Source organism: Enterococcus thailandicus (assembly GCF_001886265.1).
GTDB classification, from domain to species: Bacteria; Bacillota; Bacilli; order Lactobacillales; family Enterococcaceae; genus Enterococcus_B; species Enterococcus_B thailandicus.
Genome location: NZ_JXLE01000014.1, coordinates 1 through 57,671, shown reverse-complemented (window position 1 = coordinate 57,671; position 57,671 = coordinate 1). Strand labels below are relative to the sequence as shown.

The window sequence follows — 57,671 nt, the reverse complement described above, 5'->3', positions numbered from 1 at the left end:
CCAATGGTCCAACTGCTTCTGGCATTTCCCGTCCAGTTTTACGTAGGTGCACGTTTTTACCAAGGTGCCTATCATGCACTGAAAACCAAGGCACCAAACATGGATGTTTTGGTCGCTCTTGGAACGACTGCTGCTTTTCTATTAAGCATTTATAACGGATTTTTTTCAAGTACAACCAATGATTTGTATTTTGAAAGTAGCAGTATGATCATCACCTTGATTTTATTAGGAAAATATTTAGAGCATACAGCCAAAAGCAAGACAGGCGATGCTATCAAGCAATTGATGTCGCTACAGATGAAGACAGCTCAGAAATTAGTTGATGGTGTCGAAGAAACGATTGCGATCGAAGACGTTACAGTGGGAGATTGTTTAGTGATTCGCCCTGGTGAGCAAATTCCGACAGATGGGAAAATCATTTACGGAAGTAGTGCGATGGATGAAAGCATGTTGACAGGGGAAAGTTTGCCGGTGGAAAAACATCTTGGTGACGCCGTTTTTGGAGGAACAGTGAATACGACTGGTCTAGTACAAATTCAAGTTTCCCAAGTCGGTAGTCAAACCGTGTTAGCTCAAATCATTCAAATGGTAGAAGATGCCCAAGGAAGTAAGGCACCAATTCAACAAATTGCTGACCGTATTTCTGGTATTTTTGTACCTGTAGTCTTAGTTGTTGCTTTCTTTACGTTGGTTTTAACTGGATGGCTTACAGGTGATTGGCAATTGGCTTTGATTCACAGCGTATCCGTTTTAGTAATTGCTTGTCCTTGTGCCTTAGGATTGGCAACACCAACAGCAATTATGGTTGGAACAGGTGTCGGCGCACGAAATGGTATTTTGATTAAAGGTGGCGAAGCGTTAGAAGAAGCGGCGGGACTTACGAGTATTTTATTAGATAAAACAGGAACGATTACACAAGGAGCACCTCAAGTAACTGATGTGATTGGTTCAACAGAAGTTGTTAAACTCTTTCATAGTTTGGAACAAGCTTCCGAGCATCCTTTAGCAAAAGCAATCAATGATTATAGCAAAAAAAACGGGATTGCTCCTTATGAAGTGAGTGAATTTACTGCACATCCGGGCGCCGGAATCAGTGGGAGAATCAATCAGCAAGAATATTTTGCTGGGACAAAAAAACGCTTAGCTCAATTAAGCCTATCAGTTGCGTCATTGGAAGAACAAGCGCTACACTTAGAACGAGAAGGAAAAACAGTCATGTATTTGGCTGATGAGAAGCAAGTTTTAGGATTGATTGCAGTAGCTGATGCAGTAAAACCAGAAGCAAAACAAGCAATTGCAAAACTTCAAGCACAAAAAATCGAAGTGTACATGGTGACGGGTGACAACAAACTTGCTGCTAATGTGATTGGTAAACAAGTAGGGCTTGATTCAGATCATATTTTTGCGGAAGTACTGCCAGATGAGAAAGCCGCTTATGTTCAACGATTACAACAAACGGGTCAGAAAGTCGGCATGGTTGGTGATGGAATCAATGATGCCCCAGCCCTTGCTTTAGCTGATGTTGGTTTAGCGATGGGAAGTGGAACGGATATTGCCATGGAAACAGCTGATGTTACTTTGATGAATAGCAATTTAATGGCTGTTGAGCAAACGATTGACCTATCTCGTGCTACGTTGAAGAAAATCAAACAAAATCTTTTTTGGGCTTTTGTTTACAATACAATTGGGATTCCGTTTGCTGCATTTGGTTTGTTGAATCCGATTATCGCTGGTGGCGCGATGGCATTTAGTTCAGTCAGTGTGCTACTTAATTCATTGAGTTTGAATCGAAAAATGAAAAAATAATTGAAGTGAAGAAGGGATCGAGATGAAAGAATCAGAAAAACAGAATGAATTGTCGAAACACGATCATGAAAAAATGATGCAGGATCAGATGTCTCACGATGAGCAGCATTCAGCGAGTCAGGAGGCTCATGAAAAGCAAGAAATGGACAAGCAAAAGCATCAGCATGACATGAGTGGAATGGATCACTCGAAGCACGAAGGAATGAATCACGAGCATGACATGAGTGGGATGGATCATTCAATGCATGGACATATGCATGACCATGATATGGGTGGGATAGATCACTCGAAGCATGAAGGAATGAATCACGAACATGATATGAGCGGAATGGATCATTCAATGCATGGACATATGCATGACCACGATATGGGTGGGATGGATCACTCCATGCATATGGGGAATTTTAAGCAGAAATTTTGGTTGTCCCTTGTTTTAGCTATTCCAATCATTCTTTTGTCACCAATGATGGGCTTGGAACTGCCTTTTCAAATCAGCTTTCCTGGTTCTGAATGGGTTGTCCTTGTTTTAGCTACGATTCTCTTTGTTTATGGTGGTCAACCATTTTTAAGTGGTGCCAAAATGGAATTAGAGCAAAAGAGTCCGGCAATGATGACCTTGATTGCAATGGGGATTTCTGTTGCATATATTTATAGTTTGTACTCTTTTATCGCGAATTTAGTTAACCCACATGCACATGTGATGGACTTTTTCTGGGAATTAGCTACTTTAATCGTCATTATGTTACTGGGCCATTGGATTGAGATGAATGCTGTTTCAAATGCAAGTAATGCGTTGCAAAAGCTAGCAGAGTTATTGCCTGAATCAGTTAAGCGAATCAAAGAAGATGGGACGGAAGAAACAATTTCTTTGAAAGAAGTTCATGAAGGTGATCATCTAGTCGTACGCTCAGGAGATAAAATGCCGACAGATGGCATCATCATCAAAGGAAATACGATTGTCGATGAATCAGCTGTTACGGGTGAATCAAAAGGAGTCAAAAAACAAGTTGATGACCGCGTAATTGGCGGATCAGTCAATGGTGAAGGCACGATTGAAATCAAAGTTACGGGTACAGGTGAAAATGGATACCTTGCGAAAGTAATGGAAATGGTTCGTAAAGCACAAAGTGAAAAATCAAAATTAGAATCTTTATCAGACAAGGTTGCTAAGTGGTTGTTTTACGTTGCGTTGATTGCAGGGATCTTAGCATTTATTATTTGGCTAGTTGTAGCCGATTTACCTACCGCGTTAGAAAGAATGGTTACGGTCTTTATTATTGCGTGTCCCCACGCACTAGGTTTGGCAATTCCTTTAGTTGTAGCTCGTTCAACATCAATTGCTGCAAAAAACGGCTTGCTGTTGAAAAATCGCAATGCTTTAGAACAAGCCACTGATTTGGATGTCATCATGTTAGATAAAACCGGAACCTTGACGCAAGGAAAATTTACGGTCACAGGTGTTGAAATGCTAACTGATTCTGTAACGAAACAGGAAGCACTTGAAATGATTGGTGCGCTAGAAGCAAATGCCAACCATCCATTAGCAATCGGGATCATGAGCTATCTGCAAGAGCAAAAAATTACACCAGCTAAAGCTGAAAATTTGAAAAATTTAGCAGGTGTTGGCTTAGCTGGCACGGTGAACAATCAGGAAGTCAAAATCGTGAATGAAAAAGAAATCAAACGACTTGGCTTCGTTGTAAAACCAGAGTTACTCCATAGCTATCAAGAACAAGGAAATACGATTAGCTTTTTACTTTTAGCAGACCAATTGGTGGCAATGATTGCACTAGGTGATGTCGTGAAACCAGAAGCAAAACAATTTATCCAAACATTGAAAGATCGCAAAATCACACCAGTCATGTTGACCGGTGATAATGAAAGTGCTGCTCAAGCAGTAGCACATTATTTAGGAATCGATGATTTTTATGCGGGATTGTTGCCTGATGATAAAGAGAAAATCGTGCAAAATTATTTGCAACAAGGTAAAAAAGTCATTATGGTTGGTGACGGGATCAATGATGCACCAAGTCTAGCTCGTGCAACAATCGGTATGGCAATTGGTGCCGGAACAGATGTGGCAATTGATTCAGCAGATGTCGTTTTAACCAATAGTAATCCCAATGATATTTTGCATTTCTTAGATTTAGCAAAACAAACAAGAAGAAAAATGATTCAAAACCTTTGGTGGGGAGCAGGCTACAATATTATCGCAATTCCTTTGGCTGCCGGGATTTTAGCGCCAATTGGTATTTTATTAAGCCCAGCTGTTGGTGCTGTCTTGATGTCACTCAGCACAGTCGTAGTTGCTTTGAACGCGTTGACTTTGAAAATCAAATAAGTTAGATAAACCAAGGGGTGATGAGCTTAGGCCATCACTCCTTTTTTGATTAATCCAAAGCTTGTTTGAAATAATCGTGCTTTGGCTTCAAGCTCGATTTTTACTTTTTCAATTTCTTTTAATGAAAGTGTTTGGCTTTCGTGGATTTTCTTTTTCGACTTTTGTAAAAGTTCACTCATTTGTAGAACCTCCATTCATACAAAAATAATTAGTTAGGTACCGAATCATTTTCTTGTTTCGATTATAGTTCGGTACCTAACTATATGTCAAGAAGTTTTCTAAAAAAGAATAGATTAGATGTGAACTACATAAAAATTTTGTGGACGCTTTGGGTTCTTTGTTATACTTTAATAGTGACTCTTCAGATGATCATCTTGAAGTGTAAGGAAGTGGGGAGGAAAATCACTTGGTAGAAAACATAACGACCAAAAGCTTGGGACTACGAAAACTTGGACATAAATTGAGCCAATTGATTATGCCAAACCTAAGTATTTTTATTGCTTGGGGATTTCTTTCTTTTCTAACGCCTTATTTTTCTGGAGAATTAGCCCAGAGGCTGAATGAAGTGAGCGAGTGGATGCTTCATTTGTTATTACCGATTTTGATTGGTTATCTAGGTGGGAAAATTACTGGAAATCAACGTGGAGCAATTGTTGGCGCAATTGCTACGCTAGGAATCATTGTTGGTTCAACTGCGCCACAAATTGTGGGAGCCATGATTATGGGAACGTTAGCAGGAAAAGTGTATGATTTTTTTGAAAATAAAGTTAAAGAACAGTTTACGATTGGATACGAGATGTTGATTCATAATTTACTTGTAGGAATCATCGGTGGTGTATGTTGTCTGCTGGGAATGATTGTGATTACGCCTCTCATTTCTTCGGTTAGCCAAATGATTTCACAAGCTATTCTTTGGTTGACGGAAATGAAAATGCTTACGTTAGCTCATGTCTTGTTGGAACCACTCAAAGTATTGTTTTTTAATAATATTATCAATCATGGAATTTTGACACCACTTGGCATTGAATTTGCTCAACAAGAAAACTCATCGATTTTATTCTTGATGGAGGCGAATCCGGGGCCTGGGATTGGTGTGTTGCTTGCGATTCTTTTTCAGGGAAGAAGAGAAACCAAAACCAATGCAGGGAGTGCGCTAATGATCCAAGCTATTGGTGGTATCCATGAAATTTATTTCCCTTTTGTATTAATCAAACCAAAACTTGTATTGGCAGTCATTTTGGGCGGTGCTAGCGGAACCTTTCTGTTTCAGTTATTGCATGTAGGGTTAAGTGCGCCAGTCTCACCGGGCTCATTAATCGTTATTTTGACGAATACGCCGACAAATCAGCTTTTAGCCGTTAGCTTTGGTATTTTAGTGAGTATTCTAGTGACGTTTAGTTGTGCATTGTTTTTACTAAGGAAAGAAGCAGTGAATGTTGAACAAGAAAAGTCAAATGATGAGGAACGTGAAGAAATGCAACTAGCGAAAAATAAAAAAATTATCTTTGCTTGTGATTCGGGAATGGGCTCAAGTGCGATGGGTGCTGCGCTATTAAAGAAACAACTACAAGTCGCAAACTTACCTGCAAGCGTTGATTATGCTTCGATTTATCAAGTCAAAGATCAACCAGATCAACTAATTATTGTTCAAAGTGAACTGACAGTGCTCGCACAACAGCAAGCACCAAATAGCCAAATTCTCTCCTTGGATCACTTTTTGGAAGTAGAGAATTCTTTACCAAAGATTAAAAGCTTTCTTTTAACAACTACTCACATGGAGAAATCCGCAGAAATTGCCATAGAAATGGACAGAAACGAAACTGAAAAGGTCGTGTTTTTATACGCTGAAAATATTCGAGGCTCACAAACGATGGGCATGACGATCCTAGCACAATTAGCGAAGAAACAGGGACGCTCACTTTCCATTAGCAAGCTACCAATTGAACAGTTAGTAGGCGAAAAAGAAACCATTTATGTTGCTACAACTGCTTTCTTCCACAAGTATCCCCAGTTAGCAGAACTCTCCAAGATTGTTTTAGTTGAACATTTCGTTTTAACAACAACCTATGAACAATGGATGAAAGGAGGAGTTGAGCATGTACTTGTCCACAAGGGAAAAACAATTGATTAGTGAGTTGTTACACAGTTCCACACCAGTGTCCGTAGATCGAATGATGACGGTCTTAAAAGTTAGCAAGCGAACAGTTTATCGTGAGCTAGATCAGTTAGCTTTATCGTTGAAAGCAGTTGATGCGCAATTAAAAAAAGTAACACGTGGTTCGTTCTTGATTGATGCGACAACTGAAACCAAGTCGAAACTATTAGCAGAAATCAATGATGAAGGTGGCGAAGAGCTTTCGACATTGGAGCGACAACATGCGATTTTATTAGCGATTTTATTGACAGCACAGCCGTTGAGTTTAGCACATTTTTTGGAAACTTATTTAGTCAGTAATACAACATTTTATGCAGATATCAAGCAACTTGAAGCAAGTATCGAACACTTGCCTTTAAAAATTGTTCGTAACCAAGGATATGAAATCGTTGGCCCAGAAAAATATCGGCGTTTATTGGCGGCGAATGTGTTGGAATTGGAAATTAATGAATATGAATTGTTTCATCTGATGAAAGAACAAAAAAGTTCAAATTATTTTTTTCAATTTATTCAGTTAGAAAATTTCTTTTTAGTGAGAAAGATGATTAGTGAAGAGCTGATTGGCAAAAAAAATGAGCTGAGTGACCGCAAATTAGCGCATCTGATTTTGATATTGACGCTGACGATGGATCGGGTGAAAAAAAATCAGTTTTTGACGAATGAAACATATTTAGGTTTAGCCAATAAAGAGTTTTTACAAATCGCCAAGCGACTTTTTGCTATTATCGGAAAAGAAAGCCAACAACTTTATCCAGTGAATGAAATTGTTTTTTTTGCAAGTTTGTTGAATGATTTTTCTAATTCATTTGATAAAGATTTCTTTGATGAACATTTTGATACACAGCTTGCTTATCTAGTAAAACAGCTGATTACATTAGTTAGCGAAGAAACAGATGTACGTTTTTATGAAGATGAAAGCCTTTATAAAATGTTACTAACACATTTGTCTGGGGTATTTTCTCGAGCGATTTTGCAAGAAGAAACGTTGACGAATCCGATTCTTGAAAAAATCATGGTTCAATACGAGGAACTGACTACCGCCATTCGATCCGCAGTTAATCAAGTCTTTCAAGAAAAACAGTTATCCAATGAAGAAATTGCCTATATGGTTTTACATTTTGCTAGTTCACTTGAACGTAGTCCAAAAGAAAGTTCGATCCGTATTGCCGCTTTTTCTCCAAGTGGTTTGGCCTCAACTAGTATGCTAGAAATGCGCTTGAAACGGTATTTTCCTTCGATTAGTCAACTGGAATTTTATCGGATTGCAGATATCAAAAAAGTAAATCTTAAAAAAACATATGATGTGGTCATTTCGACTTCCGTTTTACCGGGATATACAGGAAATTATTTGTTGGTGTCACCCTTATTGTTAGAAGATGAAATCAAATGTTTGAAACAAGCTTTTCAAAAAGTGAGAAGCGCTCATCCTTTGCCAGCAGAAAAAACGACTACATCTGAGCCAATTTTAGCAGATCAATACGAACAAACTTTAGCTGTGATGGAAAAAATCAATCAGTTACTTTCTCGCTTTTTTATTCAAGAAATCAGTAATGAAGACAAACTAAGTGAGATTATAAAGCAGGTTCTTTCTTTTTTACCAACGAATTTACTTACAGATGAAAAAGACGTCCAAGAAAAATTAATGCGACGGTATCAACAATCACCAATTGGGATTCCTAAAACAACTATGGGCTTGTTTCACACATCTAGTTCAGCAGTGGCAGCTCCAGTTTTTTGTATCTTCGAGTTGAAGCAACCAATCACAATTGAAGGAATGGACAAGCAATCAATCACGCTTGAACGAATGATGCTAATGCTCGCTCCCTCACCAATTGAGGAAACAGATAGCCGCTTACTAGGAAAAATCAGTGCAGCAATGATTATGAATGACTTGAACTTAGAAATTTTTCAGTCAGGTAATCAAGCAATCGTCTATCAATTGTTGGCAAAAATTTTGATTGATGAGATGAAAAAGTAAAGGAATGAAAAAAGAAACGGAGAGGAGACAAAAATGGAATTAGCCACAGAAAGAATTCAATTGAATCAAACTTTCAGTGATTGGCAAGATGCGCTGACAAATATTGGGGCATGGTTAACTAACCAAGGCTGGGTAAAAGCGGGGTACACTGAATCAATGATCGAACGTCAAGAATTGATGAGCGTTTATATTGGTAACTTTGTTGCCCTACCTCATGGCAACGAAGAACTGGTAGTTAAAGAAGGCATCTCACTTATCCAAGTGCCTGACGGGGTTAACTTTGGAACTAAAGAAGAGCCAAAAATTGCCACAATTCTATTTGCGGTTACCTTCAAAAAGGAACAGCAATTACCAATGTTACAAGAACTGGCATTTTTTTGTGCGGAAATTGAACAAGTGATTGCGTTAAGCGATGCGAAAACTGTGTCAGAAGTGCAAGCAATTTTGGAAAAAAACACCACTAAGTTTGAGTGAAAATTTATAGTTAAAATGAATGAATATTAGTGAACTGTAAAAGAAGGTTGTGGTGCCAAGCGTTCAGCTTCGAAAAAATAATGAGCAACTGACAAAAATAGCTTTTCATGTTTTTGGACAGTTATGAATTATTTCGAGAAGTTGCTTGGGGAACACCGAGGCGAAGGTTGTGGCGCAAAACGCTTAGCTCTGACAAGATAGCGAGTAGGCACTCAAAAATAGTTTTTCATCTTTTGAAATGACGCAAGCTATATGGAGGAGTTGTTTTGGGAACACCGAGGAGAAGGCTGTGAAAGAAGTGTTCAACTCCAATAAATAAAAAAATTACCAGAAATTGCTTCTCAAATTTTTAAGTAATTTGAGCTTATTTGGAAGAAGTTACTTCTGGAACACCGTTTATTTTGAAAAAAGAGTACGACAATCGTCGTGCTCTTTTTTTTATACTCTCCATGTTTTGGCACAAACCTTTGTGCCAAAGTACGACTATTTATGTATTTAGTAAGCGGATACAATTAAGCCATAAAGAAGAAAAGGAGCTAAAAAAATGGAGCAGACGATGAATACCAAAGAAAAAGTCTCACTGAAAGCACGTGTTCAAAAATTAGGAAGTACCTTGTCTAGTATGGTGATGCCCAACATTGGAGCACTAATAGCATGGGGTGTCCTAACAGCTTTATTTATTCCAGATGGCTATTTACCGAATGAACAATTTGCGACAATGGTTGGTCCAATGCTGACTTACTTGATCCCGCTATTGATTGGTTACACTGGTGGAAAAGTAATCGCAGGTGATCGAGGCTCAGTTGTCGGAGCCATCGCAACGATGGGCGTCATCGTGGGGACAGATATTCCAATGATGCTTGGCGCGATGATTATGGGGCCTTTGGGCGGTTATGCAATAAAAAAATTCGATCAGGTATTTCAATCACGAATTAAATCAGGCTTTGAAATGTTAGTTAATAATTTTTCAGCAGGATTGATTGGTTTTGGTTTAGCTCTAGTTGGTTTTACCGGGATTGGTCCAGTTGTGGATGGCTTGACACAAGCGATGGCCCAAGGTGTAGAAGTTATTTTAAACGCGCACTTAATTCCACTTACGAATATTTTTATCGAACCAGCGAAAATTTTATTTTTGAATAATGCAATCAATCATGGCATTTTAACACCACTTGGAACAGAGCAAGTCGCAACAGCAGGCAAATCAATTTTGTTCTTATTAGAAGCCAATCCTGGCCCTGGCTTAGGTGTGTTATTAGCTTTTACTTTCTTTGGCAAAGGCGCAGCAAAATCTTCTGCACCCGGTGCAATCATTATCCACTTCTTAGGTGGAATCCATGAAATCTATTTTCCATACGTCATGATGAAACCGCTTTTGTTCTTGTCGGTAATTGCAGGCGGAATTTCAGGAAGTTTCATTTTCCAATTATTAGATGCAGGACTACGCGCGCCAGCTTCACCCGGATCAATTATTGCTATTTTAGCAATGGCACCACTTAGTTCTTATCTACCAGTGTTATTAGGTATTGGAGTTGCAACCATCGTTTCATTTGCAATTTCTGTAGTTATTTTAAAGGCAGATGCTCGAGAAGAATCAGAAAGTTTTGAGCAATCGGTTCAAGAAATGAAACAAGCCAAACAAACTGCTAAAGGCTTGACTATTCGTCCAGAGGCATTTTCATCAACTAAAAAAATTATTTTTGCCTGTGATGCAGGTATGGGTTCAAGTGCAATGGGAGCTTCAATTTTAAGAAAAATGGTTCAGAAAGCTGGTCTTCCACAAACCGTGACAAATCAAGCGATTAGTCAGTTAGTAGATGAAGAAGGGACGCTAATCATTACCCAAGTTGAATTGCAAGAACGAGCAAAACAAAAAGCACCACATGCACAGTTTGTTGCAGTTGAAAACTTCTTGAATTCACCGAGATATGACGAGGTAATCCAACAATTAAGCCAAAAAGAAACAACCGAAACTAGGGAACTAATGGACGAACCATCAATCGAAATCGGACCACAAGACATGAGTAAAATCCAAAAAATCGTGATTGTCCACGACCAACGAGCAGGATCGGCAACGATGGGAATCAATGTCTTAAAGGAAGTACTTCAAAAAAATGATATTCAAATTCCATTAAAAAAAATCAAGATTGATGAATTAGCTGATGATGAACATTCATTGGTACTTGCTCAAGAACATTTGACGAAAGAAATTCAAGAGCTTGCACCAAATGCTCTTCACTTACCAGTTGAAAGCATGGTTCAAATCAAACATTACGAAACCATTGCGCAACAGCTTAAAAAATCTGCTTAAAAAAGGAGAAAACGATGAAAGCACTAGATTTTAGTATGATCGAATTAAACCAAGCATTTGCTTCTAAAGAAGAAGCGATTCGTTATTGCGGAGAAAAGTTAGTTGAGGCGGGCTGCGTGGATGAAGCATACATCGACTCAATGATTCAACGTGATGAGATGTTATCTGTCTATATGGGAAACTTTATTGCTATTCCTCATGGGACAGATTCAGCAAAAAAATATGTTAAGAAATCTGGTATCTGTGTAGTACAAGTACCCGAGGGAGTCAATTTTGGAACAGAAAATGAGGAAAAAATTGCGACTGTGTTATTCGGCATCGCAGGTGTCGGAGAAGAACATTTAGCGTTAGTTCAACAAATAGCCTTATATTGTAGTGATGTTGACAACGTTGTTCAGTTAGCAGATGCATTAAGTAAAGAAGAGGTTTGTGAAAATTTAGCGATTGCATAAGGAGAGAGAAAGATGAAAGCAGTACATTTTGGAGCAGGAAATATCGGACGTGGATTTATCGGTGAAGTGTTAGCAGAAAATGATTTTGACATTACTTTTGTGGATGTCAATCGTGAAATCATTGATGCGTTGAATGAAAGAAACGGATATGTTATCGAACTTGCGGATGAGTCAAAGAAACGAATTGAAGTCCAACATGTTTCTGGAATCAATAATCAAGAAAATCCTCAAGCCGTAATTGCTGCGATTGGCGAAGCAGACTTAGTGACAACTGCGATTGGACCCAACATTTTGCCTTTTATCGCAGAATTGATTGCTAAAGGGATTGAGCAACGAGAAAAAGTACAGAATACAACACCTTTAGATATCATTGCTTGCGAAAATATGATTGGTGGTTCAGCATTTTTAGAAAAAGAAGTCCGTAAACATTTATCACAAGTTGATTTTTTAGAGAAGTATATTGGTTTCCCCAATGCAGCAGTTGACCGAATCGTTCCGTTACAAAAACATGAGGATCCGCTGTTTGTTCAAGTTGAACCTTTTAAAGAATGGGTGATTGCAGATCACGAACGAAAAAACACAGCAATCGAATTGGAAGGTGTCCTTTATGTAGCCGAGTTAGAACCTTATATTGAACGCAAGCTATTCAGCGTGAACACTGGACATGCAACAGCTGCTTACACGGGTGCTTTGCTAGGCTATCAAACGATTGATGAGGCAATGCAAGATGCGTTAGTTGTCGCACAACTAAAATCTGTGTTGCATGAAACAGGAAATCTGTTGATTGCGAAGTGGGGCTTTGATGAAAAGCAGCATGAGCAATACATTGAAAAAATTATTCAACGTTTCCAAAACAAATATATTTCCGATGCAATTAGTCGTGTTGCGCGGACACCTTTAAGAAAATTAGGAAATCAAGAACGCTTTACTCGACCAATCTTGGAATTAAAAGAAAGAGATATTGTTTCACCACATTTGACTGCGACGATGGGTATTATTTTTAACTATTATGATCCAAACGATGAACAAAGTTGCGAACTTTATGAAATGAAGCAAACAAAAAATATCGAGGAACTGATCCAAACCGTGACAGGAATCAACGATGCGAAAATGATTGGCGCAATCAAACAAAATGTGGAACGCTACGATAAACAAGTTGCGTAATGAAAAGTTCGACCATTACATCAGATAAAAAAGAGGCTGGGACTCATCAAGTTCCGGTCTCTTTCTAATTTCTAAAACAAGTGAAAGCCACTTGTCTTTTAGTAGCATGAACAATTTAGTTTCGTTTAGAAAAGAAATGAAGTGATTTACTGATTGTTTTAATAATAGTCAGATAAGTTTCTTTATCAAAATGCATCGCTTGATTTTGTCCATAAATAGTTTCTTCATAGTTTTTGGTTAGCTTGATTAAATGTTGGTGCATTGAAATCGCCTTTTCGACACGATAACTGTAGTCCTGTAAGCTTTCTGCACGTTGTCTTGGAAATAGCTTTTCTACATGTGCTAGCAATTGTTGATAGGTTCTTTGACTATCCGAAGCGAAAAAAGCCACTTGGTAATAAAAAATGTGCCAACGAACTTTTTGACGAAAGGAAGGAATGAGTAATGGGACGAGCAAAAATATGAATAGAAAGAAAACGACGAATTTCCATAAAGACCTATCTGCGATTGTTGTATCAGAAAAAATAGGGTTATCTTCTGTTGAAGTTATTGCCTCTGAACCAGTTGTTGAGGAAACTGCTGTCGTTTCGGCTGCTGACGATTGTGACTGACTTTCTGGAACGGCTGTGGGAGTCGTTTCCTGCTCACTTTGTGCAGTTGCTGGGTTTGCAAATGCTGGTGTGGGTTCAAAAGGTAACCAGCCAAAGCCAGGAAAATAAACTTCTGGCCAAGAGTGAGCATTGCTATTTAAAATACTGTATTCCTTGAGCCCATTACTGTGGCTACCTGTTTGATAACCCATAGTAAAACCTTTTGTCCAGCGTGCAGGGATACCAAGTGTACGCAGTAAAACTACCATAGCCGAAGAAAAATTATCACAATAACCAACTTTAGAATCAAATAAAAAGTGATCGACATAGTCACGATTTGCAGGTGTGTGTGGTGTATCGACTTTTGAATAACGGAATTCGCCACTACTTTTCAAGTAATCTTGGATTGCAAGAACTTGATCGAGTAAGGTTGTTTTGGTAGTTGTTATTTCTTCAGCAAGAGAAGTTATTCGTTTTGGTAAATTTTCTGGTAGCTGAAGCTCTGTTTGATGTTCTGCTTGATCTGCACCAGTTAAAACACTATCGACTAACATCTCATAAGTATAAGAAAGATTGGTAATAGTGAATGTCGCTGTGAATGATGATGATTTATCTAAGACAAAACGTTGAGTATCTGGTAAGAAAAATAACGCACTATCCTGCATTAATGGAAATGCCGTAAGACTAGAATTTCCATAAGAGTAGGGAAGAAAAGTCTGTTCTTCTGTTGTCAACTGAAGGGTAGTTGGTTCAGCAACGATTGTTTCTGGATAATTGAGTAATTGGTGTGGCAACTCGTTTATTTTAAAAGAATCTCGACTATTTTCTGTCCAACCAGTACCAGTATAGACTCCTTTATTCTGGATTTTATAATAATGACCAGATTCTTGAACTGCCGTAAAAACGATGTCCGTTTGATCGTAGATTGGTCCCCCAAGAGTTTCATCATTTTCACTGAATCCAGTTCTTGAACGTCCTGCTTCTTGAAATGTACGAATTCTGGCATACAGTCCTTGTTTGTTGAAGAATTCTCTGACAGGAGCGCTCTTTGCTTCAATTATTTGTGTAACTTCAGGTAATCGTGTAGGAATCCAAGCACTAATGCTCAGCGAGCCAAGCAAAATAACCGTAGCAAAGAAGACGAAGAGCCATCGGTTACTCTTTTTTGGAAGTAATGATAACTGACGAATGAAAAGATAACTGAATAAAATGATAACAATAAAAATACACTCAGTTAACAAATCAAATTCGCGGAAAATACTTAACATCATGAAATAAAGCACCAGTGCTAGAAAGGGAAGCGCCCATAAGTCATAATCAATGGTTAGAGTAGCTAATAAATAAACAAGACATAACATGAGAATGAATGCTGGCAATTCAGGAAAGTAATGGAACTGATTGGTGACTAATTCGTTAAATTCGGATTGGATTTGGCTTGTCAGCTCAAAAAACCAATTACTTCTGACTGTTGCTGGAGGAAAATAAACAAACAAGCTAACCAAGATAGCAAAAAAAGCTAAAATTACTCGAATAATTTTAGAAGAAACCAGTCGGATAATCAGACAGAAGATACCAATAGTAGCAATCAACGGTAAACTTGTGGTGAGATCATTCGCAGTTAAAAAAGTTGGAGCGCCTGCACTTAATAGCAAGAAGGCGTAAAAGCTTCGCCACCATTTTTTCGCCGAAAGATTCAACTTGAGCACCTCCTAACTAAGTTTTTTTAATGGAAACTTTCGTTGACTCTCATCTTGTATAAATAGTTGATTATTTTCAAAATAAATGACGATAACGTTGATGGCTTGCTTTCTCCAACTTGAAAGTTGTTCATGGACTGCTAGAGAGAGTTCTGGAACAAACAGAAGTATCTCCTTGAAATCACGGACACTAAGGTCTGGTTGTTGTAGGTAATCATCTAAAGCACGTAACTGCGCAAAGAAAGCGGGAGAAAGTTGTGTACCTTGGTACTTCTGTTTAGCAAAAATCAGTTGATTTGGATAAGTTTTCTGGTAATAAGAAGCTAAAAAGGAAAAATATAAATCAAGCATTTTTTCAAAATTTGTTGCCGTTCCCCAAAAGAAACAGATTAAGTCAGTTTGTTGAACAGCAGGCTCATACTCACGAGAAAGCCATTGTTGATAGTAAGCGGAACGCTTCCAATCAATTTGTTTTAACGAATCGCCTTGACGATGCTCTCGAATCCCAGCAAGATTTTGAGAAGGTAAGAAGTTGTTTTTTTGTTGTTTACGTGTCAAAAAGCGCGCTAATTTTTGTGCTTCAGGTAATGTGTTATTTGGTAAGACTAGGGGAGTGAATATTATCTGTTTTGTTTTACTTTTTCGAAATAAACCTAAATAATCATAAGCGATGAATTGGACTGAAATTGTTTCAAAAATTCCTCTTTGTTGTGGCGTCCAAATGACTGATTGTTGTTGTTCTTTTTTTGAAATCATCAAAAAAGTCTGTGCTTCTGGTATAAATTCTTCTGGAAAATGTAATGTTAGGCGTGGTAAAAAAAGTGTTGGGACTTGTGACTTAGCAATGCGAACATTGACTGTTATTGAATTGTCTCGATAAACAAGTGTAGGAACGGTGAGAACCAGCTTGATTTTTGATAGTCGTCTGCTTAAGGAAAGCCAACTGAAAGTAATGTATAAGGTAAAGAGAATGACTAAAAACCAGCCAAATTGTTGATTAAATAAAAGCGTGAAGAGTAAAAATAAAAAATATATTAAAAAAATACTGCTATTAATGAGGTAATTCCAGTACTTTTTCATAACTATTTTACCGGAATTGGGATTTGTTTGAGCATTTCTGCTAAGAGTAACTCAATTTCTTCATCGGTCAACGAACGATCATGAAATAATAGACGATGTTTAAAAACAAATGGCAAGAGAACCTGAAAATCTATTGGTGCAACATATGTCCGCCCCTTGATGACTGCGTGGGATTTAGCCGCTTGAATAAAGGCTAAACTACCACGTGGACTGATACCCAATTTAATTGCTGGATGATTACGTGTAGCAGTGACTAATTCTAGCGCGTATCGTGCGACTGAAGGGTCAAGATACGTTGTTGAGACAATTTGCTTGATAGAAGTGAGGGTCTCTTTGGTGAAAATGACTTTTAATGTCGCTAAAGACTGTTCTTGTATTTCCAATAATAAAGACAGTTCTTCTTCAAAAGAAGGATAACCAATGTGTAAACGGAATAAAAATCGATCAAGCTGTGCTTCTGGTAACGGATAAGTTCCTTCATATTCAATTGAGTTTTGCGTTGCTAAAACGAAAAAATGATTATCTAAAGGATAAGTTTGATTATCAATAGTAATATGTTTTTCTGCCATGGCTTCGAGTAATGCTGCTTGAGTTCGTGGAGTTGTTCGATTAATTTCATCTGCTAATAAAATAGTAGTGAAAATCGGTCCAGGACGGAATTCGAACTCCTTTGTTTTTGTATTATAAAAAGAAAAACCCAAAATATCCCCCGGTAAAAGGTCTGGCGTAAATTGAACGCGACTAAACTCACCTTGTATTGTTTTAGCCAAAGCTTTTACAAGTAATGTTTTTCCGACACCAGGAACATCTTCAAATAAAAGATGTCCACCAGAAAACAGAGCAACGAGCATTAATTCGATGATTTGTTGTTTTCCCACGATGACTTTTTGAACCTCGGCTATTAAATGATCGACTTTTTCTTTTACTTCATGTATTGTATTTTCGTTATTTTTATTCATTTTTCACATCACCTTCTCATAAAAAAACTTGTTTCTTTCATTGTAAAGGAAGCCGTACATTCCTACAAGCAAAGCAGTTTTGCTTAAAATAGTATGTTTTATCGATCTAAATTAAAAAATAAATGAGTTTTTAATGAAATAAATAGAAAATAAAAAATTGTTGAAGCTTTTTGCGTAGTTTATTACGACAGGTTTCTCTTCTCAGTGATCTAATGATGTGTGCAAAAAAGGAGGCAACTGTTTTAGCCAAAAAATGATTTTCCACAAAATTTTGTGATATCCCTGCGAAAAAAGCATACAGAGAAGTAGAGGATCGTAGCTTGGCTGGACCAAAACATATGAAATGGCAAAAATTGTTATCAAAAAATTCACAAAATTTATTTTTGCTGATGAATCAAATGAAAGATCTGACTTGGAAAAAAGCAGATCTTGCAGAAAAATTAGGTGTCGATGTCAAGACAATTGATCGACATTTAAGGCGTTTAGAGGTAATTGATTTTCCTGTACAACTGATTTACCAGAAAAAGTCGGTACGGCTGATTTATAGTTTAGGATACAGTGAACCTTATCTGCTATTTGATTTTTTGATTCATTCTGCATCATTTCGATTGTTGAAAGATTTAATTTTGGAAGAAAAGTATCAAGAAAATTATGATCGACCAACACAAGAACGTTTGCGAAAATGGTTGGGAGAGTATCACCTTTCTTTCTCTTATAAAAAAGGACAGATTTTTGGTTCAGAGAGGAAAGTTCGTTACTTACTCTTTAGTTTTTTGAAAGATTTTCCACATTTTTTTGTTGATGATGGAGAAGAATCTTTTTCGGAAATTTTTATTCGTTTGTTAAAGCAACGAAAACGATTGTCTTCAGTGGAAATTTTAGGAGACAACCAAACGATGTTTTTTGAATTGTTTCCAGAACTACTTTTTCGAGAAGAACAAAAGCTATCCGTAAAAGAAAAAAACTATCTGTGTATTGTGAGATTAAGTTGTAATGTGATTACCAAAAAGCGTTGGGAACGACTAGAACAAACGAAAGACTATCGAAAGCTGACAATTGTTACCGAAAAATTAGATTCATTTTTTTGGTTAAATAGTGATTTTGAAACGTTCAACAAGCAAAGAATCACGCAAGTTCTTTATCAAGAGTGGTTGCGTTATTCAATTGGAATCCAGGAACGTTTATCGGACGAAGAAGTTCAGGAGTATCAACAAACATTGAATACTTTTCCTAATGCAAAAGAAAAACTTCATCAATTTCGATTAGCAATTCAACAAGCCTTGACGCATCCATCTGTTAGTTGGGGCCTAAATTTATTAAAAACAATGCAAGAACGCGGATACTTAGAAGTGCATCCACCCTCTGTAAAAATTGTTTTACTCTTTCGTTTTGACCATGAAGAAGCAAGACGGTTAGCTAGAATTTTGGATACCGCGCTTCGTCATCGTAAACGGACGTCTATTCATGTGTGTACGAGAAGTAAACCACCACATTATGCAGATTTGATTATTACCGATCATTTTTCACCGTTAGCTTATTCTAAAGAACAGAAAACTTATTTTTACCATTCTTCTCTTGGCGTGGAACAACTGTTAAAGGATCTTGACGAATGGATTTCGCTAAAATTATAGAATCTTCGATGAATAAAGCCAAAATTTACTGTGCTATGCTATAATAACCTTGATAAAAAAGGAGGGAACTTCGTTGGAATTAAAGAAATTAGAGGTCCCAACATCTTCAATTACAGAAGTCAAACGATCCCCCATGGATGTATTTGCTCAAGCAAGAGAAGCCGGGACTGGTGTATATATTTTTAACCGAGAAAAAGTGGCAGGTGTTATGCTGACTCAAGAACAATATGAAGCATTAGTTCAAGAATTAGATGACCTACGCGAACAAAAAGTAGCAAACAAACAGCAAATGTCAGAGATGATTGCCGAGGTAAAACCATCATTTGAAACAACTGCAGCAACAACCAATGAACCACCTGTGACATCAACGGTAGCCGGAATGGAAGAGTTGGTAGAAACACTTCAAAAAGTACTCTTTACAGGAATGCCAATCGTAGCAAAAAATTTAGATGAACGAATGGTTTCACTTGGCTTTATCACGAAGAAAACAGGATTTGGCGGTGTCGTTGCCATGTTGGATGAACTAAATGAAACTGGAAAAATCAGTTATCAATTACGAAAAAGACAACAGGACCAATCCGTTATTGCAGAAATTATTGGGGAACAAGAAGCAAATTCTCCTGTTTTTGATAAATTGCTAATCAAGAAAATTTATATTCATGAAGGATAAAAACTAAGAGAGTCGCAACTAATTAGTTGCAGCTCTCTTGTTTTTTTGCGGATTAAAAAGGGTGAAGATGAAAGACTATTTTTGTGAATTCTTTCTAATTGTCGAAAGTGAAATTTTCTGGTTACGACTTTGTTTCGAATATGTAAAGAGAGTTGCCCAAAAAGCGCCAAATGCTTGAGGAACTAAATAAAGAAGCCCGAAAATAAGTACAAGCTGTGTCGGTTCAAAAGGTTGATAGAAAAGTTGCCAGTCAGAAAATTTTAAAGAATATATGTAAGAAACAATAGTGGAAATGATATTTCCAACAAGCAGCAGTCGCATTTGTCCTTTGATCCTCATCAGAAATCCACCAAGGATCGCGAGAAAGATCAGAAAAATGAAGCCGGAAACCGAGTGATAATGAAAATCAAGCAATAACACAAGATACAAGTATGGAATCAGGAACAGCAGCAAAAAAATTTTTGACAGGTATTTTGTTAACATAACTAAAAACCTCCTTATACTTGTTTAAAAACCTTTAGTATAGTTATATTTTAAAAAGAAAAAAAACATTAAGCAAACCTTATCACACAATTTGTAGGTTAAATGAATAAACTCTCATTCCCTTATCTCTAAAAAAAAAGTTTTTCCCCCTAATTTTTTTAGAGAGAACATTGTATAGTGATAGGCAAGAAATTTTTATTTTGGGGAGGAAGTAAATGAGACAGAAAATCATGGGCAGACGTAGTTATTTATTTTTTTGGTTTTTTCCACTTCTTTTGCTTCCGTTTACTTGGGTGAATGCAATCGTTCAAGGAGCCGAGGTGTTAGGTTTGATTCAGGGAAGCGGATTTTTAGTAGCACGTAATTTTCCAACATTAACTATTTTTTATTTGCTAGTGAGTGTTAGTTTGTTGATACCAAGGTCTCTGATTAATAATTATAATTGGAAGCTGATTTACTTTTCTTGTATGTTGATTTTTACGTCGATGTTTGCATTATTACCAAGAATGATTATTGGGCCAACAGGACTTAGTCAAAGTGGCTTGAAAGACTTATCCGACTATTCCGCTATGTATTTTTTGACAATCCGTCCATTATTTTATTTGGCGGCTGCGTCATTTATTGTTTCAGTAATCATGTATTTGTTCGTTGAACTGAGAAGACAAGACCGACAGAAATAGTTTCTTCTATTTAAAAAAGTGTTGAAAACTGTTCTAAAAATTGGCTTTCTTTTGATCAAATAACAGTATAAATAAAGTTTAAAAGGCAATTAAAAAAGAGATGTGAGCTGTGTAGTGAACCCAAAAAGTCTAAGTTTTTGGGCGTACATTTGCTCACATCTCTTTTAACGTTGGTGACAACAAAGGATAAGTTTTATTGATTTAGCCAATATGTTTTTCCATCAGTTGTACGTTGCATAAATCCATATTCAATTAAGTAGCGGCGAGTCGAAACGAAATCTTCGACGTGTTGTTTCAAAATATCATTGATTGCATGCTCGGAATAATTTTTTTTCGGATCAAATTTTTGTGTTAAATAATTTAAGAGAATGATTTTTCTTTTTTCTTTACTTGGAAAAGTTTGAATAAAGTCATTATCATCTAAATAAGTTTGTAAGATTTTTTCCTGTTCAGCGGGCGTGATGTTGTATCGTTCATCTAGCATTCGCGCACCTGTGTGAGGTGAAATGAATGTTTGACCACTTGCTGGTAAAAGCTTCATAAGAGCAGTCAGTCGTTTGGCTTGGCGCTCTTTTTCTTTTAATTTGAATCGATGATTTCTTACCGTTGATGGGGAGATTCCTAGGCGCTGAGCGATTACAGTGTCGCTTAAATTTTTTTCAAACAGTTGGATGATTTCGTATTGACTTTCGGATAACCCTAACGATTCTCTAGATAATTGAAGTAGGGCATGCAAGGGGCCACCATGTGCCAATCGAAGATGTTGTGTGATCGCTCCTTTTGCGGTTTGAAGTGCGCTAGGCGTAGTCAAATCTGGATAAATTTTTTCAAATTGAAAAGTTACGTCACAATAAAGGCACTGATAAGTTTCATGTTCAATTGTCCAGCCATTTAGATAATCTTGTTGTTCATAAAGTAATTCAATTTCCATACAAAAACCTCCTTGTTTGCGTTTATATTAACATTTTATCTATTTGTTTGTAAAATAATAAACATAATTATTTTTAGTTTATTTTATACTTTAAACTTTACAGGAAATTTACAGAAGTTCACGAATTGTTTACAACATCCATATCTGAGCTTTACAGTAGCTTGTTACACTTTACTTGTAACTAAGAGAGGAGTATTTGAATGAAAAAATTATGGTATTCTTTAGGCATCATTGGTTTCTTATTAGCAGGTTGTGGTTCGTCAGGTACAAGTACCGACTCAACTGCGCAATCAGATAAAGCAGGTTCAGAACAAGTAAAAATTGTAGCAGTTGGTTCAACTGCATTGCAGCCATTAGTTGATGCTGCACAAGATAGCTTTACCCAAGAAAACTCAAATTATCAAATTTCTGTTCAAGGTGGCGGAAGTGGCACAGGGCTAAGCCAAGTGTCAGACGGCGCCGTGACAATTGGAAACTCAGATGTTTTTGCAGAAGAAAAAGATGGAATCGACGCAACTAAATTGGTTGACCATAAAGTGGCTGTTGTCGGAATGGCACCAATCGTCAATAAAGATACTGGCGTCACAAATGTTTCTCAACAGGAATTGATTGATTTATTTACAGGAAAAATCACAAACTGGAAAGAACTTGGTGGAAAAGATCAAAAAGTCACAGTGATTAACCGTGCAAATGGTAGTGGAACTCGTGCTACTTTTGAAAAATGGGGATTGAATGACGAAACACCTGTGCAATCACAAGAGCAGGATTCGTCAGGAACGGTTCGCCAAATCGTTGCACAAACACCAGGAGCAATCAGTTATCTTGCCTTTTCTTACTTGGATGAAACAACTCAAGCTTTGAGCGTGGATGATGTGAAACCAGAGGAAAAAAATGTGGCAGACAATAGCTGGAAAATCTGGGCATATGAGCACATGTATACAAAAGGAAAACCAGACGCAGCTGTTCAAAAATTCTTGGATTACATGACAAGTGAAGATGTCCAAGAAGGACCAGTTAAAGATCTAGGTTATCTACCAATCACATCAATGAAAGTTGAACGTGATGTTAACGGAGAAATCAAATAAGAATATGAAAAAAAGCAGCGGCGAAAATCGTATCGATTCTCGTCACTGTTTTTTTCATGTTAGTCACTTCATAAAGTAACTTCGAAAGTGGAGCCCACACCGGGATGACTTTCCACAGTAATCGTGCCGTGTAACAATTTGACATAGTCTTTGACGATTGCTAGACCTAAACCTGTTCCTCCAGAGTGTCGGCTGCGTGCTTTATCAACGCGATAAAAACGTTCAAAAATTCGTTCCTGGTCTTCTTGATCAATTCCAATTCCAAAATCTTGGACAGAAAACCATAAGTGATCATCTACACGATAACGAATAATAATTTGGCCACCTTCTTTTGAATATTGGATGGCATTTTCAATCAAGTTTTTGATAATTGGGTATAAAATTTCTGACTGAATGGTAAATGCGCCATTATTCCCCAGCAGTTTAACACTTAATTTTTTCTGTTTGATAAAGGGTTGGTAGCTTTGAATAATTTGTTCAAAGTAAGATTCTAGATAAATCGTTTGTGATTCATATAAATTTTCACCATCTTTAGATAACTGAATGATTTCGCGAATCAACTGATCTAAACGACGAGCATCTTTTTGCATGATTTCTAAAAAAGTAGTTAATGTTTCTGGATCATCTTTGGCACCATCAAGAAGTGTTTCCGTGAAGCCCATCAATGAAGTAACCGGCGTTTTTAATTCATGAGAAACATTTCCAACAAAATCTTTCTGGACTTTTTCGAGCCGACGAACTTTGGTTAAATCATAAGCTACGCCAAGAATTTGTCCAGTTCCATCTGCATTGATAAAGTAACGTAAACTGATGTCCAACGTTTGATTGCCTTCACTTAATTTGATTTCTTGCTGAACTAACGGATTCGTAGCAGAAACCTGATGAATCAAATGGATTAGCTGAGGTTCTTGAATGACCTCAGCATAAGGTTGCGAGGTCAGATAAGTCGTAACCCCAAGATGCATCTGCATTTTAGGATTTAGTAAACGTAAATGCGATTCGGAATCAATTAGAAAGACGCCAATCATTAATTCGTTCAGCAACGTGTACAACTGTTCTTCAGTGGTTGCGTAAGCACGATACATATTACTCATTTGTTCGCTTAGTGCGTTGATTGTTTGATAAAGTTCTTCCCATTGATCTGAAGTTTGCATAATGACTTCTGTTTCTTCGGGGTCGTTGACCATTTTTTTCAACACAGGTAGTACGGTATGCAAAGGTTCATTTCGCTGATAAGCAAAATAGGCGATCATTCCTGAAAGGATGCAAAAGAAGAGAAGAAAGAACAAGAATACCCAACGACGAAAATTTTCTGTGCGTGGTAAAAATCCGCTTGTTGGCTCGGCAATTCGGATCATGGCTTTTAATTGACCATTTTCTTTAATCGGTAAAGCGACATAGAGAAGCTGTTCATTTAAAGTCACACTTTGACGTAAGGAACTTCCCAATCGCCCACCGTCAAGGACAGCTTTGATTTCGGGACGAGTGTTACGGCTACCTGTCAGGTCATCATCACTGGTATCATACAAAACATTGCCATTAGCATCTAGTAGCGTGATTCGTTCAGAAGATTGATGAACAAATTCTGTCAAGGTTTCTTTGTTTTCCATTGAGTCAGGATTTGCCCAAGTAAGTTGTCGCGTTAATAGTTGTGCTTTCTTGGTCAAGTATTCTTCTTGTTGTTCAATAATTTGCTGTTGAAAATAATTTGAAATCAGTTGCCAACTACCAATAAAAACTGTTAGGAAAACGACCAAGAATAGGATACGTCTTGAGAAAATTTTCCAATTTTTCATAGTCGAGGCTCCTGAAATTTGTACCCAAATCCACGGACAGTTACTAAATATTTAGGATGTTTTGGATCACGTTCGATCTTTTCTCTCAGGTGACTGACATGAACATCGACGATTCGACTTTGACCAGCAAAATCAAAATTCCAGATACGTTCGAGCAAGGTGTCTCGATCAATTACGCGATCTTTTCGTTTCATAAAGTAAACTAACAATTCAAATTCTTTGGGAGTCAGTTCAATCAAACGACCGTCAACAGTGACTTGAAAATTAGTTAAGTTAGCGATGATTTGACCAACTGTTAAATATTCTGGCTCTTCTTCCTCAGCAGGCTTGCTTCGAGGTTCCATTCGACGAAAGATGGCTTTCATTCGAGCTAATACTTCGCGTGGGCTAAATGGTTTAATTAGGTAATCATCGGCACCAATTTCTAAGCCTAAAATTCGATCAATCTGATCATCTTTAGCGGTTAGCATCAAAATGGGTGTATCATTTTTTTCTTGGCGAAGCTTCTGTGTAATTTCCATGCCATCCATTGAAGGAAGCATCACATCTAAAATAATAAAATCAAAGGCTTGATCTAAAGCAAGTTCTAATCCCTCGCGTCCATCCGTTGCACTGGTAACTTGATAGCCTTCTTTTTCTAGGTTAAAGGTTAATAAAGTGACGATGGAAGGTTCATCATCAACAACTAAGATTTTTTTCATAAGCGCTCCTTTAAAACATATTCATGCTTTCCTATTTTAGCATAGAATCAAGGGGAGGGGCTATGTAACCAACTCAATAAATGGTATAATAATTAGGCACTTTGTTGGAAGGAAAGGAAGCGATTCAAATGATTGGTATCAGTGCTTGCTTAGGCGGTGTGTTATGTCGTTATGATGGGCAGCCAAAAGCTGTTTCGCAACTTGTCGCATTGGTTGAAAAACACGAAGCCATCATGGTTTGCCCAGAAGTTTTGGGTGGCTTACCGATTCCCCGAGATCCAGCAGAAATTGTCGGCGGAGATGGGTTTGACGTTTGGAATGGGAAAGCAAGAGTCATAACTTCCAAAGGTGTCGATGTGACAAAAGAATATCAGGCAGGTGCAATTCTTGCTTGGCAAAAATTAAAAGAACAACAGATTGATCAACTCATTTTGAAGGCAAAAAGTCCTTCTTGTGGTAGTAGTCAAATATATGACGGTACATTTTCTGGTACATTAACAGAGGGTGTAGGCGTAGCAACTGCCTATTTTTTACAACAGAAGATGAGCGTTCTATCTGATGAAGATTGGTTAGCACAACAGCAAGAAATTACGAAGATAAATGAGGTGAGTTGAATGGAAATTGAAAAAACAAATCGAATGAACGCACTTTTTGAATTTTACTCGACCTTATTGACTGAAAAACAAATGAATTATATGGAACTGTATTATGCTGATGATTTTTCACTTGGAGAAATTGCAGAAGAATATCAAGTCAGTCGACAAGCAGTTTATGATAATATTAAGAGAACTGGAAAAATTTTAGAAGACTACGAGAAAAAACTGCATCTTTTTTCAAATTACATCGTGCGTGAACAAGCCTTGGAACAACTGATGACTTATGTCACCGAGCACTATCCAAAAGATAATGAACTGATTGGTTCTATCCAGCAAATTCAAGATATCGAAGAGTAACAAACTAGAAACTAATTAAAGGAATGAAGAAAAATGGCATTTGAAAGCTTAACAGAACGTCTGCAACAGGCGATGGGAAAATTAAGAAAAAAAGGAAAAGTATCAGAAGCTGACGTCAAGGAAATGATGCGGGAAATCCGCTTGGCTTTATTGGAAGCCGATGTCAATTTACAAGTAGTCAAAGACTTCACGAAACGTGTGCGGGAGCGTGCTGTTGGAGTAGAAGTTCTTGAAAGCTTGTCACCAGCACAACAAATCGTCAAAATTGTTGATGAGGAATTAACGATTACCTTGGGTTCCGAAACAGCAGAACTAATCAAGTCACCAAAAGTCCCAACTGTTATTATGATGGTCGGGTTACAAGGGGCTGGTAAAACGACCTTTGCTGGGAAATTAGCAAACTTTTTGAAGAAAAATGAAAAAGCACGACCATTGATGATTGCAGGAGACGTGTACCGACCTGCAGCGATTGACCAATTAAAAGTCTTGGGACAACAATTAGATGTGCCTGTCTTTGATATGGGAACAGATGTCAGTCCAGTTGAAATCGTTCGTCAAGGAATGGAAGTTGCCAAAGAAAAGAAAAATGACTATGTCTTGATTGATACGGCTGGTCGTTTACACATTGATGAACTCTTAATGGATGAGTTGAAGCAAATCAAAGAAATTGCACAACCAAATGAAATTCTCTTGGTTGTTGATGCAATGACTGGACAAGATGCGGTCAACGTAGCTGACAGTTTTAATCAACAACTAGGTATTACTGGGGTTGTTATTACAAAACTTGATGGAGATACCAGAGGTGGGGCAGCGTTATCTATTCGTTCAGTAACTGGTGCACCAATCAAATTTATTGGGTCAGGTGAAAAATTAACAGATCTTGAAGTCTTCCATCCAGATCGTATGGCCAGCCGAATCTTGGGTATGGGTGACATGCTGACGCTGATCGAAAAAGCGCAACAAGATTATGACGAGAAAAAAGCAGAAGAACTTGCCCAAAAAATGCGGGAAAATTCTTTTGACTTCAATGATTTTATTGAACAACTGGATCAAGTAATGGGAATGGGGCCATTAGAAGATCTAATTAAAATGATTCCAGGAATGAATCAAGTACCAGGGATTGAAAACGTAAAAGTTGATCCAAAAGATGTAGAACGGAAAAAAGCAATGGTCTACTCAATGACACCTGCCGAGCGAGAAAATCCTGATTTGTTGAACCCTAGCCGTCGTCGTCGTATCGCTGCTGGTTCAGGAAATAGTGTAGTAGAAGTAAACCGCATGATTAAACAATTCAAGGAATCCCGTAAAATGATGCAACAAATGTCGAAAGGTGACATGAATATTCCGGGAATGGACCAAATGTTTGGTACAGGAGTCAAAGGAAAACTTGGAAAAATGGCGATGAATCGCATGGTTAAGAAAAACAAGAAGAAAAAGAAAAAACGTAAATAAGCAATTGCTGAATTGAATGAATTTGAGCTATGACAAACGATTGATTGAAATGTTGTCATAGCTTTTTTGTTAATGAAGGAAAGTGGAGGTAAGGAAAATGAAACGATGTTCTTGGGCAGAAAACACGGCATCAATGAAAGAGTATCATGATACGATTTGGGGTGTTCCGGAATATGATGATCAACGACTTTATCGCAAGCTAATGCTGGATATTAACCAAGCAGGATTAAGTTGGCAAACGATTTTAAATAAAACTGAAGCTTTTGATTCTGCGTATGATCATTTTTCTTTAGAAAAAGTGGCGGCATATGACGAAAATAAAATAGAATCTTTGCTTCAAGATAAAGGAATTATTCGTAATCGAAGAAAAGTTGAAGCTGCTATTCATAATGCTAAGGCCGTTCAAAAAATCCAACAAGAATTCGGAAGCTTTGCTACTTTTTTATGGTCGTTTTCTGATGGTGAAGTGGTGAATCATATGTATCAAACACAAGAAGAAATTCCGACAACGAGTGAACTATCTGATAAAATCACTAAAGAACTGAAGAAACAGGGGTTTAAATTTGTCGGTAGTACCACGATTTATGCATTTTTAGAAGCAGTTGGAATCATTAATGATCATGTCATTGATTGCTTTAGACATTCAGAAGTAAAGCAATCAACGATTCAAGAAGACGAATCAATTGATTGATAAAAATCCGAAGTGAAGGAGAGACATATGCGAAAAATCGTTTTTTACGGAGCTATTAGTTTGGACGGTTATCTGGCAACAAAAGAAGATGATTTACAATGGCTATTTGATACGCCGGCAGGTGAGGAAACAACTTATGAAGCATTTTATGAAACAATTGATACAACGATTATGGGGCGGAAAACGTATGAGGAAGCTAAGAAATCTTTAGGTACAGAATTGTTATACCCGGAAAAGAAAAATTATGTATTTTCGAGAAATCGATCATTGATTCTGCCAGACGCGACAGTAATCAATGATGATCCAGCCTCGTTTGTAGAAAACCTTCGACAAGAATCTGGCTCAGACATCTGGATTGTTGGTGGAGGCTCGTTGCTTAAACCTTTGTTAGAAAAACAGTTGATTGATGAATGGTGGATTCAAATCACACCAGTCTTACTCGGTGAGGGAATTCGCTTGTTTGAACCCGGTGACTATGAAGAAAGACTAGAATATGTTGGTGCACAACAATTTGGTCAGTTTCTTGAATTACATTATCGAAAAAAATAAAAAAGTTGTATGCCAAATTTTTATTTGGCATACAACTTTTTTTGCTGAATTGCTTGAAGCTGAACGCTTTGCGCGACAACCTTTATCCACGGTGCTCCCAAAGCAACTCCTCGATATAGCTTGCATCCACTTCAAAATATGAAGAGCTATTTTGAGTGATTGCTCGCTATCTTGTCGGAGCTAAGCGCTTTGAGCCACAACCTTTATCCACGGTGTTCAAGAAGTAACTCCTTCAAAATAAGAATAAATTTCACGAAAATTTGAGAAGCAATTTCTGAAAATTTATTCTTATTTATTGGAGCCGTACACTTCTTTCACAACCTTTGTTTTACTTCGTCAATTTTTCCAAGAAGTCAATATACGCATTCACAATTGTTTCAAAGAATTTCATCGTACCATCAATGATTTTTCCATCTTCACCAACCAAGTTTGCAATATTACCAATGTAAGCTTCTGGTTGTTGAAGTGTTGGCACATTTAAGAAGACTAAAGATTGACGGATAATATGGTTAGCACCAAATCCACCGATTCCACCAGGAGAAGCAGTAACAACTAAACCAGGTTTTGTATCCCAAACGCTTTGACCATAAGGACGAGAACCAACGTCTAGTGCGTTTTTCAAGACTGCCGGAATTGAACGATTGTATTCAGGTGAAACAAAAATAACACCATCTAAATCTTTTACTTCGTTACGGAAACGAGTCCAAGCTTCCGGTGCATTTTCTGGTGTTTCAAGATCTTCATTATAAAAAGGAAGATCATCAATTTTAACAAAGACACTTTCATAGCCTTCAGGTAGTAAGCTTGCGAAAGCTTCAGCAACCTTTTTGTTATAAGAATCTTCTCTTAAACTTCCAATAAAAAAGCCAATTTTTTTTGTCATAAATAGAACCTCCTAATAATTATCTTTCATAACTATCTTACAAAAAATAAGTAAAACGAGCAAATAAAAACACTTGCTATTTAAAGATCCAAAAAAATAATCGAAAAAAGTGTCTACAATCAATAAAAAAAAGGAATTTATGAGACTGTAAAGAAAAAAAGCTTTACAGGGTAAAAAAAAACTGTTACACTACATCTTGTGAATAAATCAATGGAGGTGGAAATAAATAATGGCAGTTAAAATTCGTTTAAAACGTATGGGTTCTAAAAAGAGTCCTTTTTACCGTATTGTAGTAGCTGATTCACGTTCTCCTCGTGACGGACGTTTCATCGAAACTGTAGGTACTTACAATCCTTTGAAAGACCCTGCAGAAGTAGTTTTAAAAGAAGACTTAGTTCTTAACTGGTTATCAAAAGGTGCACAACCTTCAGATACAGTTCGTAACATCCTTTCAAAAGAAGGCGTTATGCAAAAACACCACGAAGCTAAATTTTCAAAGAAATAAGGTGAGCGGATATGAAAGATTTAAGTGAGCTAGTCTTAACAATCGTTCGTCCGTTAGTCACTCATCCTGATCAAGTTCGGTTAGAGGTCGTTGAATCGAAAGATTTTTATGAATACAATCTAACTGTAGCACCAGAAGATATTGGTCGTATCATTGGAAAACAAGGACGAGTTGCCAAAGCAATTCGGACTATCGTTTACGGTGTACGAATTAACGCGCCTAAAAAGGTTCGTTTAAATATCGTTGATGATAAGGAATAATCAAAAACTGTTTCGAATTTTTTCGAAACAGTTTTTTTTTGCTTTCTACGAAAGAATGATGTCCTTAAAAAGTTTCTATCGCAAAGATTACCTTATTCAACCGTAAACGTAAAACGTGGGTAGAACACAAAATGAGTTCAATCTATGTCCCGTATTTTTCTATTTTTTGACATAAAAGTAAAAAAGAATTCATTTTGAAAAACAAAACTAGAATTGACTAAACGCCCATGCTAAAATGAAGCAGAGAAAAAAGAAATGAGGAAAAATTGTGACTGAATATCTAAATGTTGGAAAAATTGTCAATACTCAAGGTTTAAAGGGTGAAGTTCGTGTTATTTCAACGACTGACTTTCCTGAAGAACGTTACCAAAAGGGTGCACAGCTAACTTTGTTCCAAGATGGAAAAGCACCGGTTGAATTGACTATCAAAAGTCATCGTAAACATAAAAATTTTGATTTGTTGAGTTTTGAAGGACACCCATCAATCAATGATGTCGAAAAATATCGTGATGGCATTTTAAAGGTGTCAAAAGAAGAAATTTCAGCGCTAGAAGAAAATGAATTTTATTACCATGAGATCATCGGCTTAGAGGTCTTGGATGAGGCTGGCGAAAAACTTGGAAAAGTAAAAGAAATCCTTTCTCCTGGAGCAAATGATGTTTGGGTAGTTCAACGTGAAAAGAAAAAAGATTTGTTGCTTCCTTATATTGCATCAGTCGTAAAGGAAGTGGATGTAGCCAATGGAGTAGTCCATGTGGAAATTCCAGAAGGGTTGATTGATGATGAAAATTGATGTATTGACCCTATTTCCTAAAATGTTTGAAGGTCCTATGGGTGAATCAATTATTGGGAAAGCTGTTGATAAAGGATTGCTAGACATCAATGTGTCTAATTTTCGTGAGTATTCTGATAACAAACACCAAACAGTCGATGACTACCCTTATGGTGGTGGAGCTGGAATGTTATTGAAAGTTCAACCAATCTATGACAATTTAAAAGCAATTGATGAAGCAAATCCAACTGTCAAGAAGCGAGTGATTTTGTTAGACCCAGCTGGTAAACAATTTAATCAAGCGATGGCAGAAGAATTTTCGCAAGAAGAGCAGTTAGTATTTATTTGTGGTCATTATGAAGGATATGATGAACGAATCCGAACCTTGGTAACAGACGAAGTTTCGTTGGGTGATTACGTTTTGACTGGGGGAGAACTTGGAGCGATGGTTATGATTGATGCCACTGTTCGCTTACTTCCCGATGTGTTAGGAAATCAAACTTCTGCGCAAACAGATTCATATTCTACTGGCTTACTTGAGCATCCGCAGTACACAAGACCTGCTGAATTTAAAGGAATGAAAGTCCCTGATGTATTAACGAATGGTAATCATAAGCTGATTGAAGAGTGGCAATTAAAAGAATCGTTACGTCGAACCGTTCAACGACGCCCGGATCTACTAGCTGACTTAGAACTAACACCGCAGATGGCGAAATTTTTAGCTGAAATCCAGCAAGAAGAGGCAGAGCAGTAAAATACTGTTTGTCATGAAAATTTACTTTACACTCATTTGATAGTGTGATAATATTTTATGGTGAGTGCAAAGCACTTAACTATTACGATGTTCCGCTGTGAGTTCACTCATAAGAATGTTTGGAATAAGGAGAAGAAAACATGAATCCATTAATCGAAGAATTAACAAAAGAACAACTACGTTCTGACATCCCAGCTTTCCGCCCTGGTGACACTGTACGTGTTCACGCGAAAGTTGTCGAAGGTTCACGCGAACGTATCCAGTTATTTGAAGGTGTTGTAATCAAACGCCGTGGTGCTGGAATCAGCGAAACTTACACAGTTCGTAAAATTTCTAACGGAGTGGGCGTTGAACGTACATTCCCAGTACACACACCACGTGTTGCTCAAATCGAAGTAGTTCGTTATGGTAAAGTACGTCGTGCAAAATTGTACTACTTACGTGCATTACACGGAAAAGCTGCTCGTATCAAAGAAATCCGTCGTTAATTTATTATTCGACAAATCTGAGTCCTTGCTTAAGCAAGGACTCTTTTTTTGTATTAAATTGGACTCTGCTTTTACAAAGAGTATCTTTAGTCTGGAAAAAGTAGCCAAAATAGAAAAAATGCCTAAAATTCATTTTGAAAACGTTGATTTTAGACGTTTTTTAAATTGAAAAATGTGCTGAGAATGACCGGTTTTCCAGTTTTATCTCACTCTCAAGAGACTTGTGCTTTAAAGTAAAAGTTCATAAGGGGAGATTTCTTTTGCTTTGGTAATAATAGTCGCAATTTGTTCTGGTGTTTCTTCTCCACCTTTTTTGATCCATAAATTGACAACGCCGACAATACTGGATAATAAAATTTCTTTGGCGTAATCGTCGGGTAAATTTTTACGAGAAAATTGAAGACTTTTGGACTTATCTAATTTTGAAAGAACCAGTTCATTTAAAATATCTTTGACCATCTGCATAAAATGTGGATCGCCACCTTCACTAGCTAAAGCCTGAATAAACTCAAAATCATTTTTTATGTAGATAAGTGCGTGCAAAATAGATTCATAAGGAATCAATTGGATAGGATCTTCCAAATTTTTAGGGTTTGTATCTAATAACAAAATTTGTTTGAGGTCATAAATAGCTTCCATTTCTAATTTTTCCATTAGATCATATTTATCGACGTAATGAAGATAAAAAGTTCCTCTGTTGATCTGAGACTGCTTTGCAATGTCACTTACTGTCATTGATTCAAAACCTTTTCGTTAATGAGCTGGATAAACGATTTTTTGATTTTTTCTTTTGTTTGCGTATTTCTTTTCATTTAGATACACGACCTTTTTTGTGAAAAAAACCAGATATACGTTCATTTTCAATGAGTGGAAGAAGCATTCTCTTACTTTATATTAGTCGTTTTAAGGCTGGTTTTGAAACGTTTTGTTAATAAAATTCTCACGTTTTTTAAAAAAATGAAAAAAATCTGATAAAAATTTACAGAAAAAATAAATATACTAAGCATATAGAATAAACCAATGTTCTGTGTGCTTAATTCGTTTATGCACAAAATCAAAACAGTAAAATGAGCAGAAGGGAGGAGAAAAAGTGAAAAAGTTTACGAAAATGTTGGTCTTACAAGCAACAGTTTCACTATTCATTGCACCGACAATGTTGGCTTCGCCAGAAATCGTTCAGGCTGTGACGACAGAAAGTGCGCAAGAAAATCAGAACCAAGTTGGCAATGTTTCGCTCCAAAAAGTTGAACAAGTCGAATCTGGTAATCTTGTTTGGACTGTATTGATTGAAAAATCATCGTCTGAAATGAATCGACAAATGACTTTCACTGTTACTGAACCTACTGATGTGCTTAGTGTTTACCAACCAGATAAAGAGCAACAAGTACAACCAGATAAAAATGGTATTTATCAAATTGGTGAAAATAATCAGCAAGCTCAAACAATGCAACTCGAGATCCAAACAAAAAAAATTCCCCAGCAATTCGATTACACGTTGAAAATTTCCCCAGTGATAAATGAGGGGGAACAGCAACTTTTATTGAACCAGAAAGAAACGTATGATTTTTCTTTTACGGCAACAGAAGAAACAAGCAGCGAGGAAACGAACACAACAGAAGAATCGACAACAGCTACTGAAAGCTCGACAAGCGAAGTAGAAGAAACTGCCAGTGAAACGACTGAAATGACAAGTTCTGCTGAATCAGCCACGAGTTCATCGACTACGAAAACATCTGAAAGTACGAAGAACACTTCTGGTTCAACAACACAACGTGCTGTGGCACCGGCAGTTGCGGCAAGAAGTAGCTTAGCACGAGCAGGATTAGGAACCGGAAATCCAGTTGTTCCAAAAGGTGCGATTCAATTAGATGGTATTTTTTCAACCGTTGGAAAGAGCCGACCTGATAAGGATGGACATTACGACCCGAATTTTAGCGTAGGTGACATAGTTAAACCTGGCCCATCTGATCAGAACAATGGGATGCCTTATGATGAAATTTCTCTTTCAGGAAGCAATCGTGCTGTCGGTGTTTGGTCTAACTATAAATATCGTTTAGATTTTAATCAAGACTTTCACGGAAGAACGTATGTGAACTTTGGAACGGAACAAGCAGACGGCTTTGCTTTTGTCATGCATAATGATGCGGCAAAAGATCAGGCACTAACAACAGCAAATGCATATTCTGATGGACAAAACTTAGGTGTTTATGGCGGAACAAATGCATATAAGCCATCACTTTTTGGAGCACTACGGTATCCTGACTATCATGCTATTAAAAATTCAGTTGCGATTGAATTTGATTTATATGCAAATACTGGTGGCGACGGGATATTTGACAAACAAAGTAATGCACAGAAAGTACCGCATATGGCATGGAATTTACCAGGAGATTATAAATTTACCTATCGATCAGAGGGAAATTTTTTTGGAGACGAAAGCTGGAGTGATGGTAATAAAGCAAAAGTCTATCATAAAGATATTCAGTATATGAATGATTATGTAGCCGATAATGTAAAAGATGGAACTTGGTATGAGTTTCGCTATAACTTTGTTAAATCAAGTAATCAATTTAGTTATTATTTAGAAAATCCGATCACAGGTGCAAAAACACCAACAGTTAATATTCCATGGGATACCTTGAACTCTGATAAAGGATTAAATTTAAGTGCAAATGAAGGAAAAGCCTACTGGGGATTCACCGCAGCAAATGGGGAGTCTAGTGGTCAAACAAAATTTGTCTTCACCCAAGTTCCAGTAGATTTAGGTGCAACAGTCACAAATGATGTGGTTGCCAATGGTACCTCAATTGTTGATTCAAAGGATACGCCAGAAGATCAATACTCAGAGTCATTACCATCTGCACAATATGGTGATGACGTTACACTAAAATCAACGTTTGCAATTGACTCTGCTGCTGAAGACGTATACGACATTACAACTTGGCATGCAACATTAGATACGGCAATCTATGATATTTCTAAAGGAATCAAAGCAATAAAAGTGGATGGAAAAGAGGTTGTTGGAGCATCTGGAACTGTTGATGCCAATGGAAACGTCACTGTAACATTTTCACCCAGTATCGCAGTTGGTATCGGGAAAAAAGTTACACTGGAATTCACTGCTTCATTAAAAGCAAAAGGTGATAGGAAAAAAACATATTTTGAAAGCCAGATTACTGCTAGGGAAAATAACGTAGGTGGCTTGCTTAACTTCCATGGCGATGAAGTAGCCTACTGGGTTGTACCACAACCGGAACACCCAACAGTTTTATCTTGGGAAACACCTAATGTAGTGACTGAAAAAACAGAAACAAAAGATCGCTCAGAAGTAGCAGATGGTTATGATTTAACTTTCTATTGGAAAGATGAAGATGATGGTGATATTTTAAATTTCACAATCAATCGAAATGATCCTGATGCAACAAATGAGTTCGCTCAAATTGTCACAACAGGTTCAACCGAGTTTAATAGCCATAGCTGGCATATTCCTGCAGATAAAATTGTTCCAGGGGTGAACGATTATACGATTACCATGAAACGTGGCGACGAAGTTCAAACGTTGAAATTGAAATTAGATGTTACTGGAAAGCTTTCCTTTGAGACTGCACCAGACATGTTGAGTTGGACGGGAAGAAAAGCGAGTGAATCAAAAGGAACCTTGGCTAGGGATAGCGGGAACCCAATGACGCTCAGTGTCTTTGACAGTCGCGAAGATACCTCAACTTGGTCATTATATGTACAGGCTGAGTTGACAGATGCTACTGCACCATTTGATTTCGTCTTTAAAAAGGATGCCTCAAGTGCCGAACAAACAATCATGTCAGACCCTGTGCTTGTTATGCGCAAAGGGGACGTGACACCAACGGACTTTATGACGACTAAAACATGGAATGAATCAGAAGGTGTCTTACTTCAAAGTGGTAATTATATGCGTGTCGGCGATTACAGTGGTAAAGCTGTCGTGAAGTGGAACCTTTACGACACAGAAGTACCAGAGTAGGGGGGCGAAGGAATGAAAAAAAGAATCATTCAGAGCTTGATGATCGTATTTGGACTTTTTCTATTTAGCAGTCTGGATACTTTTGCCAGTGAGCAACCTAACTTTGATATGGATGAACAGCAAGTCACTTTTCGGATCGTCAATGAAAAAAATGAACAACCTGGAGTAATAGATGGAAATAAGAATCATTCATTACTGCCTAAGACCAACGAAACTAGCGTATTTATTCTTTCGTTTATTGGCACATTATTCATCGGAGTGGTGTTCTTGATTTTCTGGTTGAGAAGGAGGCGAGACGAAGATGAAGAAACGAATTGAGTTTATTTTCATCGGATTACTACTTTGTCTTTTGCTCCCAACTCCAGCTTTTGCTCAAGAAATTTTAGGAGAAGAAGATCAGACACCGATGAATGTCACGATTGTGGAAAGCCCAATCAAGTTAGAAAAAGTGACTGCGCCAACTTTTGGAACCTATCAAAAGTCCGCTCACGAACAAGAGATTCAAGCAACTAGTGACCTATTGATTGCTGTCAGGGACCAACGGGAAAATAAAAAAAGCCCTTGGCAATTGACCTATCAGCTTTCAACATTTACAAACGGTCAAGAATACCAAGTGAAAGTATTACTCGGACGAGGAAAATTAAGCACGAATCAATCCGGTGAAGTCGTTCAGGCTACACCGCAGAAAATCGCTGCCGATCCAAATGAGGCTGGGACAATCTTAGAAGCTTATTCTTCTCAATCAACTGAGTACTATTATCAAATTGATAAACAAAAGATTCATTTGGAACTGCCAGCGGATTTACCTACTGGGGAGTTTGTTGGCAAACAATTAGTTACTTTGTTAAATACACCGGAAATAGATTAGTTTTTATAACTAATTTTTTATAACAATCAAATTTAAAGGAGATTATTAAAATGAAAAACACAAAAATCGTAAGTATGACATTAAGCGCAATGGTATTAGCAACTTTAGGAGCAACAAGTGTTCAAGCACAAGAAGTAGTCGATCAAAAAGGTGAAACACCTACAGAAGTTGTCATCACTGATAACGACGATCCAACAGATCCTCTTGACCCAACAGATCCAGATCAAAAAATGTTAACTTTGGAAAAAGTACCAGCTGCCTATAACTTCGAATCAAAACTACAAAATGCAACATATAACTTGACTGCTGATTTAACAGATGAAACAATCGAAGTCTTCAATGACCGTATCGATCGTGAATGGTCTGTTAAAGCCAACGTTGCTTCTAATAAATTAACTCGTTCTTCTGATTCAAAAGAATTTACCGTTGATTCATTCCAAATTAATGGAACAGAAGTTGCTGCAACAGGTGCTGAAGGAATCGTAGCGAAAGCTGAAGCTACTAAAACAGCTGCAAACAACACTGGTTTGATTGAAACAGCTGTTGACAATGTGTCAATCGGTTTTACTGATGCAGATCGTGTATTAGTTGCAGGTGATACATTAGCTGGAAGCATCCAATACCAACTATACAACACAGCAGACGCAAAATAATTAGTAACAACAAGTAATAAATGAACGAATGACGAGGAGCTGCGCATTTGCGCGGCTTCTTTATTCAATGTTTAAAATAAGGAGAAATCAAGAATGTTCAAACAAATAAAGAAGTCGCGAAAGATAGTAAGTAGTTTCCTTTTGTTGTTGAGTTTGCTTTTGACAGCACCATTGCCAACATTTGCACAAGAAGATGCTGGTGAAGTCGGCTATGATATCCAAGCAGTCATTCCAGAGAACCAAATCGACAAAGAAAAAAGCTTTTTTGATTTACGAATGGAACCAGCACAAGAACAAACGATTCACGTGAAGATCAACAATACTTCCAACGCGGAGTCAACGTATAAAATCAACATCAATCAAGCATACACAAATAGCCAAGGATTTATTGATTACAATGAGAAAAAAGAATCAGAGAAAAATGATTATCCTTACGCAATTGATTCGATTGCCAAAGTAGCAGATACAGTAACTGTTCCTAAAAAGAGTAGCAAAGAAGTACCGATTACTTTGACAATGCCAAAAGACCAATTTGATGGTCAAATTTTAGCAGCAATTCAAGTAGTGAAAGAAACAGCTAAAGACCAAAAAGGGATTGTCAATAGTTATGGTTATATTTTAGGTTTAAAATTAACGGAAACAGATACAGAAGTACCACGAAAGTTAACGTTAAAAAAAGTGGAACCTGCTATTTCATTTGGAAAAACGAGTGTAGTAGCTATTTTAGACAATCCAACTATGGATGCTTATGGTCACTTAAAATATGAAGCAACTGTAAAAAATCGTAAAACGAACAAAGAAGTGCGTCATGTTACTTATGACAATGATATGCAATTAGCACCAAACTCAACCTATCGTTTTGCAATTGATTGGGAAAAAGAACCGTTAACAGCTGGTGAATACAGCTTGCATCTGCGTGTAACAGATGCGAAAGACAATGAATGGATTTTTGATGAAAACTTCACAATTTCAGCTAAACAAGCGAAAGAAATCAACGAAGCAACGATTGATGCCGGTAAGAAAGCAACTATTCCAATGTGGATCTATCTAGTCTTTGGAATTCTCCTTGGAGTAATCCTGCTAGGAATCTTCTGGATTATTCTTCTTAAGAGAAGGAAAAAAGAGGAAGAATCGGAAACAGAAACGAAATAAGATTCTATACAAAAAACTGCAAACGAAGTTGGACAGTCAGATGTCTGAACTTTGTTGGCAGTTTTTTAGTATTTTATTTTTTATTAGAAGGTTTAATATTCATTTAATTACGTATTATTTGGAGGTTTTACCTTGTCAAAAAAGCAGCAACCCCAAACAAAATGATTAGGGTTACTGCTTTTTTTACTTGAGTAAAGATTCTAAACCAAGGTCAGCCAAAAAATTAGTTGAAGGCGAAAGCTTTGGATTGTAATAAAGTTCAGAAAACACAAGGTCGTCCACCTTGGTTTGATCGACAATCATTTGCGTCAAAACATTGAGTAGGTCCAACATATCTTTTTGGTTACTTATCAGTTGAGCGCCGAATAACTGTTTCGTTTTCGTATCGTACAGCACTTTGAAGGTTACAAAGAAATCTTTGACTGGATGATAGTTCGAAAAGTGCGTATAAGTTTTGGTAATCGACGAAGTTTCTAATCCATAAAAATCAGCCTCGTCTTGAGTGATTCCAGAACTACCCAGAAAGACGCCGAAAATTTCTGTTCCAATCGATCGCTGTGAGGTTGGAATTGGCTTAGGATCTGCTAAAGTAATATGACTAGCAGCTACAAGTGCTGTTTTTCGCGCATTACCAATCAGTGGGAGATAGGCTGGTTCACCATGGAAGCCAAAAGGCAGTTTGATTAAATCACCAATGGCATAGACATCCGGATCAGAAGTTTGCATAAAGTCATTCACTAAAATGGTTTGATCGAAATCAAGATCCACCAGACCCTCAACTAAGGCAACTTCTGGTTTGGGATTAACGGCAAAGACACAAGCATCAACCAGCTTGGTTTGTCCTGAGAAGAATTGAACTTCTAATTGCTCACGTTCATCAATCTTGACAGTTTGACATTGATTAAAACTTTCTGATAATCGTAAATCGATGGATTCAGGAATGTGTTGTAGCAAAATATCAGTGATTTCTTCATCAAAATAACGAAATACTGGGCGATTCATTTGCTCGATGATTGTAATTTTTTTAGTCGATTTTGTAGCTAGACTGCTAGCTAGTTCCAGGCCAATTAAGCCAGCACCAACGATTGCTATTTGATTGCTGTCGTTGATTTTTTGATAAGCTTCAATGGTTTTTGCGCGACTTTTGTAGGTGATGATGCTTGAATGGACCGCCTCTGATTCTGGAATCAATGGCGCAAAGCGATCGGAACCCATGGCTAAAATCAGTTTGTCAAATGTTTCTGTAGTAATTTGCTTAGTTGCATTATCTTGATAAAAAACTTCTTTCTTTTTCAAATCAATGTTTTTAACGGTCGTTTCAAGTAATAACTGGATTCCTAAGTGTTCAAGGGTCTCTTGGTCACCAACTTCCCCTTTTTCCATTTCGTCGGCTGAAAACAACCCTTTAAAAATTAAATTGATACTGCTTGGTATAAAGCCAAGTACGTTTGATTTTTCGATTAGGCATACTGTAGTTGTTGGGTCTAATTTTTTTAAAAATTTACTAGCGGCAATCCCAGCGTGTGAGCCGCCGATAACGATGACCTTCAATTATATTCCTTCTTTCTTTGAATAGTCTTTTAATAAACGAGTTAAAGCTTGGATATCCGCTTGGGTTTTAAAATCATTGATGATATATAAATCTTTAAATGAAAATTGTTGTATTCCAAAAGCGGAGTCTGAAATCAATAAGTCGTAGTCTTTCTTAACTTCAGCTTCTTCACAATGGATGTAAAATTTTGTATCGAACTCGTTCTTGATACTTTCCATCATGATATTTGTTTGTAAGTTGTCTCGACTACAAAAGACACCGATTTGAATCGTCAACTTAGAAAAGCGTCGCATTTGATTGATAAAATAAAGGTGAATTCGGGTAACTAATTGCTTTGTCGTTTCCAACAGAGAAAAACCGAGAGTGTCTTCGGTTTCTTGAATAATTTGCTGAACCAGTTCAAAATTTGGCGTAAAAATTGATTGATTAACTAATCGATCAAATAGCATTTGTTCTTCAAAAAAGGTGATATTTCCTTTGAAATAAACAATCGTACTGTGTAACTGGGTTAAGAAATACTTCCACTCTTGGATAAATCGTGAATCAATTTCAGCCGAGTCAATTTGATAAGCTGTTTTTACGTGCTGAACAACCATTTTGTTCAACTCGATAACTTTTGTATTAAATGTTGGCCAGTCATCAGATTGAAGCAAGAAACGATTACTGCGTTCTATAACGAATAGAGAAGAAATAAACAAGTAGAGATAAGTCGCTTTGTACTCAAACTGAAACTCAGCGGACGGACTAACAGATAAAAAATAAGATTCACGAACTAATTGGTAGACAGGATCATCAAGATAATCATCACTCAGCATGGTCATTGACTCAACTGAAGGAGGATTATTTAATTTTTTTGTTCGTTTCTTTAAGATTCGAATCCAAAGATATAATTTCAGCCGAGTTGTGCTACCAAATGGCTGTTTTAATTTTTTCTCTAAAAAAGAGACAAACAACAGACTATTATGGTCGTTTTCTTTTCCTTGTATCTCTTCTAAAGGGACAGAGTTCCAAAACAACTGAAAGAAAAAGTAGCAAATTTGTAATTCATCGCCAGTTATTCTCCCTCGACGAATTTTAAGATTAAACTCGTCCAACAACTGATTTAGTCCCGTGATGTGACGGTAAACAGCGGCCTCGCTAATCAAAAACTTTTGAGATAGCGCATAGATAGAATAGGACGAATGATAATAGAGATGCCTTAGAATCTGATACTTGATTGATTCTTGCAAGTAATAATAGTAAAGTTTATCCAAGCTTGTTTGATTGCTTTTTTTTAAAGTGACTTGATTTTGTTCGTGATCGACTTCAAGACTTAAATCAAGTTCTAAGTCGTTCAGGATAAAAGTCAACTCTTCAACATTGTTATTAAAAAGAAAAGAAGTAATGGTTAAATCAATCAGTAACTTAGGAATATCTGCCGTTAAATTTTTATCTAACAAATAATGAATGATTGAAATTTGGATTTTGCCATTTTTTTCTAGCAAATTAAATAGTTCCATTGTCTGTTTCACCACTCTTCTATGCGTTCTACATTACTGCTTAATTGTAATTGTTTCCGTGAAAATAGACAAGCTTTGGGTGACGAAATGACTAAGTTAATAGTAGCTGTTTCCAAGGTGTTTTTTTGTCAACAATTTAAAAAATAAATTAAATAAATGATAAAAACAATTCAGTAAAACAGCTATACTAAAGTAGTAAAAGATGGAGGTTAACATCGTTCATCTTTTTCATTAAGCTAATACGTTGAGTAAAGATAAGACATAATTTTGTTCATATCCAGCACCTTTAGTGTTTCATAGTTATTGAATAGGATGAAGTGCAGAGAGCAGTTGTAAAAAAGTAGTACTGAATAATCTAGTAATTACAAACATAGCTGAAGTTACACGTTGAAAAAAAGAATTCTTTGATGACTTCCCCGTTACTCTGAAAGAGTGGTAGATCTATCTTTAGTAGATAAAAAAGTGCTTAATAACCCTATACATATGAAAAGTAAAAGAATTCAATTCAATTGATTTCTAGCTGGTGAAAAAGTAGTTCCATCCTTTTCATTGAATAAAAAAATGGAGAGAATAAAATGTGGGTGTGTGGTCTTATCGGTATAGCTTCACAAATCTATTTGATTACTTGTGTAGTGATTGACAAATACAGGTCCAAATAGATTAACAAAAAAGAGCGCACAGTTTTTCACTGTACGCTCTTTTTGACGTTAATTATTATTTAACTTTTAAAGTTAATAGAGATTTCAAATTGCTAGAATTTTCACCAGGTACGCCACTACTTAATCGTACTTCGAGAAGATCCCCAACTTTTGATTTTTGGCTAATTTTGATTTGAATCGTATCAGCTGTACGATTTGTTATTTGGCTACTGTATGCTTTGTTCTCAAAAACCTCAGCTACATAACTGTAATTTTGACAAACGACGAAACGATTACTTCCTTCAAATGCTGATTTGTCAAAATCAACATAAATGTTTTCCCCGTCGTAACTGATTTTCTTAACAGCATCATTCATTTTTTCGATGCCTAAATCAACATCTTTATCTAAAACAAGTGTTTCCAGTAATTTTCTACCACTCGTACTTTCACTTGGTTTACCAGGTGCACTATAGACTTCGATTTTTTGACCTTTCCAACCAGCGAAGACTTTGGCAACACCAGTTTTCTCGCCATAGTTTGTTGAATTGCTGTAATAACTTTTTCCTTTATAAGTTTCAAATGAATATTTACCATCCAAGTAAACAACGAAACGTTCTTCACTATTAAATTGTTCAGTCGTTAGATTTAAGTTGATATATGTTTTTCGTGTCCGTTCATTGACACCAACAGCAAGTAATTTATTTTCTTCAACAGGAGGATCAGTCGGATCAGTTGGTTCAGAAGTTAATACATTGTCCACGATAGAACCTAATTCCGCATCTGTTGTATCATAACCAAGTTCCCAAACGATTGCGCCACCGTATTCGTTTTCAATTGTCCAGTTCACTTTTTCTTCAATAGATTGAACATTATCATAAGAATAAAATTCTTTTGTGTCCGCATTGTAAATGTAAGGAGCTTTTGCTTGATCATCCCATTTAGCAACTAAGTTGTCATTCGGATCTTCGTTCGCTTGAGCTTCGAGGTCTTTGATTTGCCACCAAGGTTTTAGGCCAGCTGGTTGGTAAGGATCATCCCAAGTGCCACCGACTGGAGCACCACTACTTGCAGCACCTAATTCACCAGATTCCACATTTGCAAATCCACGTGAGTAGTAACTCATACCCACCATTAATTTGTTTTTAGGAATGTTATATGTTTCGCTGTATTCTTTCATTGCGGAAGAAACGTTGAATTTTTGGTCTTTATCTGTTTCAGTTGCATACAATCCAGAGTGATGCCCAGTTTGTGTATCAAATCCACCACGGAAATCATAAGTCATGACATTGAAGTTATCAACGTACTCATTGACTGTTTCAGGAGCGATAAATTCCATTTTTTCGTGTGAAGCTGTTACAGCAATACTTAATTGATAATATGTATCATTTTCTTTTCCTGCCACTGTTAATTTTTCACGTAGTTGTTTCATCAAGGCAATAAATTTTGTCTGGCGATCGGTGTTGTCCGGGTATTCCCAATCGATGTCAATACCATCAAAGTTATGATCTAACATAAATTTAACTGCTTCATCTGTGAAAGCATCCATTTTTTCAGGTGTTTTTGTCACAATATCAAAAGCCATATCGTTAACTGAATTGTTCCAACCACCGATTGAAACCATTGCTGCTACGTCATTTTCATCCGCCATGTCAGTGATTTGGCCGATATAGTTTTTCCCACCACCTGATACAGTATCATCAAAATCTGCCCAAGCATCGTTTGAAGTTAATTTTCCTGTCTTAGGATCAATAATCATGAAGCCATAGTTTACGTGCGTGATTTTATCGAAAGGTACGTCAACTGGATCATATCCTTTTCCATCAAGAACGCCTTGGCTATAGTTATAGTCAGCGTTATTTGGTTCATAATCTGTTTTGTAACCTTGCCAGTTAGCGAAGTAACCAATAACTTTTTTCTGATTTTGAACAGTTTCAGCTTGAACCTTTTGATAGTCATCAGCGGCTGCACCTGTAAATTTGTTGAAATTAAATGTTGCAATTCCAGCTGGAACATCTTTTACTTTTGTCCACATTGGTGCAGATCCTGGAGCTTGATTAGCTTCTGCCCAATAAGAGTTAGTCCACAGTGCATTTTTATAAATGACCATTGAACCACCAGCATAAGCTTTTGCTGTCCAAGTTTGTGCTGAAGCGATTTGTTCGTCATAATTAGCAATGATAACTTTTTGAGTTCCTTTAAAAATTTGGTTTTCTTTTCCACGTGTCCAAGAAGTGCCGTTGTCATTTGACCACATGTGTGCGTCTGTTAGGCCGTTGATGATATTTGCTGTGTCATCCATCACTAAACCAGAATTATTCCCTTGTGTTTCAGTTGCAAATGCTTGAAGTGGTGCAGAAGATAATAGTGTAAATCCTGCCATCGAAGCTGCTAGCAACGTTTTCCATTTTGTTGTCTTCATTTTTTTCTCCCCTTGATAAAATATTTTTTTGTAGCGGTCGAGGTGATTCCCCAGCAACCACATCTAAAGTTAAAGCCTATGATGTTCAAAGTAAATTTCTAAAATTACCGCGTGATAGGAAGAGAACGTTGTTATTTAATATAAAAGCAGTCTTGAAAGCAAATTGAGCTTTTTTTAGGGGGGAAATATTTTTTTTACGTGAATGTTTTTTAGCCAAAAATAATTAAAAGAAAAAAGAAACGGGGGCTTGTAAAAAGCTGGTAAAGAAAATCTGCCACTTTATCAGCCTTTTTCTTCGAGATAGTAGATGAATATACATTGAGTGAGCTGTTACTATTTTTTTGAAATTTATTTAGCTTATTACTAAACAAATCTTGCAAGGCATGCTATACTATTTTTTGTAACAGATATATAAACTGTATTACTTTATGTTGCTTGTTTATTATCTGAGTAGAAAGAAAATAAGCTGTTAAAGGAAGTTGTATGATGGAAAAAGAAATGAAACAAGGTTCTAGCGCTGTAGTAGAAAGCTTGATTAATCATCACGTAGATTATATCTTTGGTATTCCTGGAGCAAAAATCGATGGGGTATTCAATGAATTAGAAGACCAAGGCCCAGAGTTAATCGTGACACGTCATGAACAAAATGCGGCATTTATGGCACAAGCAATTGGCCGAATTACTGGTGAACCTGGAGTGGTTATTGCAACAAGTGGTCCTGGTGCAAGTAATCTAGCAACTGGATTAGTAACAGCAACTGCTGAAGGTGATCCAGTTTTAGCAATTGGTGGACAAGTAAAGCGAAGTGACTTATTAAAACTGACGCATCAAAGTATGGACAATGCAGCATTATTTAAACCAATTACGAAGTACAGTGCTGAAATCCAAGATCCAGAAACGATTTCAGAAGTGATTGCCAATGCATATCGTATGGCAAAAAGTTCAAAGAAAGGTGCAAGCTTTATCAGTATCCCACAGGACGTCGTTGATGCGCCGGTGAAAAGTGATGTAATCCAACCCTTAAATGACCCACAACTAGGATCTGCGTCTGCAAATGATATCAACTACTTGGCTGACCGTATTCGCGAAGCCAAGCTTCCTGTTTTATTGGTAGGAATGCGCGGATCAAGTGAAAAAGAAACTACAGCTATTCGCAAATTAGTAGAAAAGACTTCGTTACCAGTTGTTGAAACATTCCAAGCTGCTGGGGTCATCTCACGTCAGTTAGAATCACATTTCTTTGGAAGAGTGGGGTTATTTAGAAATCAACCTGGTGATATGTTATTAAAACGAAGTGATTTAGTAATCGCCATTGGTTACGATCCGATTGAATATGAAGCACATAACTGGAATGCAGAAAAAGATGCAAGAATCATCGTCATCGATGAAACACCAGCTGAAATCGACTCATTTATGCAACCAGAAAGAGAATTGATTGGTGACATTGCAGCAACACTTGATCTACTTAGTGATTCTTTAGAAGCACAACAAGTATCAGTGGATGCTAACGAATATCTTGACTCGTTACAAGAAAAATTAACCGCTCGTGATGTTGTAGAACAGACAGAAGATGAAGGAATTTTACATCCATTAGAAGTCATCAATACACTACAATCAGCAGTTACGGATGATATGACAGTGACTGTTGATGTAGGTAGTCACTATATCTGGATGGCACGCCACTTTAGAAGCTATGAACCACGTCACTTACTATTTAGTAATGGAATGCAAACATTAGGTGTGGCTTTACCATGGGCGATTTCTGCGGCGTTAGTTCGTCCAAATACACAAATTGTTTCAGTTTCTGGTGATGGTGGCTTCCTGTTTTCTGCACAAGACTTAGAAACAGCTGTACGCAAAAAGTTAAATATCGTTCACTTGATTTGGAATGACGGTCACTATAACATGGTTGAATTCCAAGAAAAAATGAAATATCAACGATCATCAGGTGTTGACTTTGGTCCAGTTGACTTTGTCAAATATGCAGAAGCTTTTGGCGCAAAAGGAATTCGTGCAACAAATGTTCGTGAACTAGAACAAGCCTTAACTGACGGATTTGCTACTGAAGGACCTGTAATCATTGATATTCCAATTGATTATCGTGATAATGAAAAACTCGGAGAAACGATTTTACCAGATCAATTCTATTAAGAAAAAGGACGTGTATAAGATGACAGAGTCAAGTTTATATCAACACGGAACGTTAGGTGCCTTGATGGCTGGGTTGATGGATGGAACAGAAAAGATGGCTGAGATCTTGAAACATGGTACGTTAGGACTAGGAACACTTCATGGGTTAGACGGGGAAGTCATCGTTGTTGATGGGATTGCTTATCAAGGTCGATCAGATGGTTCGGTTGTACGTTTGAATGGTGAGGAAAAAACACCTTATGCAGCTGTAACAGATTTTACAGCGGATAAAAGTGTTGAAATCACAACGCCTCATACAGGAGATGTGTTAAAAGAAACAATTTTGGCAGAAGAAGCAGGAAAAAATTTATTTATTGCAGTGAAAATTACTGGATTATTTAAAAATGTGCATATCCGTATCATGCCAAAGCAAGAAAAACCTTACAAACGGCTTGTCGAAGTTTCGCAAAATCAACCAGAATTTCGCCAAGGAGAAGTTGAAGGGACATTAGTTGGCTTCTTTACTCCTGAACTATTTCAAGGCGTAGCAGCTGCTGGCTTTCACTTACATTTTATTGACAAAAGTAAGACATTCGGCGGACATGTGATTGATTTTGAATTGGCAAATGGCATCGTGGAAAGTAGTCGGATTGAATCACTCGTTCAACATTTTCCAGTCAATGATTCAACATTTGTTGACACAGAAATTGATTATGCTAACTTGGCAGAAGAAATTCAAACAGCAGAATAACCAGTTTTCATTTCCAACATACAAAAAAAGCGTGAGACACAAGTTATCATTTTTCAAAAAATAGCGTAATAGCTAATTCTTTTGAAAAATGCGAACGTCGTCTCGCGCTTTTTCTAAATTTAAATACCTAATAGTGGAGCCGGATCAACAAAATTAGACCATAAACTTGTTGAGATACCGAAGTGAAGGTGAACACCAGTTGAATTTCCTGTTGTTCCCATACCGCCTAAAAGTGTTCCGGCATTAACGGAGGCACCAACAGTTGTAGAGAAGCTGCTTAAATGCATATAGTAAGAATAATAGCCATCGGCATGTTGGATAATCACGTGATTTCCCGCAGACCAGTGATAGCCAGCTTCAACGACTTTTCCAGCTTTTGCTGCAAAAACAGGTGTTCCAGAAGCTCCAGCTAAATCAATTCCGTCATGAGATGTACCAGATGCACCTGTTGGATCAACACGATTACCAAAAGGACTTGTAATCACAAGTGAACTTAATGGCGCACTCCATCCATAAGTATTTTCTTCTGGTTTTGTTACGTTGTCTGCTTCAGGCACTTCAGGAACAGAACTGACGGGTGAGCTGTGTTCTGTGTTGGTTTCTGTTTTCATTTCGTTTGAAGAATCAGACTTTTGCTCTTGTTCTTTTTGGACCGCTAGTGCTTGGGCTTGCTCTTCATTAGCAATGCGCTCCTTTTCAGCAGCTGCAGCTAGTTCTTTTTGTTTTTGCTCTTGGAATTTTCGCGCGTCTTCTTCTGCTTTTTTGCGAGCAGCTTCTTCAGCAGCACGTTGTTTTGCCAAAGCTTTTAATTGCTCTTGACGCTTTTTCTCTGCTTCAACTTTTTGTTTTTCAAATTTTTCTTTTTGTTTTTTCTCAGTAGCTAAACTAGCAGAGAGTTCATTGATTTTAACTTCTTGATCTAATTTTGCCTTTGTTAACTCTTCTTGTTTGGCTTGCAATTCATTGGTTGTTTCAGTCAAAGAGTGTAATTTTTCTTCTGATTTCTTTTGAAGCGTTTCTAATTCAGCTTGATCTTTTTGTTGTTCAGACATGATTTCTTTGTTTGCACTGATTAATTTTGTTACATCATAAGCTTTTGTGATTGCTTCATTAATCGAATCAGATTCGGCCATCACTGACAAAATGTCGCTGGCATTTTGATTCGTTTGAACATTCCGCGCTTGTTTTTGAATTTGTTCTTCACGTTTAGCGATTTTCTCTTTCAAATCAGCAATTTTTTGAATCAAGTCAGTTAACGTTTGTTCTTCAGTATTTTTTTGTTGAAGAATCTTATAACTTTCTTTTTCAATTTGGCTGACATTTTCTTTAATGATTGCCAATTCTTGTTCAGAAGCTGTTTGATTTTTTTGTAGTTGTTCAATTTTTTGATCTTGTTCATTGATTTTGTCGTCTAAAGTGTCTGCTTGCGCGGCAATTGGCGCACAAAGTAAACTTAGCGCGAATGAAAATGTGACCATTTTTTTTAGCTTAATCATAGTTTCCCCACTAACATCTTTTTTATCAATTTCAATTTTTACATTTTGTATTGTAAGGCAGAGTTGTGTGGAAGTTGTGAAGATTCATCCGTTGAGCGAAAAAAAGAAAAACTTAATATAACTGAAACAATTACAAAATAATTGATACAAACTCAATCGAATTGATAAGTGATCGTGAGTGAAAGAGAGGTATGATTGAGTAAACTGCGAAAAATAGTGAAGAGAAAGGAGCGAATTAGATGCATATAAAAGTATTTACCAAAAATAAAAAAACAGTATTTCCTATAATGAAACGATTGCAAAAAGAGCAGTTAGAGCTAAAGGTGAGTTATCAATCTGCTCTGGCAAAGCTACATAATGAACCAGCAGATATTTTACTTATTACGGATGATCGCTTGACAGAGCTTTCGGAAACAGTTACGAATCGTTTTCCATTAGTTGTCGCTTGTACTCAGCCACTTTCAGAGAAAGAAAAAATTGTCTTATTCCAAAAAGGTGTGAACATTTTGTGGTCTTGGCCTGTTAGTTTTGAATTAATGAAGGCAAAAGTAGAATCTCTACGTTCAGCATTGCTGAAGCAAAAACAATTAAAAAATAATACGCAGCCTGTTTACCAGAAATTTCAAGTGTTGGAAGAAAAGCAAGTGATCTTGTTACATGAAAAAGAACTTTCTTTAACCAAATCAGAATATCGTTTGTTTGGCTTGTTACTGAATCATCCATTACGAATCTTTTCTCGTGAAGAGTTGTTGATTTTGCTAGGAAACGAAGAAGGTTCGGGAAGAGTGATCGACACACACATCAAGAATATTCGTAAGAAAATTGAAGAAGTTGCAGGAAGTGTCAACTATATCCAAACGGTTCATGGTCGTGGATATCGCTTTACCAATGCTACTCATTAAAATTACAGCTGGTGTTGGAGGGATAAGTGAGCTATAATTTCTGAATAAAAGGAGTGTGTTGTTACGATGTGGTCAGAAAAACAAAAAAGAGATGCGTATGAGCTTTTACTGTTACAACAAAAAGGATTACTTGAAGCTGAAAGTAATTGGTTAGCTAATCTTGCGAATTCTTCGGCACTCTTAGCAGATGCGTTACCAGAAACTGTCTTTGCTGGATACTATCTATTTGATGGAGAAGAACTAATTCTTGGGCCGTTTCAAGGAAGAGTTTCTTGTACAAGAATCAAACTAGGTAAGGGCGTTTGTGGGGAGTCAGCAGCAAAAAGAAAAACATTAATTGTCACAGATGTAAAAAAACATGAAAATTATATTTCTTGTGATTCAGCTGCACGTTCAGAAATCGTTGTTCCTTTAGTTAAAGACGGAAAATTAGTAGGTGTTTTGGATATTGATTGCGGAAAAGTCGCGGGTTATGATGAAATCGACAAACAATTTTTAGAACAATACGTGGCATTATTGGAACAAACATTGCCGGCTAAAACAGTTCTACTTGCTAATTAAGTTTAAATTAAGTAAAAAAACAGTTCGACTGATTAAAATGGTTGCTAAAATTCAGCAATTAATTTAATCAGTTTTTTTATTATAAAAATACTTAAGTTATCATTTTTCTTCATTTGGTTTTAATGTTAATATAATTTCAATGGAATTATAAAATAATTAGAAGGTGATTAACTATGAAGAAAGAAGAAATCATTTTGGGACAAATTTATGAATGTCATGCGATTGGATTGAAAAAGAAAGTGACCGGCGAAATTATTAAAAAATTAGAGAACTCAGTGATTCTTTGTGTAGAAGAATATGATCGTATCGATCATGCAGAAGTTCAAGATAAAGCTGGAAAAGTAATGGCTAAGTATTCTGAAATTTGTAGTCAAGAAGTATCAGAATATGGTCTAATTGAAATTGCCTAATCCAGTAAGCAAAACCATTAAGCACTTGGCGGAGGTGTTTAATGGTTTTTTTTTTGAAAAAATGATTGAGATGTTTATTTGCTCTTTAAAAGTTACTGAAGAATGGCTATACTGGAAACTAGTTTTAATGATTATTTGAAAGGAATGAAGAAAATGGATATCCAAAAAATTGAGTACGACTCAGAAAAATATCAACAAACGTTAAACTTGCGAAATAAAGTCATGCGCGTTCCGTTGGGGTTAACGATTGAAGAAGAGGATTTTTCACACGAGGCGGAGCAATATATTCTTGGAGCATTTGATGATGAGTTCCTTTTAGGTGTTGGTGTGCTTAGTCAGAAGTTAGATGAATCAAAAATGAAAGTTGAGTATCTATGTGTTGATTCGCAAAGGCAAAGTGCAGGTGTGGGAAAACAATTACTCAGTCATCTTGAACTTTATGCGAAAAAAGAGCATGCGAAAACAATCGAATTAGAAGCGCGCGTAAGTGCCCAGTCATTTTACGAAAAAATGGGTTACGTTGCGTATGGGGATACGTATTTGATGGCGATTGCGCCGGTTGAGCATATTCGAATGGAAAAATTTTTATAGATTAATTGAATAAAAAGGAAAAGCGTGAGGAGAGATGTTCCTTGCGTTTTTTTGTTGAAATCTAAAATTATAGTTTATTGTTAAAAAATATTCCATTTTTTGAAGCACGACTTATCTGTCATTCAGTCTTTTCAATAATGAATCGAGTTCAAAAACATGTATGATAGTTTTGGGTTATTGATAGTCTATTTACTGACTAAGTATTTGGAAAAATCTTAGCCTTATTATTTTTTCAATAATTATCACTAGAACTATTTCAACTATATGAAAGGAAAAAATTAGATGACAAATAAGACAATCGGCTATATTCGCACCAGTAAAAATTCCCAAAATTTAGGAGTTGAAGTCCAAAAAGATGCACTTATGCGTTACAAAATTGATGCACTTTATATTGAACAGGTAAGCGGAAGAAAAGAAAATAGAAAAGAATTAATCAATGCGCTAAAGATTTTAAATCAGGGAGATACGCTAGTTATTTATAAAATTGATCGTCTAGGTCGTTCAACAAAACAATTAGTCAATATCATCAGTGAATTGGAAGAAAAACAAATTAATTTGATTAGTATCAAAGAAAGTATAGATACCTCAACTAGTATGGGCAAAGTTATTTTTACAATCCTTTCTGCAATAGCAGAACTAGAAGCAGATTATATTTCAGAACGAACGAAAGATGCGTTAGCAGTTTTGAAAGAAAATGGCGTCAAACTGGGTAATAAAGGATTAAAACCGGAGACAATAGAGGAGATTAAGGATTTATTTATGAACACGAAAATGACACAAAAAGAAATAGCAAAAAAGTGTAATGTTTGTTTAAAGACAATTTATAATGTAAAAACCAAATATAACTTGATAAGAAAATGATCTCGGAGGATAATTGCTAGTGTATAATTATAAAAGGTAACAAACGAACGTTACATACCTGTTGAAATATCAAAAATAAATAAGTACGGACTAGTTGGAATGACTGAATAAATTTATTCAATCATTCCAACTTTTTTGTGTGTCTTTAACGTTCGTTCAATACTTATTATTCAAGGTAAAGGAGATAGGAAATGGATACTCGATTACTGCAACAAGTAAAAGAGATTTTAAAAGAGTTCCCTCAGTATTGGAATAGTGAAGAGCTACAAAGGCCAATTGTTATTGATGATTTGAAAAATTATGACGCATTATTGATTTCAGCACTGCTGAAAAATCAGAAGATCAGAGAAAATTATTCAGTAAAAGCTGGAGATGTAGTTATTTTTAAAGTGCAGGAATTTATTGATATGTTGAGATATAAAGACTATTGGGCGGATAGCTATACTAAATATTCAAATACAATTGGATTGTCCAGTGAAGGGAAATACTTACAATATAATACCGATGTTGTGTTGGATTTTCCTTACAAAGACTGTGTTTTAGAAGGTGGCATGACGAAAGAAGATAATGGAAAAGAAGAAGTTTTCTATAATGAAGTCATTGCGAGAGATGAAATAGATACTCTTTTAGCACCAAAAGCTCTAGTAAATGTTAAAAAATATGATTCTGATAGTGAACATAAAGTTGATTCTTTTAGTAATGAAGATAATTTAATTATCAAAGGAAATAACTTATTAGCTTTGCACTCTTTAAAAGAAAGATATGCAGGAAAAGTGAAGCTAATCTACATTGATCCCCCTTACAATACTGGAAGCGATTCTTTTAGATATAATGATAGGTTTAACCATTCTACATGGTTAACATTTATGAAGAATAGACTTGAAGTAGCTAAAGAATTGCTTGCTGATGATGGTAGTATTTGGATTAATATTGATAATGAAGAATCTGCTTATCTAAAGATTCTTTGTGATTCTATTTTTTTTAGGGGAAATTATGTTACAAGTATCAGTTGGAGGTCAAGCGATAATAGTAACAATGATTCAAAACAATTTTCGACTGACTTTAACACATTATTTGTATATTCTAAAAAGGATAATTGGTTCCCTAATAAAGTAGAAAGAACTATGCAGCAACAAAAACATTATAAGAATCCCAATAATGACCCAAAAGGACCTTGGTTTGATGGCAATCCAATATCTTCTCCGAATGATAGGGATAATTTGAAATACAAAATTTTAACACCTATTGGCACTTATATTGAACCGCCAAAATTTGGATGGAGATGGTCTGAAGAAACTTTAAAAGAGAAAATGACTTCAGGAGAGATAGTCTTTAATAAAGATTATACAAACATCAAAAGAATAACTTATTTGTCCGAACAAGAAGGATTACCTCCTTCTAATTTATGGACTATATTAGAAGAAACAGGGCATAATAGACAAGCAAAGTATGAGCAAAAGAAGCTTTTCCCCAACCTATCTAAGCTGGAATGGTTTTCTACTCCAAAGCCTGAGAAGCTTCTACAAAGAATTATTCATATCTCTTCCCATGAAAACGATCTAGTCTTGGATTTTTTCATGGGTTCAGCAACCACTCAAGCTGTTGCTATGAAAATGAATAGAAAATTTATTGGAATTGAACAAATGGATTATATCAATACTGTTTCCGTTCCAAGACTTCAAAAAGTAATTGAAGGCGAACAGGGTGGGGTTTCTAAAGATGTGGATTGGCAAGGCGGAGGCTCATTTGTTTATGCTGAATTGATGGAATTGAACCAAGTATATATAAATAAAATTGACCAAGCATCTAGTAAAGATGATTTAGCTGACCTATGGAGTGAATTAGATAATAATGCTGATTTGAATTACCAGCTAGACAAAGAAAAGTTAACCAATGAACTACTAAAAGAACATGATGAGGAAGAAGGGTCTATTACTTTTAATGACTTAACTTTTGAAGAACAAAAAGAAATCTTCAAGAAAGCATTAGATAAAAATCAATTATATGTGCCTTATGCTGAAATTGAAGATGCCAATGTAATTATTTCAGAGAAAGATAAAGCCTTTAACCATAGTTTTTATAATGGCGAGGAGGACTAGACATGGTGAAAGAACGGTTATATGAATGGCTAGACAGTCAAATGTCTAACCTGTTCTATACTAGTAATAATCCGCATGAAGTTCCTGAGTATGTTAAAGGTAACCTAAGAGATGAACTTCGCCACTATCAAGAAGAAGCTTTCAGAAGATTTCAATTTATGCAAGATGATGGCTTAGCTTCTGGAATAAGTAATGCAGGTTATCAGCGAAAACAATTGCTTTTTAATATGGCAACTGGTTCAGGGAAAACAATGGTTATGGCAAGCATGATGCTGTATTTATTTAAGGAATTTAATTATCAAAACTTCATTTTTCTGGTGAATACAGATGCGATCATTAAAAAAACTCATGAAAACATGTTAAATAGTAATTCTAGCAAGTATCTTTTTAACCCTAGAGGTATTTTTATTGATGGGGAACGGGTTGTAATTCAAGCAGTTGAAAACTTTCCTGCAGTGAAGGATAAAAACACCATTTATCTGAAATTGACTACCATTCAAAAAATTCATGGGGAATTGAGTAAGCCTAGGGAAAATGGTATATCTCTAGAGAGTTTGGAAGAGGAAGATATTGTCATTTTAGGGGATGAAGCCCATCATTTTAATGCTTCCACAAAGAAAGAAAAAGAAGAGAAACAATCTTGGGAAAATACTATTAATAAAATGCTATATCTGAGAACGAATAATAAACTCTTAGAATTTTCGGCAACCATCAATATGGATGATAAAAATATCTCCCAAAAATACAGTGATAAAATTATTTATAAATATGATTTAGGCGAGTTTATGGATGATGGATACTCAAAAAATGTATTAAGACTGCAATCTTCTGATAATGATGATGAGAAAATGAAAGATGCGATACTTTTAAGCCAATATCGAAAATTGATTGCTAGGGAAAATGGTATTTCTTATTTCAAACCAATTGTCATGTTTAAATCAAGTAAAATCAAAATATCTGAACAGAAACAACAAGATTTTAATGCTATTATAGAGAATTTATCTATAGAAAGTTTATCTAAATATATCAATCAAAGAAAAACAACCGTATCATCGAATTCCACCCTCTACAAAGTCTTTTCTTATTTTTTAGAACAGGATTTAGATAATGTTATTCGAGAAATTCAAGAGGATTTTGAAGCGAGAAATATTCTAAACGCTAATGAAAAAAGTATGTTGAGTGTAGATAATGCAGTATTACTGAATAGTTTGGAAAATATCAATAATCCTATCAGAGTTATTTTTGCTGTTGCTAAATTAAATGAAGGTTGGGATGTTTTAAATCTGTATGATATTGTTAGAATTTCTGAAGGAGCAGGAGTGACTAGAACTGCTACAGATAGTGAAGCACAATTGGTTGGTAGAGGAGCAAGGTATTTTCCTTTTGAATATGAAGGAGAAAAAAGTTTTAAAAGAAGATTCGATAATCAAAATACTGATTTAAGAATATTGGAAACATTACATTACCACACGATTAATGAAAAAGGTTATTTAGCTAACTTTGAGAAATCAATGAATGCAGTAAACTTAATTAGTTCAAGTGATGAGACAGTTCGTATACTTTCTACAAGATTAAAAAACTCCTTCAAAAATACAAGTGTGTATAAACAAGGAAACTTATTTGTGAATGAAAGCAGAGAAACCACTCCTGAAGATTATAATTCTTTAGAAAAGTTTACTATATCTAAAGAATGGGAAACGGAATATATAGGTTCAACTGTTGAAACAGATTACCAAGGGAAAATTAGTGATGATGTTGTTATTCAAAGAGAATTTGAATATTTAACAGTAGATAAGAGATTTTTCAAAAAAGGTCTGCAAAGAAACCCATTTTTCCGTTTTGTGAACCTTAAAAAGTATCTTCCTTTGCTACAGTCGAAAGACGAATTAATTGATAGTGAACAATATTTTAACGATGTTTCTATCAAAGTATCTTTACCCAAAGGACAACATATATCTGATTTATCAGCTATCGAAAAACTTGAAATTATTGATAAGTTTTTAGCTTATTGTGAAGAAAAAATTCGCAAAAATTATCAGAAAGAAATTGGATTAAAAGTTTTCAAACCAGTTTCTATTAAAGATACTTTGAGAGATTATGAAGTGGTAGTTCCGCTCTATGAAACAGGACATGTTACGCAACGAATTGAGCTGCATCCAATGAAGGGAAAAGAGTGGTTTGTTTATACTGATGCTATTATGAACCGTTTAGAATATGCGATGGTAGAGTTGATGGGAAGTTTTATTCATGAATTAGAAGCTAAATATAAACAAGTGTATCTAATTAGAAATGATGAAAAAGCAACTAGATACAAACTAACTGAATTTGGTGGACCGAGGGGGTTCATGCCTGATTTTATTCTTTATCTAGAAAATGAAGAGTTTGTATATCAAGTATTTGTCGAGCCAAAAGGTGAAGACAGAGAAAAAGAGGACGCTTGGAAACAAGAAATGTTATACGAGATAAATGATTCAGATATTGAATTCATCGGAGAAAATGAAAGGATTCGTCTAGTAGGTGTCAAGTTTTATAATAATCATAATAAGAGTAAATTTGTTGATGAATTGTCTAAACAAATCAATACAGGAGTACCTTTAGATGGGAAGATAGATTTATTGATGTGATTGTGTTAGAAAAATTTCTGGTGAATGAAAAAATTCTAAAGAATAAACTATGGATGAATATTCTATACTTTAAATAATTAGGTTGAAAACCCAAAAAGGTTCTTAAGCTTTCGTAATGAAAGTTTAAGAACCTTTTTTTCTCATCAATGGAGACGGCGGGAGTCGAACCCGCGTCCA

General features: G+C 36.3%; 50 protein-coding genes (1 of these 50 running past the window's edge). 36 read left to right on the top strand and 14 right to left on the bottom strand.

The annotated features are described in order from the left end of the window. Together RV17_RS10095 and copB are read left to right on the top strand one after the other, a co-directional pair. On the top strand, window positions 1–1,806 hold the 3' portion of the coding sequence (locus tag RV17_RS10095; protein ID WP_071869141.1) for a heavy metal translocating P-type ATPase. The gene continues 378 nt to the left of window position 1, outside the view; 1,806 of the gene's 2,184 nt are visible here — the last part of the coding sequence; the start codon falls outside the window, past its left edge; it ends in the stop codon at window positions 1,804–1,806. Between the two features lie 142 nt (window positions 1,807–1,948). Next, window positions 1,949–4,147, top strand: coding sequence for a copper/silver-translocating P-type ATPase CopB (gene copB, locus RV17_RS10090; RefSeq protein ID WP_186807805.1), 2,199 nt, complete (start codon window positions 1,949–1,951; stop codon window positions 4,145–4,147). Between the two features lie 26 nt (window positions 4,148–4,173). Here the strand turns inward: copB and RV17_RS13475 are convergent, their stop codons facing one another. Beyond that, complete coding sequence (locus tag RV17_RS13475) at window positions 4,174–4,326, bottom strand: hypothetical protein (protein WP_169819337.1); 153 nt, start codon at window positions 4,324–4,326, stop codon at window positions 4,174–4,176. 296 nt (window positions 4,327–4,622) lie between these two features. Between RV17_RS13475 and RV17_RS10085 the strand changes: the two genes are divergently transcribed. From RV17_RS10085 to RV17_RS10060, 6 genes are all read left to right on the top strand, one after another. After that, window positions 4,623–6,278 carry a PTS transporter subunit EIIC gene (locus RV17_RS10085; RefSeq protein ID WP_083571984.1) on the top strand — a complete coding sequence of 552 codons (1,656 nt, stop codon included), beginning with the start codon at window positions 4,623–4,625 and terminating at the stop codon, window positions 6,276–6,278. Further along, complete coding sequence (locus tag RV17_RS10080; RefSeq protein ID WP_071869139.1) at window positions 6,244–8,280, top strand: BglG family transcription antiterminator; 2,037 nt, start codon at window positions 6,244–6,246, stop codon at window positions 8,278–8,280. Before RV17_RS10085 ends, RV17_RS10080 begins: the two co-directional genes overlap by 35 nt. Window positions 8,281–8,313: 33 nt before the next feature. After that, window positions 8,314–8,754 carry a PTS mannitol transporter subunit IIA gene (locus RV17_RS10075; protein WP_067483957.1) on the top strand — a complete coding sequence of 147 codons (441 nt, stop codon included), beginning with the start codon at window positions 8,314–8,316 and terminating at the stop codon, window positions 8,752–8,754. Window positions 8,755–9,298: 544 nt separating this feature from the next. Next, window positions 9,299–11,062, top strand: a complete 1,764-nt coding sequence (locus RV17_RS10070; protein ID WP_071869138.1) for a PTS mannitol transporter subunit IIBC — start codon at window positions 9,299–9,301, stop codon at window positions 11,060–11,062. Window positions 11,063–11,076: 14 nt separating this feature from the next. Beyond that, window positions 11,077–11,514 (top strand): PTS mannitol transporter subunit IIA, encoded by a 438-nt coding sequence (locus RV17_RS10065; RefSeq protein ID WP_067483960.1) that lies wholly within the window; start codon window positions 11,077–11,079, stop codon window positions 11,512–11,514. Between the two features lie 12 nt (window positions 11,515–11,526). Beyond that, window positions 11,527–12,678, top strand: a complete 1,152-nt coding sequence (locus RV17_RS10060; RefSeq protein WP_067483962.1) for a mannitol-1-phosphate 5-dehydrogenase — start codon at window positions 11,527–11,529, stop codon at window positions 12,676–12,678. A 115-nt stretch (window positions 12,679–12,793) separates the two neighbouring features. Here the strand turns inward: RV17_RS10060 and RV17_RS10055 are convergent, their stop codons facing one another. From RV17_RS10055 to RV17_RS10045, 3 genes are read right to left on the bottom strand one after another with little or no spacing between them, the layout of a single operon-like run. Next, window positions 12,794–14,965, bottom strand: a complete 2,172-nt coding sequence (locus tag RV17_RS10055) for a transglutaminase-like domain-containing protein (protein WP_071869137.1) — start codon at window positions 14,963–14,965, stop codon at window positions 12,794–12,796. Window positions 14,966–14,977: 12 nt separating this feature from the next. Beyond that, on the bottom strand, window positions 14,978–16,045 hold the full coding sequence (locus tag RV17_RS10050) for a DUF58 domain-containing protein (protein ID WP_067483965.1): 1,068 nt from the start codon (window positions 16,043–16,045) through the stop codon (window positions 14,978–14,980). A 2-nt stretch (window positions 16,046–16,047) separates the two neighbouring features. Next, the gene (locus tag RV17_RS10045; protein WP_222593616.1) at window positions 16,048–17,004 is read right to left on the bottom strand and encodes an AAA family ATPase; all 957 of its coding nucleotides are present in this window, start codon (window positions 17,002–17,004) and stop codon (window positions 16,048–16,050) included. Window positions 17,005–17,342: 338 nt separating this feature from the next. Here RV17_RS10045 and RV17_RS10040 point away from each other — a divergent pair, with 338 nt between their 5' ends. Together RV17_RS10040 and RV17_RS10035 are read left to right on the top strand one after the other, a co-directional pair. After that, window positions 17,343–18,635 (top strand): hypothetical protein, encoded by a 1,293-nt coding sequence (locus RV17_RS10040; RefSeq protein WP_071869155.1) that lies wholly within the window; start codon window positions 17,343–17,345, stop codon window positions 18,633–18,635. Between the two features lie 73 nt (window positions 18,636–18,708). Next, on the top strand, window positions 18,709–19,305 hold the full coding sequence (locus RV17_RS10035; RefSeq protein ID WP_071869136.1) for a prevent-host-death protein: 597 nt from the start codon (window positions 18,709–18,711) through the stop codon (window positions 19,303–19,305). A gap of 75 nt (window positions 19,306–19,380) precedes the next feature. On the opposite strand, the gene RV17_RS10030 is transcribed toward RV17_RS10035, so the two are convergent. Continuing rightward, window positions 19,381–19,788 carry a hypothetical protein gene (locus tag RV17_RS10030; RefSeq protein WP_071869135.1) on the bottom strand — a complete coding sequence of 136 codons (408 nt, stop codon included), beginning with the start codon at window positions 19,786–19,788 and terminating at the stop codon, window positions 19,381–19,383. A 215-nt stretch (window positions 19,789–20,003) separates the two neighbouring features. Between RV17_RS10030 and RV17_RS10025 the strand changes: the two genes are divergently transcribed. Beyond that, the gene (locus RV17_RS10025) at window positions 20,004–20,468 is read left to right on the top strand and encodes a hypothetical protein (RefSeq protein WP_067483970.1); all 465 of its coding nucleotides are present in this window, start codon (window positions 20,004–20,006) and stop codon (window positions 20,466–20,468) included. 193 nt (window positions 20,469–20,661) lie between these two features. On the opposite strand, the gene RV17_RS10020 is transcribed toward RV17_RS10025, so the two are convergent. Continuing rightward, on the bottom strand, window positions 20,662–21,399 hold the full coding sequence (locus RV17_RS10020; RefSeq protein WP_071869134.1) for a DUF2087 domain-containing protein: 738 nt from the start codon (window positions 21,397–21,399) through the stop codon (window positions 20,662–20,664). Window positions 21,400–21,599: 200 nt separating this feature from the next. Here RV17_RS10020 and RV17_RS10015 point away from each other — a divergent pair, with 200 nt between their 5' ends. After that, window positions 21,600–22,484 carry a phosphate ABC transporter substrate-binding protein PstS family protein gene (locus RV17_RS10015; protein ID WP_071869133.1) on the top strand — a complete coding sequence of 295 codons (885 nt, stop codon included), beginning with the start codon at window positions 21,600–21,602 and terminating at the stop codon, window positions 22,482–22,484. 68 nt (window positions 22,485–22,552) lie between these two features. Here the strand turns inward: RV17_RS10015 and RV17_RS10010 are convergent, their stop codons facing one another. Together RV17_RS10010 and RV17_RS10005 are read right to left on the bottom strand one after the other, a co-directional pair. After that, window positions 22,553–24,280 (bottom strand): sensor histidine kinase, encoded by a 1,728-nt coding sequence (locus RV17_RS10010; protein WP_067483976.1) that lies wholly within the window; start codon window positions 24,278–24,280, stop codon window positions 22,553–22,555. Continuing rightward, window positions 24,277–24,981: a response regulator transcription factor gene (locus RV17_RS10005; RefSeq protein WP_067483978.1), complete on the bottom strand. Its 705-nt coding sequence runs from the start codon at window positions 24,979–24,981 to the stop codon at window positions 24,277–24,279. The genes RV17_RS10010 and RV17_RS10005 overlap by 4 nt, the downstream gene beginning before the upstream one ends. A gap of 128 nt (window positions 24,982–25,109) precedes the next feature. Here RV17_RS10005 and RV17_RS10000 point away from each other — a divergent pair, with 128 nt between their 5' ends. From RV17_RS10000 to RV17_RS09980, 5 genes are all read left to right on the top strand, one after another. Beyond that, on the top strand, window positions 25,110–25,595 hold the full coding sequence (locus tag RV17_RS10000) for a 2-thiouracil desulfurase family protein (protein WP_140444153.1): 486 nt from the start codon (window positions 25,110–25,112) through the stop codon (window positions 25,593–25,595). After that, on the top strand, window positions 25,596–25,934 hold the full coding sequence (locus tag RV17_RS09995; RefSeq protein WP_071869132.1) for a putative DNA-binding protein: 339 nt from the start codon (window positions 25,596–25,598) through the stop codon (window positions 25,932–25,934). It abuts the gene before it with no gap. 33 nt (window positions 25,935–25,967) lie between these two features. Beyond that, window positions 25,968–27,386, top strand: a complete 1,419-nt coding sequence (gene ffh, locus RV17_RS09990; RefSeq protein WP_067483982.1) for a signal recognition particle protein — start codon at window positions 25,968–25,970, stop codon at window positions 27,384–27,386. Between the two features lie 97 nt (window positions 27,387–27,483). Continuing rightward, the gene (locus RV17_RS09985) at window positions 27,484–28,077 is read left to right on the top strand and encodes a DNA-3-methyladenine glycosylase I (RefSeq protein ID WP_071869131.1); all 594 of its coding nucleotides are present in this window, start codon (window positions 27,484–27,486) and stop codon (window positions 28,075–28,077) included. 27 nt (window positions 28,078–28,104) lie between these two features. Beyond that, window positions 28,105–28,626 carry a dihydrofolate reductase family protein gene (locus RV17_RS09980; RefSeq protein WP_067483987.1) on the top strand — a complete coding sequence of 174 codons (522 nt, stop codon included), beginning with the start codon at window positions 28,105–28,107 and terminating at the stop codon, window positions 28,624–28,626. Between the two features lie 328 nt (window positions 28,627–28,954). On the opposite strand, the gene RV17_RS09975 is transcribed toward RV17_RS09980, so the two are convergent. After that, window positions 28,955–29,509, bottom strand: a complete 555-nt coding sequence (locus RV17_RS09975; protein ID WP_067483989.1) for an NADPH-dependent FMN reductase — start codon at window positions 29,507–29,509, stop codon at window positions 28,955–28,957. Between the two features lie 229 nt (window positions 29,510–29,738). On the opposite strand from RV17_RS09975, the gene rpsP reads away from it, so the two are divergent. The 5 genes from rpsP to rplS all read left to right on the top strand — a co-directional run bounded on the left by rpsP (window position 29,739) and on the right by rplS (window position 32,288). Beyond that, on the top strand, window positions 29,739–30,014 hold the full coding sequence (gene rpsP, locus RV17_RS09970; RefSeq protein WP_005875628.1) for a 30S ribosomal protein S16: 276 nt from the start codon (window positions 29,739–29,741) through the stop codon (window positions 30,012–30,014). A gap of 11 nt (window positions 30,015–30,025) precedes the next feature. Further along, on the top strand, window positions 30,026–30,274 hold the full coding sequence (locus RV17_RS09965; RefSeq protein ID WP_067483991.1) for a KH domain-containing protein: 249 nt from the start codon (window positions 30,026–30,028) through the stop codon (window positions 30,272–30,274). A gap of 268 nt (window positions 30,275–30,542) precedes the next feature. Further along, window positions 30,543–31,067, top strand: coding sequence for a ribosome maturation factor RimM (gene rimM / locus RV17_RS09960; protein ID WP_067483993.1), 525 nt, complete (start codon window positions 30,543–30,545; stop codon window positions 31,065–31,067). After that, entirely contained in the window at window positions 31,057–31,800 is a 744-nt protein-coding gene (gene trmD / locus RV17_RS09955) for a tRNA (guanosine(37)-N1)-methyltransferase TrmD (protein ID WP_067484148.1), read from the top strand. Before rimM ends, trmD begins: the two co-directional genes overlap by 11 nt. Window positions 31,801–31,940: 140 nt before the next feature. Then, entirely contained in the window at window positions 31,941–32,288 is a 348-nt protein-coding gene (rplS, locus tag RV17_RS09950; protein ID WP_067483995.1) for a 50S ribosomal protein L19, read from the top strand. Between the two features lie 228 nt (window positions 32,289–32,516). Here the strand turns inward: rplS and RV17_RS09945 are convergent, their stop codons facing one another. Beyond that, complete coding sequence (locus RV17_RS09945; protein WP_244897493.1) at window positions 32,517–33,023, bottom strand: TetR/AcrR family transcriptional regulator; 507 nt, start codon at window positions 33,021–33,023, stop codon at window positions 32,517–32,519. Between the two features lie 355 nt (window positions 33,024–33,378). Here RV17_RS09945 and RV17_RS09940 point away from each other — a divergent pair, with 355 nt between their 5' ends. The 5 genes from RV17_RS09940 (at window position 33,379) to RV17_RS09920 (ending at window position 38,961) form a co-directional block, all read left to right on the top strand. Beyond that, window positions 33,379–36,288, top strand: coding sequence for a lectin-like domain-containing protein (locus tag RV17_RS09940; protein ID WP_071869130.1), 2,910 nt, complete (start codon window positions 33,379–33,381; stop codon window positions 36,286–36,288). Between the two features lie 12 nt (window positions 36,289–36,300). Then, window positions 36,301–36,606 carry an LPXTG cell wall anchor domain-containing protein gene (locus RV17_RS09935; protein WP_067484005.1) on the top strand — a complete coding sequence of 102 codons (306 nt, stop codon included), beginning with the start codon at window positions 36,301–36,303 and terminating at the stop codon, window positions 36,604–36,606. Continuing rightward, window positions 36,590–37,156, top strand: coding sequence for a hypothetical protein (locus RV17_RS09930; protein WP_071869129.1), 567 nt, complete (start codon window positions 36,590–36,592; stop codon window positions 37,154–37,156). The genes RV17_RS09935 and RV17_RS09930 overlap by 17 nt, the downstream gene beginning before the upstream one ends. 50 nt (window positions 37,157–37,206) lie before the next feature. Continuing rightward, window positions 37,207–37,809 (top strand): hypothetical protein, encoded by a 603-nt coding sequence (locus tag RV17_RS09925; protein ID WP_071869128.1) that lies wholly within the window; start codon window positions 37,207–37,209, stop codon window positions 37,807–37,809. A 93-nt stretch (window positions 37,810–37,902) separates the two neighbouring features. Beyond that, complete coding sequence (locus tag RV17_RS09920) at window positions 37,903–38,961, top strand: WxLIP family cell surface protein (RefSeq protein WP_071869127.1); 1,059 nt, start codon at window positions 37,903–37,905, stop codon at window positions 38,959–38,961. A gap of 183 nt (window positions 38,962–39,144) precedes the next feature. Here RV17_RS09920 and RV17_RS09915 read toward each other — a convergent pair whose 3' ends face one another. The 3 genes from RV17_RS09915 to RV17_RS09905 all read right to left on the bottom strand — a co-directional run bounded on the left by RV17_RS09915 (window position 39,145) and on the right by RV17_RS09905 (window position 45,069). Beyond that, window positions 39,145–40,512 (bottom strand): NAD(P)/FAD-dependent oxidoreductase, encoded by a 1,368-nt coding sequence (locus RV17_RS09915; protein WP_071869126.1) that lies wholly within the window; start codon window positions 40,510–40,512, stop codon window positions 39,145–39,147. Beyond that, window positions 40,513–42,012 carry an AcpB/EbpR/MafR family transcriptional regulator gene (locus RV17_RS09910; RefSeq protein WP_071869125.1) on the bottom strand — a complete coding sequence of 500 codons (1,500 nt, stop codon included), beginning with the start codon at window positions 42,010–42,012 and terminating at the stop codon, window positions 40,513–40,515. 714 nt (window positions 42,013–42,726) lie between these two features. Continuing rightward, entirely contained in the window at window positions 42,727–45,069 is a 2,343-nt protein-coding gene (locus RV17_RS09905; protein WP_071869124.1) for a glycoside hydrolase family 18 protein, read from the bottom strand. Window positions 45,070–45,555: 486 nt separating this feature from the next. Here RV17_RS09905 and alsS point away from each other — a divergent pair, with 486 nt between their 5' ends. After that, window positions 45,556–47,220: an acetolactate synthase AlsS gene (gene alsS, locus RV17_RS09900; protein WP_071869123.1), complete on the top strand. Its 1,665-nt coding sequence runs from the start codon at window positions 45,556–45,558 to the stop codon at window positions 47,218–47,220. A 19-nt stretch (window positions 47,221–47,239) separates the two neighbouring features. After that, window positions 47,240–47,950, top strand: a complete 711-nt coding sequence (gene budA, locus RV17_RS09895) for an acetolactate decarboxylase (RefSeq protein WP_071869122.1) — start codon at window positions 47,240–47,242, stop codon at window positions 47,948–47,950. A 119-nt stretch (window positions 47,951–48,069) separates the two neighbouring features. On the opposite strand, the gene RV17_RS09890 is transcribed toward budA, so the two are convergent. Then, entirely contained in the window at window positions 48,070–49,446 is a 1,377-nt protein-coding gene (locus tag RV17_RS09890; protein WP_071869121.1) for a M23 family metallopeptidase, read from the bottom strand. Between the two features lie 239 nt (window positions 49,447–49,685). Here RV17_RS09890 and RV17_RS09885 point away from each other — a divergent pair, with 239 nt between their 5' ends. The 7 genes from RV17_RS09885 (at window position 49,686) to RV17_RS09855 (ending at window position 57,494) form a co-directional block, all read left to right on the top strand. Then, window positions 49,686–50,348, top strand: coding sequence for a winged helix-turn-helix transcriptional regulator (locus RV17_RS09885; protein ID WP_067484025.1), 663 nt, complete (start codon window positions 49,686–49,688; stop codon window positions 50,346–50,348). A 66-nt stretch (window positions 50,349–50,414) separates the two neighbouring features. After that, the gene (locus tag RV17_RS09880; RefSeq protein WP_067484027.1) at window positions 50,415–50,909 is read left to right on the top strand and encodes a GAF domain-containing protein; all 495 of its coding nucleotides are present in this window, start codon (window positions 50,415–50,417) and stop codon (window positions 50,907–50,909) included. A gap of 173 nt (window positions 50,910–51,082) precedes the next feature. Then, the gene (locus RV17_RS09875; RefSeq protein WP_067484028.1) at window positions 51,083–51,319 is read left to right on the top strand and encodes a hypothetical protein; all 237 of its coding nucleotides are present in this window, start codon (window positions 51,083–51,085) and stop codon (window positions 51,317–51,319) included. A 153-nt stretch (window positions 51,320–51,472) separates the two neighbouring features. After that, window positions 51,473–51,910: a GNAT family N-acetyltransferase gene (locus RV17_RS09870; RefSeq protein ID WP_071869120.1), complete on the top strand. Its 438-nt coding sequence runs from the start codon at window positions 51,473–51,475 to the stop codon at window positions 51,908–51,910. Window positions 51,911–52,192: 282 nt separating this feature from the next. Continuing rightward, window positions 52,193–52,771 (top strand): recombinase family protein, encoded by a 579-nt coding sequence (locus tag RV17_RS09865; protein ID WP_071869119.1) that lies wholly within the window; start codon window positions 52,193–52,195, stop codon window positions 52,769–52,771. A 191-nt stretch (window positions 52,772–52,962) separates the two neighbouring features. Then, window positions 52,963–54,870 (top strand): site-specific DNA-methyltransferase, encoded by a 1,908-nt coding sequence (locus tag RV17_RS09860; RefSeq protein ID WP_067484030.1) that lies wholly within the window; start codon window positions 52,963–52,965, stop codon window positions 54,868–54,870. Window positions 54,871–54,872: 2 nt separating this feature from the next. Continuing rightward, on the top strand, window positions 54,873–57,494 hold the full coding sequence (locus RV17_RS09855) for a DEAD/DEAH box helicase family protein (RefSeq protein WP_067484031.1): 2,622 nt from the start codon (window positions 54,873–54,875) through the stop codon (window positions 57,492–57,494). The last annotated feature ends 177 nt before the right edge of the window (window positions 57,495–57,671 follow it).

What these genes read in the sequence shown, in the direction of transcription:
- rplS (WP_067483995.1), top strand. Translation starts at nt 31,941, where the DNA reads ATGAATCCATTAATCGAAGAATTAACAAAAGAACAACTACGTTCTGAC.
- RV17_RS09910 (WP_071869125.1), bottom strand. Translation starts at nt 42,012, where the DNA reads ATGGAACTATTTAATTTGCTAGAAAAAAATGGCAAAATCCAAATTTCA.
- RV17_RS09860 (WP_067484030.1), top strand. Translation starts at nt 52,963, where the DNA reads ATGGATACTCGATTACTGCAACAAGTAAAAGAGATTTTAAAAGAGTTC.
- RV17_RS10075 (WP_067483957.1), top strand. Translation starts at nt 8,314, where the DNA reads ATGGAATTAGCCACAGAAAGAATTCAATTGAATCAAACTTTCAGTGAT.
- RV17_RS10060 (WP_067483962.1), top strand. Translation starts at nt 11,527, where the DNA reads ATGAAAGCAGTACATTTTGGAGCAGGAAATATCGGACGTGGATTTATC.
- RV17_RS09925 (WP_071869128.1), top strand. Translation starts at nt 37,207, where the DNA reads ATGAAAAACACAAAAATCGTAAGTATGACATTAAGCGCAATGGTATTA.
- RV17_RS09985 (WP_071869131.1), top strand. Translation starts at nt 27,484, where the DNA reads ATGAAACGATGTTCTTGGGCAGAAAACACGGCATCAATGAAAGAGTAT.
- RV17_RS09965 (WP_067483991.1), top strand. Translation starts at nt 30,026, where the DNA reads ATGAAAGATTTAAGTGAGCTAGTCTTAACAATCGTTCGTCCGTTAGTC.
- RV17_RS09865 (WP_071869119.1), top strand. Translation starts at nt 52,193, where the DNA reads ATGACAAATAAGACAATCGGCTATATTCGCACCAGTAAAAATTCCCAA.
- RV17_RS09870 (WP_071869120.1), top strand. Translation starts at nt 51,473, where the DNA reads ATGGATATCCAAAAAATTGAGTACGACTCAGAAAAATATCAACAAACG.
- RV17_RS10025 (WP_067483970.1), top strand. Translation starts at nt 20,004, where the DNA reads ATGAGACAGAAAATCATGGGCAGACGTAGTTATTTATTTTTTTGGTTT.
- RV17_RS10020 (WP_071869134.1), bottom strand. Translation starts at nt 21,399, where the DNA reads ATGGAAATTGAATTACTTTATGAACAACAAGATTATCTAAATGGCTGG.
- RV17_RS09885 (WP_067484025.1), top strand. Translation starts at nt 49,686, where the DNA reads ATGCATATAAAAGTATTTACCAAAAATAAAAAAACAGTATTTCCTATA.
- RV17_RS09935 (WP_067484005.1), top strand. Translation starts at nt 36,301, where the DNA reads ATGAAAAAAAGAATCATTCAGAGCTTGATGATCGTATTTGGACTTTTT.
- RV17_RS09995 (WP_071869132.1), top strand. Translation starts at nt 25,596, where the DNA reads ATGGAAATTGAAAAAACAAATCGAATGAACGCACTTTTTGAATTTTAC.
- RV17_RS09875 (WP_067484028.1), top strand. Translation starts at nt 51,083, where the DNA reads ATGAAGAAAGAAGAAATCATTTTGGGACAAATTTATGAATGTCATGCG.
- RV17_RS10065 (WP_067483960.1), top strand. Translation starts at nt 11,077, where the DNA reads ATGAAAGCACTAGATTTTAGTATGATCGAATTAAACCAAGCATTTGCT.
- RV17_RS09975 (WP_067483989.1), bottom strand. Translation starts at nt 29,509, where the DNA reads ATGACAAAAAAAATTGGCTTTTTTATTGGAAGTTTAAGAGAAGATTCT.
- RV17_RS10040 (WP_071869155.1), top strand. Translation starts at nt 17,343, where the DNA reads ATGAAATGGCAAAAATTGTTATCAAAAAATTCACAAAATTTATTTTTG.
- RV17_RS09855 (WP_067484031.1), top strand. Translation starts at nt 54,873, where the DNA reads ATGGTGAAAGAACGGTTATATGAATGGCTAGACAGTCAAATGTCTAAC.
- ffh (WP_067483982.1), top strand. Translation starts at nt 25,968, where the DNA reads ATGGCATTTGAAAGCTTAACAGAACGTCTGCAACAGGCGATGGGAAAA.
- RV17_RS10000 (WP_140444153.1), top strand. Translation starts at nt 25,110, where the DNA reads ATGATTGGTATCAGTGCTTGCTTAGGCGGTGTGTTATGTCGTTATGAT.
- rpsP (WP_005875628.1), top strand. Translation starts at nt 29,739, where the DNA reads ATGGCAGTTAAAATTCGTTTAAAACGTATGGGTTCTAAAAAGAGTCCT.
- copB (WP_186807805.1), top strand. Translation starts at nt 1,949, where the DNA reads ATGGACAAGCAAAAGCATCAGCATGACATGAGTGGAATGGATCACTCG.
- RV17_RS10015 (WP_071869133.1), top strand. Translation starts at nt 21,600, where the DNA reads ATGAAAAAATTATGGTATTCTTTAGGCATCATTGGTTTCTTATTAGCA.
- RV17_RS09980 (WP_067483987.1), top strand. Translation starts at nt 28,105, where the DNA reads ATGCGAAAAATCGTTTTTTACGGAGCTATTAGTTTGGACGGTTATCTG.
- RV17_RS10030 (WP_071869135.1), bottom strand. Translation starts at nt 19,788, where the DNA reads ATGTTAACAAAATACCTGTCAAAAATTTTTTTGCTGCTGTTCCTGATT.
- RV17_RS13475 (WP_169819337.1), bottom strand. Translation starts at nt 4,326, where the DNA reads ATGAGTGAACTTTTACAAAAGTCGAAAAAGAAAATCCACGAAAGCCAA.
- RV17_RS10010 (WP_067483976.1), bottom strand. Translation starts at nt 24,280, where the DNA reads ATGAAAAATTGGAAAATTTTCTCAAGACGTATCCTATTCTTGGTCGTT.
- budA (WP_071869122.1), top strand. Translation starts at nt 47,240, where the DNA reads ATGACAGAGTCAAGTTTATATCAACACGGAACGTTAGGTGCCTTGATG.
- RV17_RS09930 (WP_071869129.1), top strand. Translation starts at nt 36,590, where the DNA reads ATGAAGAAACGAATTGAGTTTATTTTCATCGGATTACTACTTTGTCTT.
- RV17_RS09905 (WP_071869124.1), bottom strand. Translation starts at nt 45,069, where the DNA reads ATGAAGACAACAAAATGGAAAACGTTGCTAGCAGCTTCGATGGCAGGA.
- RV17_RS09945 (WP_244897493.1), bottom strand. Translation starts at nt 33,023, where the DNA reads ATGACAGTAAGTGACATTGCAAAGCAGTCTCAGATCAACAGAGGAACT.
- RV17_RS10085 (WP_083571984.1), top strand. Translation starts at nt 4,623, where the DNA reads ATGCCAAACCTAAGTATTTTTATTGCTTGGGGATTTCTTTCTTTTCTA.
- RV17_RS09890 (WP_071869121.1), bottom strand. Translation starts at nt 49,446, where the DNA reads ATGATTAAGCTAAAAAAAATGGTCACATTTTCATTCGCGCTAAGTTTA.
- RV17_RS10080 (WP_071869139.1), top strand. Translation starts at nt 6,244, where the DNA reads ATGTACTTGTCCACAAGGGAAAAACAATTGATTAGTGAGTTGTTACAC.
- RV17_RS10070 (WP_071869138.1), top strand. Translation starts at nt 9,299, where the DNA reads ATGGAGCAGACGATGAATACCAAAGAAAAAGTCTCACTGAAAGCACGT.
- alsS (WP_071869123.1), top strand. Translation starts at nt 45,556, where the DNA reads ATGGAAAAAGAAATGAAACAAGGTTCTAGCGCTGTAGTAGAAAGCTTG.
- trmD (WP_067484148.1), top strand. Translation starts at nt 31,057, where the DNA reads ATGAAAATTGATGTATTGACCCTATTTCCTAAAATGTTTGAAGGTCCT.
- RV17_RS10045 (WP_222593616.1), bottom strand. Translation starts at nt 17,004, where the DNA reads ATGAATAAAAATAACGAAAATACAATACATGAAGTAAAAGAAAAAGTC.
- RV17_RS10050 (WP_067483965.1), bottom strand. Translation starts at nt 16,045, where the DNA reads ATGAAAAAGTACTGGAATTACCTCATTAATAGCAGTATTTTTTTAATA.
- RV17_RS09880 (WP_067484027.1), top strand. Translation starts at nt 50,415, where the DNA reads ATGTGGTCAGAAAAACAAAAAAGAGATGCGTATGAGCTTTTACTGTTA.
- RV17_RS09920 (WP_071869127.1), top strand. Translation starts at nt 37,903, where the DNA reads ATGTTCAAACAAATAAAGAAGTCGCGAAAGATAGTAAGTAGTTTCCTT.
- RV17_RS10005 (WP_067483978.1), bottom strand. Translation starts at nt 24,981, where the DNA reads ATGAAAAAAATCTTAGTTGTTGATGATGAACCTTCCATCGTCACTTTA.